Origin of the sequence: Pseudomonas sp. IT-P218, assembly GCF_949767605.1 — a bacterium.
GTDB classification, from domain to species: domain Bacteria; phylum Pseudomonadota; class Gammaproteobacteria; order Pseudomonadales; family Pseudomonadaceae; genus Aquipseudomonas; species Aquipseudomonas putida_AE.
The window spans coordinates 1-41,415 of sequence record NZ_CATKQQ010000019.1 but is presented as its reverse complement, the minus strand read 5'-3'; the positions used below and the strand labels follow the sequence as shown (position 1 = coordinate 41,415).

Genomic DNA, 41,415 nt, shown 5'->3' with positions numbered 1-41,415 from the left:
TGCGGGTCTCCGGAGTACAGCCGGTGGATTTTTTGGTGGCTGGTCTGGCCCTTTCGCTGGCAAGCCAGCTCCTACAGGGGTACGCGGTCACTGTAGGAGCTGGCTTGCCAGCGAAGGGGCCGTCAGTTACAGCACAATACTCATGCCGTCATACGCCACTTCAACTTCACGCCGATCCAGCTCCGCCCGCTGCGGTGAATCCTCATCGAGAATCGGATTGGTGTTGTTGATGTGGATAAGTACCTTGCGCTGCGTTGGCAGCTGCTCCAGCACTTCGAGCATGCCGCCAGGGCCGTTCTGCGCCAAGTGGCCCATCTCCCGGCCGGTACGGGTGCCGACACCACGGCGCTGCATTTCGTCGTCGTCCCACAGCGTGCCGTCCACCAGCAGGCAATCGCTGGCGGCCATGATCTCCAGCAGCGGCGCGTCGACTTTGCCCAGGCCCGGTGCATAGAACAGTTTGCCTCCGGTATTGAGGTCTTCGACGATCAGGCCGATGTTGTCGCCCGGATGCGGGTCGAAGCGATGCGGCGAGTAGGGCGGCGCAGCGCTGCGCAGGGGCAGCGGGGTGAAACGCAGGTTCGGGCAGGCCGGAACGCTGAAGCTCTGGTCGAGCTCGATGCGGTTCCAGCTCAGGCCACCGTTCCAGTGGGTCAACATGTTGAACAGCGGGAAACCGGTGCTCAGGTCTTCGTGGACCATGTCGGTGCACCAGACCTGATGCGGGCAACCTTCACGCAACATGAGCAGGCCGGTGGTGTGGTCGATCTGGCTGTCCATCAGGATGATCGCGCTGATCCCGGTATCACGCAGTGCACGTCCCGGTTGCATGGGCGCGAAGCTTTGCAGTTGGGCACGGATGTCCGGGGAAGTGTTGCACAGCACCCAGTTCACGCCGTCATCGGAAATCGCGATGGACGATTGGGTGCGCGCCTGGGCCCGCAGGCTGCCGTTGCGAAAACCTGCGCAGTTCTCGCAATTGCAGTTCCACTGGGGAAAACCACCGCCAGCGGCGGAACCTAGGATCTGGACAAACATGGGCGCTCCATCATTTCAACGCTGAAAATAAAACGCCTCGGATAACCGAGGCGTTGTGCTGCATTCTGCCAGGGCAGAGATCAACGGCTTGCGAAGTACATGGTGACTTCGAAGCCGATACGCAGGTCGGTGTAAGCCGGTTTGGTCCAGGCCATCAGTTGAACTCCTTCATGTAAGGTTGGACAGCGCTATCTATATGTATAGTCCACCTCCAGTCAGAGATGTTCCAAATAGTTAGGCTGCTATGTTACTCAAAATTTCACAGGGATTGCCCGTGAAACTTTGAAAAAGCTCCTTACCGTCTGGGTAATGATCATTTTGTCGCTTGCCAAGGCGCTCCGGGTGCAGGGTTGTTCGCCAGGCAGCGCCAGCCGCCTTCGGCCCGGTTCAGGCGCTGGATCGCGGCCAGCAGTGCGCCGCGGTCGGTCAGGAGTATGGCCAGGGGTAACTGCGTCAGATAATCCGACGGGCGGCCGGCCAATTTACCCTGCCAGAGCAATTCGGCGGCTTGGCTTGTTGGCAGGGCGGCGCTGGAAAACTGATCGGCCAGGGTCTGGCGCTGGCTGATGAAGGCGCTTTCGTCGAGGGCCTGGATCAGCGCCGGCAACCCGTTCAGGAATTGTTCGATATGTTGCAAGAGCTCCGCAGCGGCCACATTCGGCGATTGCACACCCAGCAGCAGCCCGGTCTGCCCGTGGATCTGTCGCAGGGCACTGAACACCGCGTAGCCCAATTGCAATTCCACCCGCAGGCGCTGATAGAACGGCGTCTGACAGAGATGGGCGAGCAACCGCCAGGCGGCTTCGTCGGCCAGATCCTGGGTGGCTGTCGGACAGAACAGTAACAGCGCGTGTTCGCTGGAGTGGGTCGTCACGCTGCTCCACAGGTGCTGCGAATGGATTGACGGTGCCGGTGCCTGTTGCGTATCCGCTGCGCCCGGCACGCGACTCAATGCCAGGCCCATGGCCGCCTGAGTCTGCGCAGAAAAACCGCTCGCCAGGCCAGTCCAGCGAGCGCTCGACCACAGTTGTGCCAAGTTGTCGGATTCAACCGATGGCTCAAGGCAGTGATCGGGCAGCACCTTGAGTAGCTGTCGAATCGGCATCAAGGCGGGGCGGGCCGGTGATGGCGGTGACAGCCCTGCATCAGGCTGGGTCAGCAGGTTCAGCGCGTGTTCGAGTATGGACGGCATTCGCGCTTGCAGGCCGGTCATTTTCAACAGCCATTGATTGCCCGACGCAGCGAAGGAAAAATCCACGCCGGCTTCACTTGCGTCTTCACGCAGCGCTTGCAGGGTGTTTTCCAGGCGCGATTGAAGGCTGGTGCCGGGGGCCGCGTCCAGGCGCCAGCGCAGGTACAGCGCAGCTTCAGCGCCGTTTTCCGGTAGCGCCTGGCTGAACTGCATCGGCGAACGTTCGCGGCGGCTGCGTGAGCGGTCTTGGGCAAAGGTGCGCAGGCCCCGGTGGGCGCTGGTTTGTCCGCGAATCAAGCCGGCCCCTGGAGGCGCAGCTTCGGTGCGCAGGAACGGATTGGGCGCGGGGAGTTGCCACGGGCCGTTGAAGTTATCCACAGCGCCGATTTTTTCCAGAATGACCTTGAGGGCGGCAACACCGACTTCGGATAAGTCTATTTCGCGCTCTTCGATGTCCTGACGAGCCAGTTGCAAGGCACTACTTGTCTGGCGCTGGCGCAGCGCCGCGTATTCCTCGCGTAACCCGCGCCAGTCCTGTTGGGCGAAAAAGCTCAGCCAGTCCCGCAATTGCTCGCCAATCTCGCTCGCCAAAGCATTGGCGGGCAGGGTGAACTCAATGTGCAGTAAGGCTTGTTCGGCGAATTGGTACAGGGCGCGCGCCTTGAGGTTTTCAACTCGGCCCTGTTTGCGCAGTTCAGCCAGCAGCCCACCGGATTTCGCGGTGTTCAGCCAATGGCACAGAAAGCCCAGCGCTTCGGCGGATGAGTCGGGCAGTGCTTCAAGGGCAAACAGCAGGTCCAGCCGATGCTCGCCGACCTGTTGATAACTATTGCTCGCGCCTGCCATCAGCGGCGTCGGGGCTTGTTGCGGGACCTTCTCGCCGTTGGCAATGACGTTGCCGAACGCTTCGGCCAACAGCCTCAATTCATCAAGGCTCTGGGGGCCGGCAAGGCTCAAGGTCATTTGTCCGATCTGGTAATAGCGCTGGAAAAAATCCTGCAAGGCCTGCTGGAACTCGGGTTGCGGCACCGGCAGGCTGTCGCGGTTGCCCGCATGAAAACCGCGCAACGGATGAGCGTCGCTAAGCCCGTCCATCAGTGCCAGTTGCTGCTGCGCCGCGGCATCCTGGGACCAGGCGATGAACTCCGCGTGCAGCACTTCCCGTTCCCGGTGCTGGTCATCCAGCTTCATGCGCGGATGGGCGAGCATGTCCGCCAGCCGCTCCAGGCCCTGGGCAAACGCCTGGGGTGGCAACTCGAAAAAGTAATCGGTGTGGCGTTCGCAGGTTTGCGCATTCACCTGGCCGCCGTGGCGCTGGACGAAGGCCATCAACCCTTGGTCAGCGGCAAAACGCTCGGTGCCGAGAAACAGCAGGTGTTCGAGAAAGTGCGCCAGGCCCGGCCAGGCCAACGGCACATCATGGCTGCCGGCGGCAACCCGCAACGCCGCCGCGCAGCGCTTCAAATCCGGGGCATGACGCAGCGTCACCCGCAAGCCGTTGGCCAGGGTTTCAGTGTGGGGGCGAGGGGGATTCAGCGCAGGCATGAGCACTTCCAGGACAGAGAAGTGCCAATGCTAGCGGATAACGGTGGCTCAGCGCTTGTTCAGCGCGCCGTAAAGCTCGGGACGGCGATCGATCAGGTAGCGATTGGCTGCGCGGGAGTCGAGCATCAACTGGCGGTCCAGCTCACCGACAATCAGCGCCTCATCGAGTCCCGCCTGGGCGATGCGGCTGCCATCCGGTGCCGCGATGCTGCTTTGGCCACAGTAGTGGATATCGCCTTCGCTCCCGCAATAGTTGGCATAAGCCACGTAGCACTGATTCTCGTAGGCCCGGGCGCGGACGGTAACGTCAGCGATGAAGTCGAACGGGATCATGTTGGCCGTCGGTACCAGGATCAGTTCGGCGCCGGCCAGGGCCAGGCGGCGGGTATTTTCCGGGAATTCGAGGTCGTAGCAGATCAGGAAGCCGAGCTTCCAGCCATTGAGTTCAACGATGGGGAAGTCGTCCGAGCCGGCGCTGAACATCGAACGGTCGAGGTCACCGAACAGGTGCGTCTTGCGGTAATTGCACAGGCGCTCGCCATTGGCGTCGATCAGTTGCACGGCATTGTAGATCTGTCCGTCTTCGCAGCGTTCGGGATAGCCATACAGGATGGCTATCCCGGCGGTCTTGGCAATGCGCGCGATCTGTTGCGCCGATTCACCGTTGTGTACCTCCGCCAGCACGCTGACGGCATCGACGCCGATGTTGTAGCCGGTCAGGAACATCTCCGGCAGTACCAGCAAGTCGGCGCCCTTTGCCTCCAGCGCCAGCTGATGCAGGCGTTGAAGGTTGCCGGCGACATCCAGGGGCAACGGTGGACATTGGTAAAGGGCTACGCGCATTTCGGATTCCTCTTACTCGGGCAGGGCGATCGGGCCGATTTCGTTGAACACATCTCCTGGACCCGGATTCTCGGCGTGAGTTGCACCGCCGAAGTGTTTCATGATGCCCCACACCGCATTGAGCGAGGTCTGTACCGCGCCTTCGACCCAGGCCGGGGTCCACGAAACGTCGTCGCCGGCGATGAAAATCCCGCGCTGTTCGGCCGGCATGTCGTCCTGCATGAAATGCGCGTACATGCGTTGGTTGTAGCGATAGTGGCCGGGCAGGGCACCCTTGAAGGCGCCGAGGAAATGCGGGTCGGCTTCCCAGGACACGGTGATCGGATCACCGATGATGCGCGCGGCGATGTCGACTTTCGGGTAGATCTTTTTCAGCGCATCCAACGCCAGCTTCACGCGTTTTTCCACCGGATGCGGGAGCATTTTCAACGCGTCGCTCATCCACGAATACGACAGGCAAATCACCCCGGGCTTGTCGTCGCCGTTGTCGAACAGGTAGGTGCCGCGGGTCAGGCGATCGGTCAGGGTCATGCTCATCAGGTCGCGGCCGGTTTCCGGATCCTTGTCCTTCCAGAACGGGCGGTCGACCATCACGAAGGTTTTCGACGACTGCATGTAACGGGTGCGGTCCAGGGCCATCCACATCTTCTGCGAGAACAGGGTTTCGTCGCATTCGATCTGGGTGGTCAGCAGCCAGCTCTGGCAGGTAGTCAGCACCGCGGCGTATTCGCGGGTGTCGCCGTTGTTGTCGGTGACCGCAAAACGGCCGTCCGGCGCGTGGGCGATCTTCTTCACGCCGGAACGTGGCGCGCCGCTGTGCAACGACTTGAGGCTGGTACCCTGCGGCCAGTGCACACAGCGCTCAGGGACATGGCGCCAGATGCCCTGTGGTACCTGTTCGACGCCTCCGACCACCAGATGCTGGTGATCGTCGCAGTTGGTCATCACCACGCGGAAGATTTCCAGCATCGAGTTGGGGAAGTCCGAGTCCCAACCACCGGTACCGAAACCGACCTGGCCGAACACTTCACGGTGATGGAACGACAGCTTTGCGAAGGCTTCGGAGGTGGCCACGAAATCGTAGAAGGTGCGGTCGTCCCACAACGGCACGAGGGTGTTCCACAGCTCCTTGAGGCGCGGTACATTGCGGTCGCGAATGGCCTGCTGGATATCGGCGAACTGCGAGCCCGCTTCCAGGGCATCGGCCCAGGCGTCGGCGACTTCCTGGAACAGTGCAGGAAGATCCGCCAGTTTCTGTGCGTAATGGGTCTTGCCTTCCAGGTCGATGACGGTGCTGCCGGAGGCCGGTGTCAGCGGGTTGGGGAAGGGTTTGGTTTCAAGGTTCAGCTTGTCGACATAGTGATAGAACGCGGTGGACGATACCGGGAAGCGCATGCCGCCCAACTCGGCGACGATGCCGTCGGTGCCATTGAACGCCTGGGAGCGCAGGCGCCCGCCCAGCTTCGAGGCCTCATAGACCACGGGCTTGAGACCCAGCTTCATCAACTCGTACGCGGCCACCAGCCCGGCGATACCGGCGCCGACAATCGCCACTTCGGCACCGTGATGGTGCACTGGAATGCTGCCCAGGCCGGCCGGGTGTTCGATCCAGTCGTCGAAGGCGAAAGGAAAGTCCGGACCGAAAATGGTGATCGGTTTTTTACCGTCTGCAGGATGGCGATTGTTCTTGTTCATGGCTGACCTTGCTGGCGACCCGACGCGGAATGCGCATCTGAGTATAGGAAAAGATGCCATCCATTCTAGAGAGCACCGAACACGTTAATAAGACGCAAAGTGTCGTCGTTTTGCCAGATTTCTGATCAGTATGACGAGATAACTGTGCACACTGACCACTGTAGGAGCTGGCTTGCCAGCGATGAGGCCTTTGAATCTTGTGTTGATGGTCCGGACGCCTTCGCTGGCAAGCCAGCTCCTACAGGTTCTTTGCAGGCCAGCCAGACAGCCATAACCACCGGAAAAATCTTAAACCGGCTGCCCTCGATCAATCTTGCTGCTCAAGATGATCGACGTTGTCGTCTTCTCCACCCCATCCACACTGCCAATCTGATCCAGCAACTCATCCAGCTGCTCCGGCGAATCGCTGCGCAACCAGGCCACATAATCAAATTCTCCACTCACCGCACACAACTGCTGCACCTGGGCCATCGCACTCAGGCGCCGCAACACCTCCTTGCCGGAACGCGGCTGCACGGTAATCCCCACATACGCCTGCAGCCCGCCATCCACCACGCGCTGGCCGAGCCGCACGCCGTAGCCGGTGATGACCTTGGCCTTTTCCAGCCGCGCCAGGCGAGACGTGACGGTGGTGCGCGCGATGCCCAGTTGCCGGGCGAGCATGGCCACGCTTTCGCGGGCGTTGATCTGCAGGGCCGCAATCAGCTGACGGTCGATTTCGTCGAGAACGGGCGGGCGAATGTCGGGCAAGGCGGTCTCCAGCGGCTTGGATCAATGTGCAGGCATGTTACAGGCACATCCCCCGCAGCGCTCGCGACGCCAACATCCTGCTGACCGTGGGCGATATCGATCAGAAAAGCCAACGCCATTTCAGGACGTGTCTGACATACGTGGCAGGACCCCCTTGCCGATCATTGATTCTTTCCGTGACGTCGGGTCGCGGAGAGGTCTTAAGGTGCCAGGGGCGAATGGAAAAGGTCTCGTTCGATGTTGATCAGGTGTACTGCATATCCTTGAGTGAGCGCCATGACCGGCGGCAACTGTTCCGAAGCACCGTCGCAACGCTCATTTCAAACCCGATCGAGTTCTTCATTGCCCAGCGCAACAGCGAACCGATCCGAGGCTGTTACGAATCACATCAGGCACTGGCCAGAAAAGTCCTGGCCGAAGGTTGGCAACGGGTGTTGATATTCGAGGACGATGCCAAGCCCTATGGGCTTCATCCGATACAGGTGAGTTGGGTGAACCGGTTCATTCGCCGTAACAGGTTTGAGGCGTTGCACCTGGGGTACAGCATGGGTCGTACGTGGCTGACATGGTTCCCGTTCATTGCCCGCGGCAACGTGGTGGCACTGCACGCCTACATCCTCTCCCGCGAAGGCTGCAGGGTGCTGGCCCAAACTCCTTACGTCGGAGTACCAGTCGATGTCCTGTTTAAACGGCAGATCAAACAACATTGTGTATTTCCCATGCTGTTTCGCCAGCACGCAGCGGCGGTGACAGGCAGCGACATCGAGGCGCGCGCGGTGAATGAAGATGAATGGTGGGAACGCAACTGGAAGAAACACAAACGCTCGGTGTGGAAAAACCTCTGGCGCACCCTGGTTCGATTCAGGTTTTGATGATTGACCCGGAGTCCGCATTTGGTCTGTGATGTATGACAGCTCAATTGTGGTCGTGACACGAGGGACAGGTCATGTCGAAGAAAATGCCTCCTGCTGTACGGGCTCGTGCCTGGGAGATTGCCCATCACGAAATGGGCCACTACGTCGTCGCCCGTGCCTTGGGTTTTGCCACGGGCGGCGTGAGCCTGACAGTGACCATGGACTTACGGCATCACGGCGGGGCGTCCGTTAGCCTGGTGCGGGCGATTTCTTCGATCGAGGCCATGAAGCAACATCTGGAGGCCCGGATGATCGTCCTTCTGGCTGGCGCAATGGCGCAGACACTGCCTGCAAAATCTTCAGCCGGGCAACGCGTCGACAAGTCGAAAGCCACAGCCATCCTCAAGGGAGAGCAGGGGGCGGAGCAGGATTACGCAAAGATCAGGGAGCTGCAGCATCTACTGCGCAATTTGCTTTATCCCGAGACCGATCCGGCGGCGTCCGAGCGTATAACCGCTGAACTTAAAATTCTGACGGATCGCGCGTGGCAGCGGACTCAAGACATCGTGGAAGAACTGTCCGGGACCATTACCGAACTGGCAGCGGCCTTGGTGGGCGGCATGGTTATCGTCGAGCAGTGGGGGCGGGCGGCGGATACGTATGAGGTCGTGTTGACGGGGCAGATGCTTGAGCGGCTGCGGGCGGTGCAGGCGATACCCGTGTTACATGTTTGAATAGGCCTGCGTTAGGGTCCAACACGCTGGCAGGCCGTACCGTGTGCTGTACGCGTTCGGGACGGCGCTGCGCGATTCTGCTGATCGGGGGTGATAAAACCGGCCAGGAGCGTTGGTATACGGACCATGTGCCGCTAGCCGAGCGTATCTTCGACGAGCACTTGGAAACATTGAAGAAAGAGGGCTATGAAAATGGCTAAAAAATTTGCTGATTTGGTGGCGCGTCGAGCTCCAGAGTCTCAATCGCGTGTCGAGGCTTTGCATCAGAAGCTGCGAGCTCAAATGCCATTGCACGAGTTGCGCCAGGCGCAAGCGTTGAGTCAGGACTCGCTGGCCAAAACACTTCATGTCAACCAGGCGGCGATCTCCAAGATGGAGCGGCGTACAGACATGTACATCAGTACTTTGCGCAACTACATCCGCGCAATGGGTGGCGAGTTGGAAATCATTGCCACCTTCCCGGAAGGTCAGGTAAAGATCGAGAACTTTGCCAACTGAGCGATTAGACAATGGCGACTGATTCGAACCCTTCAGACACGCAAAAGCCGCGCATTGCGCGGCTTTCTTGTTTGGTGGGCCCACACGGACTTGAACCGTGGACCAAAGGATTATGAGTCCTCTGCTCTGACCAACTGAGCTATAGGCCCCATTGGTCGCGGATTATAGCGATGGTTTCGCGGCTGTGCTATCCGAAAAATCTGAAACTACTGTACGAAGGAACGTTGCGGCAAATTCGTCGGGGGGCAGGGGCAGGCTGACGATGTAGCCCTGGATCTGCTCACAGCCTTCGGCGGCCAGGAATTGCTGCTGCGCCTGGGTTTCGACGCCCTCGGCGATGACCGTGAATTGCATACTGCGGCCGAGGGCGATGATGGCGCGCACGATCGCGGCGTCGTGGGGGTCATCCGGCAGGCCGCGGACGAAGGATTGGTCGATCTTGAGAATGTCCAGCGGCAGGCGCTTGAGGTAGCTCAGCGAGGAGTAGCCGGTGCCGAAGTCGTCGATCGCCAGTTGCACGCCCAGGTGCTTGAGTTGGTGCAGCACCGCCAGCGCTTCTTCGGCCTGGCTCATGATGAAGTTTTCGGTGATTTCCAGTTGCAGGTAGCCGGGGTTGAGGCGGTTGTCCTTGAGCAACTGCTCGATGCGCCCCAGCAGGTTTGGTTGGCGCAGCTGGGCACCGGCGAGGTTGACCGACAGCGGGCCGAGGCCTTCGTACATCTGGTTCCATTCAAACATCTGCCGGCATGCGGTCTCGAGAACCCAATCGCCGATCTGCAGGATCATGCCGTTTTCTTCGGCAAGCGAAATGAAATGTTCGGGCGGTACGTCGCCAAAGGTCGGATGACGCCAGCGAATCAGTGCTTCGGCACCCACCAGGCGATAGTCCTCGAGGCTGATCTTGGGTTGGTAGCACAGGTGCAGTTCATTGCGCTCGATGGCGCGGCGCAGTTCGTGCTCCAGCGCCACGCGCTCGCTGGCCTGGGCGGTGAGGTCGAAGGTATAGCTTTCGACACGGTTGCGGCCCTTGGCCTTGGAGCGGTACATCGCCGCATCGGCATTCTTGATCAGCGTGGCCACGTCGCAGCCGTCCTTGGGGTACAGGCTGGTGCCGATGCTGGAACTGATGAAAAACTCATGTTCGCCGGCCTGGAACGGCGCGGTAAAGCAGTTGAGCAGCTTGGTGGCGATGTTGTCGGCGTCGCTGGCTTGCTGCAGGCCGGGGAGCAGAATGATGAATTCGTCGCCGCCCAGGCGCGCGACGGTGTCGATGTCGCGCAACTGGTCCTTGAGGCGCACGGCAATGCCCTTGAGCAACAGATCGCCGACCGGGTGGCCGAGGCTGTCGTTGATGTGCTTGAAGCGGTCCAGATCGAGGAACAGCACCGCCCCCTGGCCGCCGTTTTCCTTCTGGTGATTGAGGGCGTTGAGTAAACGGCTCTCGAACAGCGTGCGGTTGGGCAGGCCGGTCAGCGGGTCGTGGTGAGCCTGGTAGTCGAGTTTGGCCTGGGCGTGTTTGAGGCTGGAAATGTCGGCGAACACGGCCACGAAGTGGGTGATGAAATTTTCGCGATTGCGCACGGCGCTGATGGTTAGCCAGCTCGGATAGAGTTCGCCATTCTTGCGTCGGTTGGAAATCTCGCCTTGCCAATGACCTTCGGCGGTCAGTTGATGCCACATGGCGGCGTAGAACGCGCTGTCATGCAGGCCCGAGGCAAGCAGGCGCGGGGTATGGCCCAGTGCTTCGCTTTCGCTGTAGCCGGTGATTTCGCTAAAGGCACGGTTGACTGCGCTGATGTGCTGCTGGGTATCGGTGATCAGCACGCCTTCTGCGGTGCTCTCGAATACCGTGGCGGCCTGTTGCAGTTTTTCCTGCATCAGGTGGCGCTCGGTGATGTCCCGGGCAATGGTCAGCATGCAGTCATCGTCACCGATTGGCAGCGGACGACTGGAGACCTCGCAGAGGCGGATCTGCCCGTCGCTGCGGCGGATATGGCAGCTGAAGTCTCGGACGAAACCGTCCCGGTGCAACAGGTCGAGCATTTGTTTACGTTCGTTGAGGTTGACCCAGATCCCCAGGTCCAGAGCCGAGCGATCCACGGACATTGCGCTGTTGAAACCGGTAATGCGGCTGAAGCCCTCGTTGACCTCGATCAGCAGGCCATCGCTTTGCCGGGACAGCAACAGGCCGTCCGGCGAGGCGTGGAACGCCTTGGCGAATTTCTCTTCGGAGGTTTGCAGTTGTTGCTGGGTTTCCTTGAGTTGGGTGATGTCGCGCACCACGACCACCAGCGCCGGGGTCGTGTCGAGGTCGAACGGTTCGGCAGAGATCAGGCCGGTGAACACCTGGCCATTGCTGCGGCGAAAGGGCATCTCCAGGTTGCGGATGCTGCCGGCCTGCAAGCGCTGCAGCAGCCCGGGCCCGACGCCCGGGATACCCCAGATGTTGAGGTTGGTGGCGGTCTGGCCGATAACGTCCTCGGCCCTGAGGCCGATCTGATCTTCGAACGCCTCGTTGACCTCCAGCAGGCAGCCGTCGCTGAGGCGTGCGATCACGAGGATGTCCGGGCATTGCTGGAATACCGAAGCGAACTTCTGTTCAGACTGGCGCAGTGCTTCTTCGGTGCGCTTGGTTTCGCTGATGTCGATCATCAGGCCGCGCATCACCGGCTCATGACCGTGTTCGATCAGGCTGACGATGTCGCGGACCCACAAGCAACGCCCGTCAGCGGTGATGACCCGGTAATCGAGGCTGTGGTCTCGCCCGGCCAGCACTTCGTGGTCGCAGAAGCTCTGCGCGCGGGTGAGGTCGGCGGGGTGGATGATGTTGCGCCAGAAGCCGGGGATCAACCAGTGGGACAGGGGGTAACCGAGCAGGTCTTCGGCGTGGGGCGACACATAGCTGTAGGTGAAGTCGCTCATCCGCGCTTCCCAGGCGATGGCCGACAGACTCTCCACCAGCCCGCGGTAATGGTATTCGCTGCTGCGCAGTTCCTGCTCCAGATCGACCCTGCGGGCGATTTCCGAACTCAAGCGACGGTTGACGCGGATCACTCCAGCCAGCACGAGGATCAGCAGCAGTAGCCCAGGCAGGCCGTAGATCAGCAGATCGGACCAGAATGTTCGGTGATCGAGAACGTTGCCCACCCATTGCTCCTGGATCGAGCTGATTTCAGCAGGCGACATGTCGGCCAGGACTTTATCCAGGATGCCGACCAGCATCTTGTTGTCCCGTGGTACGCCCATGGCCAACTGATAGCGGTAGGGGGTTTCGCCGCTGACATACAGCCCGTCGAGCTTGAGCTGGCGCAAACTCCAGATGCTGGAGGCGAGATCGCCTACCACGGCGTCCACTTCATCGGTGGCCAGCGCCTGCAAGGCCGAACTGACGTTGGGCATCGCCACCAGGTTCAGATCGGGATTGTGGGTACGCAACAGTTCGTGGGGCGCGTAGTTTTCCACCACGGCGATTTTCAGCCCGTACAGGTCTTTGAGTTTACGCGGCTGGGCGCCTCCGACATGCGCCAGGATGACGATCGGGAAATCCAGGTAGGGGCGGGTGAATGACAGGTAGGCCTGGCGTTCCGGGGTCGACATGATGCCCGGCAAAAGGTCCAGCTTGCCTTGTTTGGCCTGGTCCAGCACGACCGTCCAGCTCACGGGCTCGATGGGTGTGAGCTTTATGGCCAGTCGCTCGCGAATCAGGTCGATATAGTCTGCCGCAAGGCCCTGGTAACGCCCCTGGTCGTCGCGAAACTCAAAGGGGGGCCAGGACGCATCGACACCCAGGCGCAGGTCCGGGTGGGCCGCAAGCCAGCTACGTTCTTCGTCGGTTAGAGTCAGCGCGCCAGCCGTTGCGGTCCAGGAAATCAGCGACAGCAAAAAAAACACGGTCGGCAGTCTGGGCATAACGGTCTCGTTATGGCTCGGGGAATGTTTCGAGTGTAGACGGGCAAAGCGGCGGGTGGGGTGGTGCGGGGGATTTAATCTGCACAAAACAAAACCCCCGGCCTGGGCCGGGGGTTCTGGTGTCACTCGTCGAGGAAGGAGCGCAAGTGCTCGCTTCTCGTCGGATGGCGCAGCTTGCGCAGCGCCTTGGCTTCGATCTGACGAATCCGTTCACGGGTCACGTCGAACTGCTTACCAACCTCCTCGAGGGTGTGGTCGGTATTCATGTCGATTCCGAAGCGCATGCGCAGTACCTTGGCTTCACGGGCAGTGAGGCCGGACAGCACTTCGCGAGTCGCTTCCTTGAGGCTCTCAACGGTCGCGACATCGATTGGCGACTGCATCGTCGAGTCTTCGATGAAGTCACCCAGATGGGAGTCTTCGTCATCACCGATCGGGGTTTCCATGGAGATCGGCTCTTTAGCGATCTTCAATACCTTGCGGATCTTGTCCTCAGGCATTTCCATGCGTTCGCCCAGCTCTTCCGGGGTCGGTTCGCGACCCATTTCCTGCAGCATCTGGCGGGAAATGCGGTTGAGCTTGTTGATCGTCTCGATCATGTGCACCGGAATACGGATGGTGCGGGCCTGGTCGGCGATCGAGCGAGTGATCGCCTGACGGATCCACCAGGTGGCATAAGTCGAGAACTTGTAGCCGCGACGGTATTCGAACTTGTCTACCGCTTTCATCAGGCCGATGTTGCCTTCCTGGATCAGATCGAGGAATTGCAGGCCACGGTTGGTGTACTTCTTGGCGATGGAGATCACCAGACGCAAGTTCGCTTCGACCATCTCTTTCTTCGCGCGGCGGGCCTTGGCCTCACCGATCGACATGCGACGGTTGATGTCCTTGATCTCGGCGATCGTCAAACCGGTCTCGGTTTCCAGCGCGGTCAGCTTCTGCTGGCAACGAATGATGTCCGGCTGCAGGCGACCAATGGCTTCGGCGTATTTGCTCTTGCCTTTGGCCAGTGCGTCAGACCAGCTTTCGTCGACTTCGTTGCCCGGGAACTGGCGCAGGAAGTCGGCACGCGGCATGCGCGCATCACGAACGCAGAGCTGCATGATTGCACGCTCTTGCTGACGCAGACGATCCAGGGCACTGCGCACACGCTCGACCAGGCCTTCGAATTGCTTCGGAACCAGTTTGATCGGCATGAACAGTTCGGCCAGTGCCAACAGCTCGGCAATTGCCAGCTTGTTGTGGCGACCGTGCTTTTTCAGCGCCTTGCGGGTGATTTCCATCTGATCGGCGACAGCGCCAAAACGCTGGGCGGCGATGATCGGATCCGGACCGCTTTCGGCTTCTTCTTCGTCATCGGAAGCTTCGGCGTCATCGTCTTCGGCATCGTCATCCGCTTTCGCGGCCTTTGCGTCGATCGGCGGCGGTACTTCCGCCGCAGGCGGCGCAATACCATCGTCCGGGTCGATATAACCGCTCAGGACGTCGGACAAGCGGCCACCTTCGGTGGTGACGCGAGTGTATTCGGAGAGAATATGATCAACCGTGCCAGGGAAGTGCGCGATTGCGCTCATCACTTCACGGATGCCCTCTTCAATACGTTTGGCGATTTCGATTTCGCCTTCACGAGTGAGGAGCTCGACCGTACCCATTTCGCGCATATACATGCGCACCGGGTCGGTAGTGCGACCAATGTCGGTCTCGACCGCTGCCAACGCAGCAGCTGCCTCTTCGGCCGCGGCTTCGTCGGTATCGGCGTCGGCCAGCATAAGGGAATCCTTATCTGGCGCAACCTCGAATACGTTGATCCCCATGTCGTTGATCATGCGGATGATGTCTTCCACCTGTTCCGGATCTGAAATATCCTCCGGCAGGTGGTCGTTGACCTCCGCGTAAGTCAGGTAGCCCTGCTCACGACCAAGTGTGATCAACTCTTTGATACGAGACTGCTGTTGCGCTTTTCCGGACATAACACCCTATCCACTGAAGGTCTTGGCGGGCAAAAAACAAGCCGAGGATTATACCTGAGCTATGACCTCACGCGCCAGTTGAGGTCGGGCTTGATGCGGAAACATTGCGACTTAATAGGTCGCGCAGTTGGTTTTTCTCTTCTGTGCTCAGCTCGCTTTGTCGGGCTTTCCTGAGCAGTTGTTCCAGATTTCGCTCGCGTTGGCGGGCTGACAAGCTAGTAATGGTGTCGAAAAACTGTTGTTCAAGGTTATCTCCGTCAATCAGCCATTCCTTTTCCGCCAGCGCCTTGAGCAAACGTCCTTGCTCCGTGCCGTGCCAGCGCGCAATCAACTGAAATGAGTTTAGCTTGGGATTCTTCTGTACGGCTTCGAGCAGCGCCACCAGCAGTTGCGTGTTGGTGTGGTCCTCGGCGGCAAAATGCCCGGCATCCTCGACTTTTTCGGCCAGTTGCGGGTGGTGGAGCAGTGTGCGCAACGCGGCGAGCGTCGGAGGCTCTACGGCCGCCGGCACCCTGGGCGCGCGGGGTTGATCGCGATCACCACCCCGCTTGCCGTTCTTGTCCCACGGCTTCTTGTCCCATTTCTTGCCGCCTGCGCCGGGTTTCTTCGGCGTCCATTCCTGCTGCGGAACGTACATTTCCTGCGATTGCGGCTGATGATAGTCGCTGTAGTCGGGCATCGCGTCGTAATCGATGCCCGGATCGTAGGCCGGTGGCGCTTCTTGCGGAGCGCTTTGCACCAGCTGACTGACGGCTTCCCCGCTCAGGCCGGTGATTTCGCTGAGGCGCTGGCGCATCAGGATGCGCAGGTTGGCCCCTGGCACTTTGTCGATCAGCGGTGCTGCCAGGGTGGCCATGTGGGCCTTGCCTTCGAGTGAGCGCGGGTCGGCTTCTTCCGTCAGTTGCTGGAAAAAATAATCGGCCAATGGCTGCGCGTGCTGGTTGATGCGTGCGCGGAAGGCGTCGGTGCCTTCGGAGCGGACCAGGGTGTCCGGGTCTTCGCCTTCGGGCAGGAACAGGAATCGCGCGCGACGGCCATCCTGCAGGCTCGACAGCGTGGCTTCGAGGGCTCGCCAGGCGGCGTTGCGGCCGGCCTGGTCGCCGTCGAAGCAGAACAGCACGCTGGGCACGACGCGAAACAGCCGTTTCATGTGCTCTTCGCTGGTGGCGGTGCCCAGGGTCGCGACGGCATTGCGCAAGCCTTGCTGGGCGAGGGCGATGACGTCCATGTAGCCCTCGACGACGATGATTTCGTCGAGGTTGCGGTTGTTCTTGCGCGCTTCGTACAGGCCGTAGAGTTCCTGGCCTTTATGGAAGACCGGGGTTTCCGGCGAGTTGAGGTACTTGGGCTTGTCGTCGCCCAGCACCCGGCCGCCAAACGCGATGATGCGCCCGCGACTGTCGCGGATCGGGAACATCACGCGATCACGAAAGCGGTCGTAGCGTTTGCCGGTTTCGGCGTTTTCGATCAGCAGGCCGGCATCGATCATGGCTTTTTGTTGCAGGGTGTCGCTGCTCAAGTGCTTGAACAGGTTGTCCCAGCCAGGTGGCGCAAAACCGAGGCCGAAGTCCCGGGCGATTTCACCGGTCAGCCCGCGACCTTTCAGGTAGTCCACTGCGGCTTTGCGCGCCGGATGGCTTTTCAGGGCCTGGCGATAGAAGTCGGCGGCGGCCGTAAGCAACGGGTACAGCGGCGAATCGGTGGGCTGGCGCGGCTTGTGCGGGCGCCCGCTTTCTTCCCGGGGGATTTCCATCCCGGCGGCCTTGGCCAGTTCTTCGACAGCCTGGGGGAAGTCCAGGTTGTCGTGGTCCATGATGAAACCCAGGGCGTTACCGCCAGCGCCGCAGCCGAAACAGTAATAGAACTGCTTGTCGGGGCTCACGCTGAAAGAGGGTGTTTTCTCTTTGTGGAACGGGCAACAGGCCGTATGGTTCTTGCCGGCCTTTTTCAGTTGCAGGCGCGAGCTGACCACGTCGACGATGTCGGTGCGGTTCAGAAGGTCGTCAATGAAGCTCTGGGGAATCAGCCCGGCCATGGCGTTCTCGTCGTCTGCGCTGAAAAGGAACCGAAGCGAAGGGTAGCTGAGCGCGGGTCATTGCTTGAGGCACGCAAAATGTGCTGCTCGACCGGTATCGCCTGCATAATCGCTGTCGGGAAGTGTATCTGCCGAAAATCCACTGACGTTACTACTCATCAGTATTCGACTGTTTGAAAGTGTTGCGCTGAATCCGGCTGCGCCCGTCAAGGGTCTCGGATAGCTCTTTTTCGGCACGCAAACAGGTGCCTTGGGCTGATCGTCGTGAGAGGAATCAGTGGGTGTGCTCGTCAGTAGCCTTGAAAGGCTCGTCAGAAAAGACGTGCACCGCTGGCAAAAGAGCCAGGTCTGACGCAGTGAAGCAGATTTGTCTCGGTCGCGTCTGCGGCTTCGACGGTGAAGCATCAAGCGTTTTACGCAAATGCCATTAGCCCGGCGTGAAGCCGGGCTTGGCAGAAGCTTGCTACGATCGTCTGTGTATTAGTACAGGCGAACGGCGCGGCGCTGTTCGCGCTGAACTTTCTTGGCGTGACGCTTAACAGCGGCTGCTGCTTTGCGCTTACGCTCAGAAGTTGGCTTCTCGTAAAATTCGCGGCTACGAACTTCAGCCAGTACACCGGCTTTTTCGCAGGAGCGCTTGAAACGACGCAGAGCTACGTCGAAGGGTTCGTTCTCTTTTACTTTGACGGCTGGCATCCAGAGCTACCTTCATTCATTACCGGGGTCAACATCCTCGCGGCAAAAGAGCACTTGAAGACGTCGGTTTTTAAGGGTTGCGGATGTTAACCCCTCATCGCACGGAATGCAAAGCCTCTGATCGAAAACCGCTGGTCGGGGCATCACGCGGCGACTATTATGCGCGCCTTCGAATTCAGCCTAAACAAGGCGCAAACCCATGCTAGTACTGGGATTAGAAACCTCTTGCGACGAAACCGGTGTCGCGCTTTACGACAGTGAACGCGGTCTGTTGGCCGACGCGCTGTTCAGCCAGATCGACCTGCACCGCGCCTATGGTGGCGTAGTGCCGGAGCTGGCCTCGCGTGACCACGTCAAGCGCATGCTGCCCTTGATTCGTCAGGTGTTGGCCGAAGCCGACTGCGTGCCGACCGAGATCGACGCCATCGCTTATACCGCGGGCCCCGGCCTGGTCGGTGCATTGCTGGTGGGTGCTTCCTGTGCCCAGGCGCTGGCCTTTGCCTGGGGCATTCCAGCGCTGGGCGTGCACCACATGGAAGGCCATTTGCTGGCGCCGATGCTGGAGTCTCAGCCGCCGGAATTTCCGTTCGTCGCTTTGTTGGTGTCGGGTGGTCATACACAGTTGGTTCAGGTCGACGGAATCGGTCAGTACACGCTGCTGGGCGAAACCTTGGATGACGCCGCAGGCGAGGCCTTCGACAAGACCGCGAAGATGATGGGGCTCAATTATCCGGGTGGCCCGGAAATCGCTCGGCTGGCCGAGCAGGGCGTTGCAGGACGTTTCGTTTTCCCGCGTCCGATGTGCGACCGCCCTGGGCTGGACTTCAGCTTCAGCGGCTTGAAAACCTTCGCCCTGAACACCTGGCAGCAGTGTGTGAGTGCCGGAGACGACGGTGAGCAAGCCCGTTGCGACATCTCGCTGGCGTTCCAGCAGGCCGTGGTGGAGACTTTGACCATCAAGTGCAAGCGCGCCCTGAAAGCGGCTGGCATGAAGCGCCTGGTGATCGCTGGAGGCGTCAGTGCCAACAAGGCGCTTCGCTCCTCCCTGGAAAAAATGCTCGGCGACCTGAAGGGCGATGTTTTTTACGCCCGTCCGCAGTTCTGCACCGATAACGGCGCCATGATTGCGTTTGCCGGTTGCCAGCGCCTGCAGGCTGGCCAGCAGGAAAGCCTGGCGATCAGTGTGCAGGCGCGGTGGCCGATGGAGCAGTTGTCGCCCCTGTGATGAGCGGCGCTCATGGCTGGCTGCTAAAAATGCCGTTCGCGCCCGGCAAACAGGTCGCGTAGATTGCCCCGGTGGCGCCAGACGATCATTGCGGTCAGGGCGCACATGGGCAGCAGCGCTGCCGGTTCTTGCCAGGCCAGCAGTGGCAGGGTCAGGGGCGTGGCGATCAAGGCGGCCAGCGAGCTGGTACGGGTCAGGTAGAACGTCAGCAGCCAGGCGCAGACCGCCATCAAGGCTGCTGGCGGGTACAGCCCCAGCAGCATGCCGGCAGCGGTGGCGACACCCTTGCCACCGCGAAAGCGGAAGTACAGCGGGAACAGGTGACCGATAACGGCGCAAACGCCGATCCAGGCCTGATCCTGCAGTGACAGGCCTGCGAGGCTGGCGATCAGTACGGGCAACAGGCCTTTGCAGAGGTCGCCGAGCAGGGTCAGAATGGCGAGTTTCTTGCCGGCCAGGCGCAACATGTTGGTGGCGCCGGCATTGCCCGAGCCACTCATTCGCGGATCGGGGGTACCGGTCAGGCGGCTGAGCAAAATGGCGAAGGACAGAGAGCCGAGCAGGTAGGCGAGGGTCGCCAGTAACCAAAACATGCTAACTATTCCGGGCGAGGACGCCCTGATTCTAACGGCGCATTGCGCCCTTGTCGTGTAGCGGAGAAAAGTGCTTGGACAGAGTGTTTATCGAGGGCCTGGAAGTCGACACCGTGATCGGTGCCTATGACTGGGAGCGAGGCATCCGACAGTGCTTGCGGCTTGACCTGAGTTTCGCCTGGGATAATCGTCCGGCCGCCGCTGGCGATGACCTGACCCTGGCGCTGGATTACGCGAGCGTTTCGTCGCGCATCCAGGCCTTTGCCGAGCAGGCGCAGTTCCAGCTGGTCGAGACCTTTGCCGAGCGGCTGGTTGAAGTGCTGATGAGCGAATTCAAGATCACCTGGATGCGCCTCAAACTGACCAAGCCAGGCGCGGTTCCTGCCGCTACCGGTGGCGTGGGCGTGGAGATCGAGCGCGGATGTCGCTGACTCAGGTATATCTCGGGCTCGGCAGCAATATCGAGCGCGAAACCCATTTGCAGGCCGGCCTGGAAGCACTGGCGGGTTTTTTGGTGGATATGCGTTGCTCGGCGGTCTTCGAAAGCCAGCCAGTGGGGATCAAGAGCGGGCCGTTCTTCAATTTCGTGGTGTCGGCCTGTACCGACTTGCCGCTGATGGAGCTGGATCGCCGATTAAAGTTCATTGAGGCCGATAATGGGCGTTACGCGCCTGATCGCCGAGGTTTGCCTCTGGATATCGACGTGTTGCTGTTCGGTGACCTGGTGGGCAACTTCGATGGCCTGGTACTGCCGAGGGCGGAAATTCTTAAAAATGCCTTTGTATTGTGGCCGTTGTCGCTGATTGCGCCGGATCGCGTGCACCCGGGTGTAGGTAAAAGTTTCGCCGCGTTGTGGGCCGAAGCGCAGATTGATCAAGTGCTTGCGCCGGTGGCATTTGAGTGGCGTGGGCAGCCATTAACCCCGTCCGATTTGCTTTAAAGCAAAAGATCGCAGCCTGCGGCAGCTCCTACATGGAAACGCATATTCCTGTGTAGGAGCTGCCGCAGGCTGCGATCTTGTGATCTTGCTTAGGCTTGTTCCTTATAAGCTTTCAACGCCTTGAGCCGTTCACGCTTGATTGCCTCGCCCAGCTCAGGCCCTTTGAATCCCTGCTCCAGCAACGGCTGAACCGCCACGCTACGCGCCACCGTCGCCGCCCCGCGCAGGTAATCGGCCTGTGGATAACTTCTCTGCTCCAGCCCCTTCCGCCCTCGCGCATCCATCTCACAAGCGGCGATGAATTCCTCGAACCGCTGCGGCCGACGGTAAACGTCGAAGCTCTGCAGTAGCTCCAGCAAGGTCGATGGTTTCAGTTCCAGTGCGCGATGACCGTGGGTGTGGTACTCGCCCACCAGCAACGCCAGCTCCTGGCAATCCCTCGGTGCCTTGAAGCGTTCGTTGACCGCTTTGATCAACTTCAGTCCTTTGGACTCATGGGCAATGTGACGCGGCCACTGCTCCTCTGGCGTCAGCCCCTTACCCAGGTCATGCAGCAGGCAGGCCCAGCGCACGGTCAGCGGTTGTTTGTGCTGTGCCGCTTGCTGCAGCACGCTCAGGGTGTGGGCGCCGGTGTCGATTTCCGGGTGGTGGGCTGCCGGTTGCGGGACGCCGAACAGTGCGTCGACTTCCGGCATCAGCACTTCGAGCGCGCCACACGCGCGCAATACCTCGATAAACACCTGTGGCTGATTTTCCATCAGGGCGCGGGAGATTTCTTTCCAGCTGCGCTCAGCCGTCAGTGCCTGGAGTTCGCCTGACTCACTGAGCTGGCGCATCAGATCGAGGGTTTCGGGAGCGACAGTGAAGCCGAGTTCGGCGTAGCGTGCGGCGAAGCGAGCAACGCGCAAGACCCTGAGCGGATCTTCGGCAAACGCGGGGGAAACGTGGCGCAGTACACGGGCCTCGAGATCGCGCTGGCCGTGGTAGGGGTCGGTCAGGTTCTGCTGATCGTCTTCGGCCATCGCGTTGATCGTCAGGTCGCGGCGTATCAGGTCTTCTTCGAGGGTCACGTCTGGGCTGGCGTGGAACGTGAACCCGCCATAACCGCGTCCGCTTTTGCGTTCGGTGCGGGCGAGGGCATATTCCTCGCCGGTTTTCGGATGAAGAAACACCGGAAAGTCAGCGCCTACAGGCCGATAACCCTGGGCGAGCATCTCTTCAGTGGTCGCGCCAACCACCACCCGGTCGATATCGGTGACAGCTATGCCGAGCAGGCGATCGCGTACCGCGCCGCCAACTTTATAAATCTGCATGAAAAACCTCCGTTAGCTCGACAGGATAACCCTTGCTTCGAGCGTTCGGAGGCATAAACGGCATCACAAATGGATGACAGCCAGGTCCAGCCGGCCGTAATCGCCTTCGGCGTGTTCGCCCCTCGGTGGCACATGGTGGGTTTTCATGATCTGGTCACCCTGCAGGGTTTCCAGGTGAATATCAAAGCCCCAGAGGCGATGCAGGTGCTTGAGCACTTCCTCGGTGGACTCTCCCAGCGGTTTACGGTCGTGTTGCTGGTGGCGCAGGGTCAGAGAGCGGTCGCCGCGTCTGTCGATGCTGTAGATCTGCACGTTGGGTTCGCGATTGCCCAGGTTGTATTGGGCGGCCAGGGTTTCACGGATGATGCGATAACCACCTTCGTCATGAATGGCCGGTACCAGTAGATCGTCTTTCTGGTCGTCATCGAGAATGCTGAACAGCTTGAGGTCGCGGATCACTTTGGGTGAAAGGTACTGCAGGATGAAACTCTCATCCTTGAAGCTGCTCATGGCGAACTTGATGGCTGCCAGCCAGTCGGTGCCGGCAATGTCCGGGAACCAGCGGTAATCCTCTTCAGTAGGTTCTTCGCACATGCGCCGTATGTCGCGGTACATGGCAAAGCCCAGGGCGTAGGGGTTGATACCACTGTAATAGGGGCTGTCGAAGCCAGGCTGGAAGACCACGCTGGTATGGGAAGTCAGGAACTCCATCATGAAACCGTCGGTCACCAGGCCTTCGTCGTACAGGTCGTTCATCAGGGTGTAGTGCCAGAATGTGGCCCAGCCTTCGTTCATGACCTGGGTCTGGCGTTGAGGATAAAAATACTGGGCGATCTTGCGCACAATCCGCACGATTTCCCGCTGCCAGGGCTCCAGCAACGGTGCATGTTTTTCGATGAAGTACAGGATGTTCTCCTGCGGTTCGGCGGGGAAGCGCGCGTTGTCCTTGTCGCTGTACTTGTCTGCGCCTTTGGGAATGGTGCGCCACAGATCGTTGATCTGCTTCTGCAGGTGTTCTTCCCGGTCCTTTTGCCGGCGTCGTTCTTCCTCGGCAGAAATAGGGTAGGGACGTTTGTAGCGATCAACACCGTAGTTCATCAATGCGTGGCAGGAGTCGAGCAAGTCTTCGACCGCATCGATGCCATGGCGCTCTTCGCACTGCATGATGTACTGCTTGGCGAACACCAGGTAATCGATGATCGAGCTGGCATCGGTCCAGGTGCGGAACAGGTAATTGCCCTTGAAGAAGCTGTTGTGCCCGTAGCACGCATGCGCCACCACCAGCGCCTGCATGCAGATGGTGTTTTCCTCCATGAGGTAGGCGATGCACGGGTCGGAGTTGATCACGATTTCGTAGGCCAGCCCCATCTGACCGCGTGTGTAGGACTTTTCGGTGCTGAGAAAATGTTTGCCGTAGGACCAGTGGTGATACCCCAGCGGCATACCGACGGAGGCGTAGGCGTCCATCATCTGTTCAGCGGTGATCACTTCGATCTGGTTAGGGTACGTATCGAGCGCGTAGCGAGCTGCAATACGACTGATTTCACGGTCGTAGGCCTGGATCAGCTCGAACGTCCATTCCGATCCGGTGGATATGGGTTGGCGCTTCTGCTCTTTGGCGGTCATGTCACTAACCTGCGCTGGAAGAGTTCACGGAAGACCGGATAGATATCCCCGGCCGAGACCAGTTGTTGCTGGGCAAAAGTGTCGGAAAAGGCTTCAGCGATGCGCTCGTACTCGAACCACAGGGCCTGATGTTCCCGTGGGGTAATCTCAACGTAAGTGTAGTACTGCACGAATGGCATGATCTGGTTGATCAGGATGTCGCGACAAATAGGCGAATCGTCGTTCCAGTTGTCGCCGTCGGAGGCCTGGGCAGCGTAGATGTTCCACTCGTTGGCCGGATAGCGCTCGGCCATGATTTCCTGCATCAACTTCAAGGCGCTGGACACGATGGTGCCGCCGGTTTCTCGGGAGTAGAAGAACTCCTCCTCGTCCACTTCGCGGGCACTGGTGTGGTGGCGGATGAACACCACGTCGATCTTGTCGTAGTTACGCTTGAGAAACAGGTACAGCAGGATGAAGAAGCGCTTGGCGATGTCCTTGGTCGCCTGGGTCATCGAACCGGAAACGTCCATGAGGCAGAACATCACCGCCTTCGAGCTGGGGTTGGGTTGTTTGATCAGCAGGTTGTACTTGAGGTCGAAGGTGTCGAGAAAGGGTACGCGGTGAATACGCGCGCTGAGTTTTTCGATTTCTGCCTCAAGTTCCTGGATATCGCCGAAGTTGTCCGGTTCTTCCTGCTTGAGTCGCAGCAGTTCCTCCTTGGCTTCGCGCAGTTTCGCCCGGCTGCTGCCGGACAGGGCGATTCGCCGTGCGTGGGCTGAGCGCAGGGTTCGGATGATGTTGATCCGCGAGGGGTTGCCCTCGTTGCTGATCCCCGCGCGCACGGTCTTGAAGGTGTCGGTGCCGGTCAGGTTGCGCTTGACCAGGTTTGGCAGTTCAAGGTCTTCGAACATGAACTCGAGGAATTCTTCCTGGGTGATCTGGAAGACGAACTCGTCCATCCCTTCGCCCGAGTTGCCGGCCTTGCCAGGTCCTCTGCCGCCGCCACCCCCAGGTGGCCGGGCAATGTGTTCGCCGCTGGTGAATTCCTTGTTGCCCGGGTGCACGACGGTCTGTTTGCCGCCGCGTCCGTGGTGAAGCACCGGTTCGTCGATGTCGCGCCCCGGGATGCTGATTTGCTCGCCGTGTTCCATATCGGTAATGGAACGCCGGCTGACCGCCTCTTCGACAGCCTTTTTGATGTGATCACGGTAACGCCGCAGAAACCGCTGGCGGTTCACCGTGCTCTTGTTCTTGCCATTGAGACGTCGGTCGATCACATAGCTCATAGGCCCTCCGGGGAGCTTCGAGTCATAAGCTTCAAGCTGCAAGACAGAAGCTTCAGAAACAAGCGGCGCGCGACATATGGCCACATTTACGCCAACAACGCGTTTTCGGTGGGGCGGTGTCGCGTGCCGCTTGCAGCTCCCTTACTGGGACTTTCTGACCCTCAGGTACCACTCGGACAGCAGCCGTACCTGTTTGTCTGTGTAACCGCGCTCGACCATTCGAGTGACGAAGTCGTTGTGTTTCTGCTGGTCCTCTTTGCTGGCCTTGGCGTTGAAGCTGATGACTGGCAGGAGGTCCTCGGTGTTGGAGAACATTTTCTTCTCGATGACCACCCGCAGTTTTTCGTAGCTGAGCCAGGTCGGATTCTTGCCGTTGTTGTTGGCACGGGCGCGCAGCACAAAGTTGACGATTTCGTTGCGGAAATCCTTCGGATTGCTGATGCCGGCCGGTTTTTCGATTTTCTCCAGTTCTTCGTTCAGCGCAACACGGTTGAGGATTTCGCCGGTTTCCGGGTCGCGATACTCCTGATCCTGGATCCAGAAGTCTGCGTACAGCACGTAGCGATCGAAGATGTTCTGTCCGTACTCGCTGTAGGACTCGAGGTAGGCGGTCTGGATCTCCTTGCCGATGAATTCGATGTAACGCGGTGCCAGGTACTCCTTGAGGAAGCGCAGGTAGCGTTCACGGGTTTCGGCCTGGAACTGTTCCTGCTCGATCTGTTGCTCGAGCACGTACAGCAGGTGCACCGGGTTGGCGGCGATTTCGTGAGGATCGAAGTTGAAGACCTTGGACAGGATCTTGAACGCGAAGCGGGTCGACAGGCCGTTCATGCCTTCGTCGACACCGGCGTTGTCGCGATACTCCTGGATCGACTTGGCCTTCGGATCGGTGTCCTTGAGGTTTTCGCCGTCGTACACCCGCATCTTGGAGTAGATGTTGGAGTTTTCCGGTTCCTTCAGACGTGAAAGCACAGTGAACTGGGCAAGCATTTTCAAAGTGTCGGGCGCGCAATGGGCTTTGGCCAGCGAGCTGTTGAACAGCAACTTGTCGTAGATCTTCACCTCGTCACTGACCCGCAGGCAGTACGGCACTTTGACGATGTAGATCCGGTCGATGAACGCCTCGTTGTTCTTGTTGTTGCGGAAGGTGTGCCATTCCGATTCGTTGGAGTGGGCCAGCAGGATCCCGGTGAACGGAATCGCACCGAGACCTTCTGTACTGTTGTAGTTGCCTTCCTGGGTCGCGGTCAGCAATGGGTGCAGGACCTTGATCGGCGCCTTGAACATTTCGACGAATTCCATCAGGCCCTGGTTGGCCCGGCACAGTGCGCCCGAATAGCTGTAGGCATCGGCGTCGTTCTGTGGGAATTCTTCCAGTTTGCGGATATCGACCTTGCCCACCAGTGCCGAGATGTCCTGGTTGTTTTCATCGCCCGGCTCGGTTTTGGCCACGGCGATCTGGTTGAGGATCGACGGGTAGAGTTTGACCACGCGGAACTGGCTGATGTCGCCGCCGAATTCGGCCAGGCGTTTGGTGGCCCATGGCGACATGATGGTGTTGAGGTAGCGCCGCGGGATGCCGAAATCTTCCTCGAGGATCGCGCCATCTTCAGTGGCGTTGAACAGACCCAGGGGCGATTCGAATACCGGCGAGCCCTTGATCGCGTAGAAGGGCACTCTTTCCATCAGTTGCTTGAGTTTTTCGGCCAGGGACGATTTACCACCGCCAACGGGGCCGAGCAGATAAAGGATCTGTTTCTTCTCTTCCAGGCCTTGGGCGGCATGGCGGAAATACGACACGATCTGGTCGATGCATTCTTCCATCCCGTGGAAGTCTTCAAAGGCCGGATAGCGGCGGATCACCTTGTTGGAGAAGATTCGCGACAGCCTCGAGTTGGTCGAGGTGTCGAGGAGTTCCGGTTCGCCGATGGCCAGCAACAGACGCTCGGCGGCGGAAACGTAGGCGCTACGGTCCTTTTTGCACAACTCCAGATACTCTTGCAGCGAGAGTTCTTCCTGGCGTGTGGACTCGAAACGTTGTTGGAAGTGGCTAAAGATACTCATGACGTCACCTCGCTCGATACGTGGAGCCGACGCCGGATCACTCAGTCGATGCTGGCAGCAACCGAACAGGCAGTCGCTGTTTACCCCCCAGAACTCTTTCGGAGCTGACTACCCCGAAAGCTACTCCCGATGACCCGTGCGCCGGTGTACCGGCTCTCCCCTGTTTTGGATGGCCTGCGCTTAAGGATAGTTGGGAATTCGGGAGGTAAAGGCGAGATACGTAATTAGTTGTGGCTGACCGTTCGTCTGCCACCGCGCAAGCCCGCGGTGGCTGGGGCTTGCACATGACAAAAAAATTATTCGCTGGTGCCTTGCGCCGTTTCCGTAGGGTAAGTCGTACGCCACAGCTCAAAACCGCCATCCATGCTGTAGACGTCGGAGAAACCCTGGCTGATCAGGTAGGCGGCGGCGCCCTGGCTGGAGTTGCCGTGATAGCAGACCACCACGGTTGGCGCGTCCAGGTCGGCGCCCTGGATGAAGGCGTGCAGGGAGTGGTTGTCCAGATGCCTGGAGCCGCTGATGTGCAGGGCGGCAAAGGTCGCGGGATCGCGGACGTCGACCACCACTGCGCCTTGTTCGCGCAGGGCCTGGGCCTGTTCCGGGGGGATACGTTTGAATTCGCTCATGGCGGGCTCCTTTGGCTCGGCTGAAAGCGCAGTCTAGCGCGGGGCGCTGGCTGACGATGGTTCGGAAATCTGTGGGGGGACTGGCGGCGCGGCGGCATGGCCATGTTCGTCGCATTTGCAGGACAGGCGTTCGCCCGTGTCGACATTCATCAGGGTCAGGGCACCGCCCCAGACGCAGCCGGTGTCGAGGGCCGAGATGTTCGGCTCCTGGACCTTGCCTTCCAGCGCTGCCCAGTGGCCGAAGATGATCTTCAGGTCCCTGGTCTTGCGCTCCTTGTGCTGGAACCACGGTTTGTAGCCTGCCGGTGCCGTGTCGAGGCCTTCCTTGCTCTTGAGGTCAAGCTTGCCCTCGGCCGTACAAAAGCGCATGCGCGTGAAATAGTTGGTAATCACCCGTAGGCGCGTCACGCCCTTGAGGTCGCTGTCCCATTTCGCCGGATCGTTCCCGTACATGCCATCGAGGTAGGGTGGCAGCAGGTTGTCGTCGCGCAGGGCGGTCTCGACTTCGGCAGCGTATTTCAGCGCTTTGCGCAGCGACCATTGCGGTGGAATGCCGGCATGCACCATCGCAACGTTGCGCTGTTCGTCGTAGTGCATGAGTTTTTGCTGGCGCAGCCATTCCATCAACTCGGCGCTGTCCGGGGCTTCGATAATCTCGCGAAGGGTGTCGGCTTTCTTCAGGCGCTCGATGTTCTTCCCGGCCGCCAGCAAGTGCAGGTCATGGTTGCCGAGCACGCACACCAGCGATTCGCGGATGCTATAGAGGAAGCGCAAGGTTTCCAGCGACTGCGGGCCGCGGTTGACCAGGTCGCCCACCAGCCACAGGCGATCGCTTGCCGGGTCGAAGGCGACCTTCTTGAGCAGGCATTGCAATGCGTCGAGGCAGCCTTGCAGGTCGCCAACGGCATAGGTTGCCATTAGTGCAAGGCTCCGGGCACCGCCAGGCGGAACGGGGCGATGATGGCATCGAAATGTTTGCCGTCATCGGCGCGCATCTCGTAGGTACCCTGCATGGTACCGACCTTGGATGTCATGACGGTGCCGCTGCTGTAGGTATGGCTTTCGCCCGGCTCGATCAGCGGTTGCTGGCCAACCACGCCCGCACCGCGAACTTCCTCGACATGCCCGTCGCCATCGGTGATGACCCAATGCCGAGACAACAGTTTGGCCGCTAGCGAGCCGTTATTTTGCACGGTGATGGTATACGCGAAGGCAAAACGCTCTTGCTCGGGTTGCGACTGTTCTGCCAGATAGCGGGTGACGACGCTGACGTCGACCTGATAACGAGGATCGGACATGCAAAGGGCCTTAAAAACGAAGCGGAACGCGGGGCATGACTGATGATCAGTCTAGGCCAGGTATCGGATAGTAAACCAGACATAAACGCTGGTGTCCTACCCGATAACGCTTCAGTTCTGTCAGACGTCCGCGGCTTTCTGTAGGACTTGTTCGCTTAGCTTATCGGCAAGGCGTACGAAGGCCGCCAGATCGAGCTGTTCGGGCCGCAAGCTGCCATCGACGCCAGCGGCTTCGATTTCGGCGTTGCTCAGCAACAGCTTGAGTGTGTTGCGCAGGGTTTTGCGGCGCTGGTTGAATGCCTCGCGCACGACACGCTCCAGCAAACGGTGGTCCTTGGCCGGGTGCGGCAGCACCGCGTGGGGCACCAGGCGCACGATGGCCGAGTCGACTTTGGGTGGCGGATTGAACGCACCAGGCCCTACGTTGAACAGGTGTTCGACCCGGCAGTGGTACTGGACCATGATCGACAGCCGGCCCCAGTCACCGCCACCAGGCCCTGCCGCCAGGCGCTCGACCACTTCCTTTTGCAGCATGAAGTGCATGTCGCGAATCAGGTGCGCGTTGTGCAGCAGGTGGAAAATCAGCGGCGTGGAGATGTTGTAGGGCAGGTTACCGACCACGCGCAGGCTGCCAGGTGCGGCATTCAGGCTGGTGAAATCGAACTTCAACGCATCACCCTGATGCAGGTTGAAGTTGCTCTTGCCGGCGAATTGCTGGTTGAGGATCGGGATCAGGTCCTTGTCCAGTTCCACCACGTCGAGCTGGGCGCCGCTGCTGAGCAGGCCTTGGGTCAATGCGCCCTGGCCAGGGCCGATTTCCAGGAGACGGTCTTCGGCCTTGGCATGAATGGAGCGCAGGATGCGGTCGATAACGCCAGCATCGTGCAGGAAGTTCTGGCCAAAGCGCTTGCGCGCCTTGTGTTGGTATTGCTCGGTCATAGACGGGTCTCGGCCATCTGGTAGGCGGTTTCCAGGGCGACTTGCAGGCTGCCGGTGTCGATCTTGCCGCTGCCGGCCAGGTCCAGGGCGGTGCCGTGGTCGACCGATGTGCGGATGATCGGCAAGCCGAGGGTCACATTGACTGCTGCGCCGAAGCCTTTGTATTTCAGCACAGGCAGGCCCTGGTCGTGGTACATCGCCAGCACTGCATCGCAGTGCTCCAGATATTTGGGGGTAAACAGAGTGTCGGCGGGCAAGGGGCCGCGCAGGTCCATGCCTTCGCCGCGCAAGCGCTCTAACGTGGGTTCGATGATATCGATTTCTTCATGGCCCAGATGTCCGCCTTCACCGGCATGGGGGTTGAGCCCGCACACCAGGATGCGTGGCTGGGCAATGCCGAATTTTTGTTGCAGGTCGGTGTGCAGGATTCGCGTGACCCGCTCCAGCCGCTCAGGTGTGATCGCATCGGCAATCTCGCGCAGAGGCAGGTGAGTAGTGACCAGCGCCACGCGCAGCCCGCGAGTGGCGAGCATCATCACCACTTGCGCGGTATGGGTCAGGTCAGCGAGGAATTCCGTGTGCCCGGAAAAGGCGATACCGGATTCATTGATCACGCCTTTGTGCACCGGGGCGGTGATCATGCCGGCAAAATGCCCATCCAGGCAGCCTTGGCCCGCTCGGGTCAGGGTTTCCAGGACGAAAGCGGCATTGGCCTTGTCCAGTTGCCCGGCGACGACCTTGGCGTTGAGCGGTGTATCCCAGACATACAGGCTGTTGGCGGGAGCGGGAGCATCCGGCCAGTTGTCCGGCGTGACGGGCAGCACATCGACAGCCACACCCAGCTGCGCGGCCCGCTCAAGGAGCAGGTCGCGGCTGGTGATGGCAATCAGGGGGTGTGGCTGGGCGTGCGAGGCGAGCAGCAGGCACAGGTCGGGACCTATGCCGGCTGGTTCGCCGGGTGTCAGCGCGAAACGTTGGGGTTTCACTGCGCTGCCTGGTCGGCGCCAGGGAGTTTGATTTCCACGTACGCTTCGTCACGGATCTGACGCAGCCAGGTTTGCAGCTCTTCATCGTATTTGCGGTTACGCAGTACGGTCATCGCTTGTTGCTCGCGAGCCTGGTTGGTGCTGTCTGTGGCGCGACGGCCAAGGACTTCCAGGACGTGCCAGCCGTATTGAGTCTGGAACGGCTTGGACAGCTGACCTTGCGGGGTCTTGGCCATCACTTCGCGGAACTCTGGAACCAGTACGCTCGGGTCGATCCAGTTCAAGTCGCCGCCATTGAGCGCGGAACCCGGATCTTCCGAGTAGCTTTTCGCCAGTTCGCCGAAGTCTTCACCCGATTCGATGCGGCTGTAGAGCGACTCGGCCAAGGCCTTGGTTTTAGCTTCGTCACGAATCGGGCTTGGTTTGACCAGGATGTGGCGGACATGCACTTCGTCGCGTACCTGGGCTTCACCACCACGTTTGCCGGTGATCTTCAGGATGATGAAGCCACCTGGCGTGCGCATTGGCTGAGTGATGTCGCCAACCGCCATGGTGCTCAGCAGCTGATCGAACGGAGGTGGCAACTGTGCGGCTTTACGCCAGCCCATGTCGCCGCCTTCCAGTGCGGTTTCGCTGGCGGATTTGGCGAGGGCCAATTGAGCGAAGTCAGCGCCTTGCTTGAGCTGCTGGTACACCGCGTCAGCCTGTTTGGCTGCAGCCTGAATGGCCTCGGAATTGGCGCTTTCCGGCGTGGCAATCATGATGTTGGACAGGCGGAACTCTTGGGACAGCTGCATTTTGCCCAGGTCTGAAGCGAGGAAGTTCTTCACTTCCTGCTCGGACACCTGGATTCGCTCGGCCACCCGGCGCTGGCGCACACGGCTGATGACCATTTCACGTCGGATCTGGTCACGCGCGTCATCGTAGGACAGGCCGTCATGAGTCAGGGCAGCGCGGAATTGCTCGATCGACATGTTATTGCGCTGGGCAATGGTGCCGACAGCCTGGTTCAGTTCTTCATCGGTAATACGGATGCCGGAACGTTCGCCGATCTGCAGTTGCAGGTTCTCGACGATCAGGCGCTCAAGCACCTGTTGCTCCAGTACGCTGGCCGGTGGCACGGCCGAGCCGCGCTTGGCGATGGTTTGCTGGACTTCATGGACCCGTTGGTCCAGTTGGCTCTGCATGACCACGTCGTTGTCGACAATGGCCACCACTTTATCGATGGACTGTACCGCGGCGTTGGCCGCGGTACCCAGGAACAGCGCGCCCAGCAAAAGCGGGCGCAGACAATCAGAAAGCTTGGTCTTCACGTTCACGATAACCTTGGATGCCTTTGTCGAGGAAACTCTCTACTTTGGAGCCAGTGAGGCCGCCGAGTCCCTTCAGAACAATTTGGAGGAAGACGCCATGGTCGCCTTTTTCGTTTTCCGGAGCGTCTTGACTGGTTTCGTCATAATCGACCCAGTAACGGTTGATCAGGCGCAGTTTCCAGCAGCAGTTGTCGTACTCGAAGCCACCAAAGGCTTCCAGGGTACGGTTGCGGTTGTAGTCGTACTGCCAGCGGCTGATGACGTTCCATTGCGGCACGACCGGCCAGATCACCGAGAAGTCGTGCTGTTCGATCTTGTAGTAGTCCTTCACGTAGCCAGGAGTGCCCGGGGTGCCATAGTCACCACCGCCGACCTGCCATGTACCGGAGTTCTGGTCATAACGAACCTGGTCATTGCGATAGCGATAGCCGGCGTTGATGACCTTGTTCGGGTTGTCTTCAGGCTGGTAGTGGAACATCGCGCTGCCCGAACGAGGGCTGCGGCTGTCCGGGTCCCAGTTGTAATCGGCAGTGGTGCGCCAGTCGCGGTTCCAGCGGTATTCGTACTCCAGCGCATAAGGAGAAACGTCAGAGTGCGCGTCTTCGCGGGTTTTTGCATCGATACCCGGCAATTGGACTTCGCGATCCTTGAAGTATAAAGCCTGGCCGACGCTGATGCGTTGGCGCTCGAAGCCGTTTTCTTCGATCCAGCGACTGGTCACGCCCAGGGACAGTTTGTTCTCGTCGCCGACACGGTCAGAGCCAGAGAAGCGGTTGTCGCGGAACAGCGACCCATAGCTGAAGGTGTATTCGCTGGTGTCGAATACCGGAATGTCTTCCTGGTCCTTCTCGGGTACGTAGAGGTAGAACAGGCGTGGCTCAAGGGTCTGGTTATAGTCTTTGCCGAACCAGTTGGTCTTGCGATCGAAATACAGGCCGCTGTCGATGCTGGCGATTGGCACGCCACGGTTCTGGTTGCTGTCGAACGTGCCGTTGAGGCGGTCCTGTTCTGCAGTCTGCGCGGCAACCTGGCTTTTGCCGATGCTGTCGAGATCCAGTTGGTATTGCGTGTACTGGTACTTGAGTTTTGGCGTGAGGAAGCCATAGCTTGCCTCCATCGGATAGCTGACCGCTGGCGCAAGGTTGAGGCGATCGCCATTGGCGCGGGCCAGACCCTGAACGTTGGTGTCGAGGCGCGGCTCTACGTTGCCATCTTCATCGGTGAAGTTGCCGTTCTTCAAGTCCCGGTCAAACCGTACGAGCTCGGTGTCATAGGTGAAATTCAGGCCGCCTGGACGATCCGGCAGCGCACCGTTGAAGGTGATCTGCGGCAAGCGATCGTACGGCGTGATGTTCGACACGGTCGCCAGTTGATAAGCCTGGGCATTCACGCGAGCGGTGTAGCTGTCGCCACGGTAGCTGACGACACCTTGCTGGTTCACGTAGTCGGCGCTTTTCACACCGATCTGGTCAGTCTGCAGATCCTGGAAGTAATAAGGATCGCTGATCTTGGTGTAGTCGACTTCTGTCAGCACACGCGAATCAAGACCACCCTTGTGCTGCCAGTTGTACATGTAGCGGGTTTTTTCGTAATCGGTCTGCAGCTTGCGATCGTCGTTCTCGTCATTGAGGTATGCGGCGCCGAACTGACCTTCGCTGGACTTGGTCAGGTAGCGGAATTCGCCTTCCATCAACAGGCCGCGATCGCTCATGTAGCGCGGGTACAACGTGGCATCGTAGTTCGGTGCCAGGTTGAAGTAATACGGCGTGACCAGCAGGAAGCCGGTATCGGTGCCTGTGCCGATGGTCGGCGGCAGGAAGCCGGATTGACGACGGTCGTCGATCGGGAAGTAGATATACGGCGTGTACAGGACCGGAATGTCCTTGACCCGCAGTGTCACGTTGGTCGCGGTACCGAAGCCGGTGGCCGGGTTCAGGGTGATGTTGTTGCCCTTGAGCTGCCAGGCGTTGCTGTTCGGCTCGCACGTGGTGTACGTACCATCCTTGAGGCGGATGATCGCGTTCTCGGCACGCTTGGCGTACAGCGCGTTACCGCGGATACGGGATTTGTGCATCACGTATTCGGCGTTGTCGACCTTGGCTTCACCGGTATCGAGTTGCACATCCGCGTGGTCGCCCACGATCAGTGCGCCGTTGTCGCGAATGCGCACGTTGCCGCTTAGCTCACCACGGCTCTCGGCCTGGTAAAGGTTGGCTTCGTCGGCCTCGACCTGCATGCTGCCCTGGCGCATGACCACGTCACCGGCCAGGGTGGCGACTTGCTCATCCTGCTTGTAGCGGGAGGCTTTGGCGCCGATAAAGGTTGGGGCGTCACTTTTATTCGTCTTGTCATTCATGCCAGGACGAGTCGGTTCGATATAGGAACCAGAGCAATAAGGACCGGTTTCGGCCAATTGTGCTGCAGTGAGCTGCTCGCGCGGAACCCAGTCGAGGTGGCTGTAGTCTGCGCTACGCGACTTCAGGCCACGGCCTTTGGATTCGGTGACCAGTGCGGGTTTGGCCCCCGTGTCTTCGCTGGTACCCGTTTCGGCGGGTGTCTCGCCGGTGGCGCTGACTGCGCTGCCGTCGTGGACCGGACGAGGTGGCAATGCAGCCGCCGGCGATTTTGGCGCACAACTCCAGGCTCCCGAAGCGGAGGCCGAGCAGTCATACTGTTCCGCGGCGACCACGAAAGGGGTGGCCAAGGGTTGCAGAGCCAGCAAACTGCCGGTCATCAACAACGGAAATTTTTTACGAAACGCGGGGGATTTCAATGCCATCTTAATAGTCCGGGCTTCCTGCGTGCCATCTGCCCGCGGTGTGGGCCGCACGCCTCTCGATGGTCTGAAAAAGATGCTGGATAATAAAGCATGACCCGCTTGACGGCTAGCGCCGTCGGAGACCCTTGCAATGCCTGACCAAGATCTACGTTTGCAACACCTGAAAGTTTGGCTCGATGAACAGCTGGCAATCCTTTTTGCGCAACAGGGATGGGGTGCCGTCCCCCCGGCCACGTTGACTGCGGCCAGCAGCGACGCGAGTTTTCGGCGCTATTTCCGTTGGGAAGGCGCAGGCAGAAGCCTGATCGTGATGGATGCGCCACCGCCCCAGGAAAACTGCAAGCCTTTCGTGGATATCGCTTTTCTGCTGGCGAAATCCGGAATAAATGTGCCGAAAATCTACGCCGAAGACCTTGAACGCGGATTTCTTTTGCTCAATGACCTGGGCACGAAGACGTACCTGGATGTGATCGACAGCGAAAACGCCGACGATTTGTTCAAGGATGCCCTGCAAGCGCTCCTGGCGTTCCAGCAGTTGCCGATGGTTGCGCCATTGCCGAGTTACGATGTGGCGTTGTTGCGCCGCGAGCTGGAGTTGTTCCCCGAGTGGTACGTCAAGCATGAGTTGGGCATCGAGTTCGATGCGGCGCAGCAAGTGCTCTGGCAGCAGGTCAGCGATCTGTTGATCGACAGTGCATTGGCCCAGCCGAAAGTCCTGGTGCACCGCGACTACATGCCGCGCAACCTGATGCTCAGCGAACCCAATCCCGGTGTGCTGGACTTTCAGGACGCCGTCTACGGTCCTGTCACCTACGACGTGACCTGCCTGTTCAAGGATGCCTTCCTCAGTTGGCCCGAGGAGCGCGTGCGCGGCTGGCAGGAAAATTACTGGCAGCAAGCGGCTGCGCTGGATATTCCGGTGCAGCCTGACTTTGAAGACTTTTTGCGCGCCAGCGACCTGATGGGGGTGCAGCGTCACCTGAAAGTGATCGGTATCTTCGCGCGCATTTGCCACCGGGATGGCAAGCCGCGTTACCTGGCTGATGTGCCACGCTTCTTTGCTTATATGGATGCAGTGATCGCGCGGCGTCCTGAGCTGGCTGAACTGGATGTTCTGCTGGCCAGCCTGCGTGCTGGAGTGCCGGCATGAAGGCAATGATTCTGGCGGCGGGCAAGGGCGAGCGCATGCGTCCCTTGACCCTGACCACGCCCAAGCCGCTGGTCCGCGCAGGTGGCGTGCCGCTGATCGAGTACCACCTGCGAGCGTTGGCCGCTGCCGGGTTTACCGAGATTGTGATCAATCATGCCTGGCTCGGCCAGCAGATCGAAGACTATCTCGGCGATGGATCGCGCTACGGTGTCAGCATTCGCTACTCCGCCGAAGGCGAACCCTTGGAAACCGGTGGCGGAATCTTCCGCGCGTTGCCGTTGTTGGGTGGCGAGGCTTTCCTTGTCGTCAACGGGGATATCTGGACCGACTATGACTTCAGCGTGCTGCATCAACCCATCGCCGGGCTGGCGCACCTGGTGCTGGCCGACAACCCACCCCATCACCTCGCCGGCGACTTCAGCCTGACCGGTGACCAGGTCCGGGACGGTCAGCCGGACGCCGCCACCCTGACCTACAGCGGTATCGCCGTGCTGCATCCACAGCTGTTCGATGGCTGCTCGGCAGGGGCGTTCAAGCTTGCGCCATTGTTGCGCAAGGCCATGGCTGAAGGGCAAGTGACCGGCGAACGTCTGAAAGGTCTTTGGGTCGATGTCGGCACCCACGAGCGCCTGGCGGAAGCTGAATCCCTGATCGAAGCGAGCCGCTGACATGCTGTGGCCAGGGACTCTGATCGGAGCCGGAGCGGGCTTTGCCATCGCCAGTATTCCCGGGGCCATGCTTGGGGCCTTGATGGGGCAGGTGCTGGACAGGCACCTGGCCCTGCAAAGTTGGGCGCATCTACGCGAAAAGCTCGGGGGGCGACCGGTCCTGCGCAACGACGAGTTGCTGTTTGTATTACTGGGGCGCCTGGCCAAGTGTGATGGAAGGGTAGTGGAGGGGCATATCCAGCAGGCCCGTGCGGAGATGCGTGCCCTGGAAATGTCCGAATCGGCACAGCGACGGGCGATTGCCGCGTTCAATCGGGGCAAGGCGGGCAGTGACCGGTTGCGGGGTCATCTGCTCCGGCTGAGGTCTCAGCCTTTTGCCGCAGAAGGGGTCTTGCGCGCTTGCTGGCGGATGGTTTGGGCCGATGGTCATGCCGGTACCCGCGAGCGTGAACTGCTGTTCCAGTGGGGCAGTTGGCTGGGGTGGAGCGCGCCACAGGTCAAGGGGCTGGCAACCGATTACGAGCCGCAGCATCGACCGCCGGTCAGCAGTGTCATTACAAGCTATCAGGACGCCTTGCGGTTGCTGGGGGTGTCCGCCACCAGTGAGCCCGCCCAGATCAAGCGTGCCTATCGACGCCTGCTCAGTCGCCATCACCCGGACAAGATTGCCGGCAGTGGTGCAACGGCATCGCAGGTTCGCGAGGCCACCGACAAGACGCGCGAGCTGCACAATGCCTATACGTTGATTCGTCAGCGGCGGGATTTTCGCTAGCAGCGATCCGGTCAATCAGTCCGCCGCACTTTGCGGATTCAACCAGCCCCGCACCCGGCGCACCAATTGCTCCTGTTGTGCCTTGTTATTGCCCGGCAAAGCCTTGAGCGAGACCTGGCTGAAGGCCGAAGTCTTCACGCGCTTGGTGGCCTGCAAGCGAGCCAGCGCCGCGTTGCGATCCAGCGGCTTGTCCATATAGAAGAGGTCGACGGTGGGCAGCTTTAGGGTTGGCGCGAGTTCGTCCAGTTCAGGTGTCACTTTGACCGGCGTCTGCGCGGCGACCATGGCGAAGCGCTCGACTTGCGCCGTCTGCTTCTCGCTCAGATACCGCGCGGCCCAATAGGCGCCCGTGCCATGCCCCAGCACGACGATGCTGCGGGCGCTTTGCTGTTCGGCAAAAGCGATGGCCGCGTCGATTCGGGCGAAGATTCGCTCGGCGTCAGCCTTGCTTTGCTCGTCGGCGGTTTCGGCGACGGCCTTGTCCAACACCTCGGCTTCGCCGCCCGCCGCCTGTTCAATGGGGGCCGCGGTGGTCGAGTCTTTGCTGCCGACGTCCGGGGCCTTGGGGGCTGGAGCGGCTTCCATCACGCGTGGCGCAATGGCATCACTTTGCAAATCTGGCAGGGTGATACTCAGGCTGCTCCATTGCGCATCCGGCAATTGGCGACGCAGCGGACCGATTGCTTGCGGCCAGTCAACGGTTTCGCCTGCGCCGGGGATGATAATCACCGCGCCTTTGGGGTCAGCGGAGTTGGCCGGCTTCCACAGGGCCAGGAATGTATCGCTGCCCGCTTGCAGTTGTTGCTGTTCTTGAAGCGGGATTTTTCGCTCGAGTGCAGCGGCTTCTTCCTGACTACGCTCAGGCAATGGTTGGCGTTCGAGTGGTTTTTCTTCGGCGGGTTTTGCCTCTGCGGCAGCTGCCGCGGAAAAAGCCCATGGCAGGATCAGCGACAGGCACAATGCTGGCAGTGCCAGGCGGTAGACAGGGAGCATCGGATATTCCAGGCCAGAAGTTATCCCGGCAGCCTAATGGGTTGGTCAGTATTTGTCAGTGTGTGAGAGATCGATGATGCTTTTTCGCTGCCTGTGGGTTATCGGCTGTTTGTGGTTGCCCTTGATGGGCTGGGCGGCCGCCGCGCCACCGGCGCATGTCGCGCCGTTGTCGGCAGGCCAGCAGCAATGGCTGGCGCAGCAGGGCGATCTGCGGGTGGGGTTGGTGTTGCAAGCGCCCTACGCCCAGTACGACCGCCGCTTGCAGCGCTTGTCCGGGGTCAATGTCGAGCTGATGAAGTGGCTCGCCAAGTCGCTCAAGGTGGAACTGAGCTGGCGCAACTTTCCTGACCTGGAGCAACTGGAAGCGGCCGCCCGCGCAGGCGAAATCGACATCGCCCCGGGGTTGACCCAGACCCCGGGCGGTCTGCGCCTCTGGCAGTTTTCCGATCCGTACATGCGGGTGCCGCAACTGGTGGTCAGCGACCAGAAAAGCACCGGTGCGGTGGAACTGGAGAAACTCGACAGCCAAACCCGCGTCGCCGTACGCATGCCCAGTGCCACCGCCGATTACCTGCGCGGCAACTACCCGCATTTGAACCTGCAGGGGGTGCCGGTCGAACGCCAGGCGTTGCAGCTGTTGCTGAGCCAGCAAGCGGCCTACGCGGTGGTCGACGAGGCGCAATTGGGGCGCCTGTCCGTCGAGCCGGAGTTCGCCGGGTTGGTGGTGGTCGGGGATATCGGCTTGCCACAGCTGCTGCGGGTGGCCACGCGGCGCGACCTGCCAGAGTTGGCCGGTATTGTCGAAAGCGCGCTGCGGGCGATCCCGGCCAAGGATCTGGAGGCGCTGCACAACCAATGGCTGCAACCCAAGTATCCTCGGCTCAGCGAATCCCCGGGGTTCTGGCAAAACCTCTGCCTGCTGATGCTGGTAGTGGCGCTCAGCGCCATGGCCATCGTGTTCTGGCAACGGCGCCAGCAGCACAGCCTGGAGCAACGCCTGGCGGCGGCGCAGGCTGACATTGCCCTGCGCGCCGCCAGCGAAGAAGCCCTGCGACTCACGCAGTTTTCCATCGACCAGAGTACCGTCGGCATTCTGTGGGTGAACTGGGACAGTCACGTGCGCTACGCCAACCGCGCCGCCGAAACCATGCTGGGCTATCCGCCTGGTGGGATCATCGAGCGGCCATTGATCGAGTTCGAGCCCGGCCTGCACATGGATCGCTGGTTGAACCTGTGGAAGCGCGCCAGGGCCAGCGACGACGCGCCGCAAAGTTTCGAAACCCATTGCCTGAGGGCCGATGGCAGCGTGCTGCCGGCCGATGTCTCGTTGAGCTTCCTGCGCTTTCGCGATGGCGAGTACCTGGTGGTCTACCTGACCGATGTCACCGAAAGGCGTCGCGCCTTGGCGGCGCTGCAGGAAAGTGAAGCGCGCTTGCAAGGGATCGCGGCGAATGTGCCTGGCCTGGTCTTTCGCCTGGAGCGGGCGCCGGTGACGGGCCAGATCGACTTTGCCTACATCAGTGAAGGCAGCGAGAGCCTGGTGGGTTACTCGCCGGCCACCCTGGCCCATCGTGACAAAGGCCTGCGCAGCCTGGTGCATCCGGACGACAAGGCGAGCTATCACCAGACCCAGGATCATGCGCTGGACACCGACAGCGACTGGTCCTGGCAAGGGCGAATCCTGACGCGACAGGGCGAGCAGCGTTGGGCTGAAATCAAGGCGATCACCCGGCAACTCGAGGATGGCGCCTACGTCTGGGATGGGATTGTCTGGGACATCAGCGAGAGCAAGCGCATCGAGCTGGAACTGGCCAGCTCCCGTGGGCAATTGCGGGAATTGTCCGCGCACCTGGAGAGCGTGCGCGAAGAGGAAAAGGCCCGTATTGCCCGGGAAGTCCACGATGAACTGGGCCAGATGTTGACGGTGCTCAAGCTGGAAACGTCCATGTGCGAGCTGGCTTATGCACAACTCGATCCCGGGTTGAACGAGCGGTTGAACAGCATGAAGCGTTTGATCGCCCAACTGTTCCAGCTGGTACGCGATGTAGCGACGGCTTTGCGACCGCCGATTCTGGACGCCGGGATTGCTTCGGCCATCGAGTGGCAGGCACGTCGCTTCGAGGCGCGTACGCAGATTCCGTGTCTGGTACAGGTGCCGGAAAACTTGCCGGTGCTCAGTGATGCCAAGGCCATCGGCCTGTTTCGTATCCTTCAGGAGGCCTTGACCAATGTCATGCGTCACGCCCAGGCGCATACTGTCGAACTGACTTTGGCGATTGAGGGTGACGACCTGTGCCTGACCGTCAGCGATGATGGCGTAGGATTTGTCGCCTCGAGAGGCAGGCCGACATCCTTTGGGGTGGTGGGCATGCGCGAGCGGGTGTTGATCATGGGCGGGCAGCTGTCCCTTGAGAGTGAGCCGGGTGAGGGCACGACCCTGATCGTGCGAGTACCCCTGGATGAGGAGAGGTAAGTGATCCGTGTACTGGTAGCCGAAGACCACACCATCGTGCGTGAGGGCATCAAGCAATTGATCGGCCTGGCCAAGGACTTGCTTGTGGTGGGGGAGGCGAGCAATGGCGAACAGTTGCTCGAGACCTTGCGGCACGTGCCCTGCGAAGTGGTGCTGCTGGATATCTCCATGCCGGGGATCAACGGCCTCGAGGCAATTCCGCGGATTCGTGCCTTGAACAATCCGCCGGTGATCCTGGTGTTGTCGATGCACGACGAGGCGCAGATGGCCGCGCGGGCCTTGAAGGTTGGTGCGGCGGGCTATGCCACCAAGGACAGTGATCCGGCCCTGTTGCTGACAGCCATCCGCCGGGTAGCCGCGGGAGGGCGCTACATCGACCCGGACCTGGCTGACCGGATGGTCTTCGAAGTCGGCCTGACCGACTCGCGGCCGTTGCACTCATTGCTCTCGGAACGTGAGTTTTCCGTGTTCGAACGCCTGGCCCAGGGCGCCAACGTCAACGACATCGCCCAGCAACTGGCATTGAGCAGCAAAACCATCAGCACCCACAAGGCGCGGTTGATGCAGAAACTCAACATCACCTCACTGGCAGAGCTGGTGAAATACGCGATGGAACACAAACTTCTCTGA

General features: G+C 60.2%; 34 protein-coding genes, 1 tRNA gene and 1 pseudogene. 12 read left to right on the top strand and 24 right to left on the bottom strand.

Annotated features, from left to right (window positions below; all coding sequences use genetic code 11):
• Window positions 1-126: 126 nt before the first annotated feature.
• The 6 genes from pqqB to ACM6I6_RS13775 form a co-directional block, all read right to left on the bottom strand.
• A complete protein-coding gene (gene pqqB, locus ACM6I6_RS13800) occupies window positions 127-1,038 on the bottom strand; it encodes a pyrroloquinoline quinone biosynthesis protein PqqB (RefSeq protein WP_274077741.1) in 912 nt (303 codons plus the stop codon).
• An 80-nt stretch (window positions 1,039-1,118) separates the two neighbouring features.
• On the bottom strand, window positions 1,119-1,193 hold the full coding sequence (pqqA, locus tag ACM6I6_RS13795; protein ID WP_003444522.1) for a pyrroloquinoline quinone precursor peptide PqqA: 75 nt from the start codon (window positions 1,191-1,193) through the stop codon (window positions 1,119-1,121).
• A gap of 158 nt (window positions 1,194-1,351) precedes the next feature.
• Window positions 1,352-3,775, bottom strand: a complete 2,424-nt coding sequence (gene pqqF, locus ACM6I6_RS13790; RefSeq protein WP_323608546.1) for a pyrroloquinoline quinone biosynthesis protein PqqF — start codon at window positions 3,773-3,775, stop codon at window positions 1,352-1,354.
• Window positions 3,776-3,823: 48 nt separating this feature from the next.
• Entirely contained in the window at window positions 3,824-4,618 is a 795-nt protein-coding gene (locus tag ACM6I6_RS13785; protein WP_323608545.1) for a carbon-nitrogen hydrolase family protein, read from the bottom strand.
• A gap of 12 nt (window positions 4,619-4,630) precedes the next feature.
• Window positions 4,631-6,313, bottom strand: coding sequence for a flavin monoamine oxidase family protein (locus tag ACM6I6_RS13780; protein WP_414920050.1), 1,683 nt, complete (start codon window positions 6,311-6,313; stop codon window positions 4,631-4,633).
• A gap of 288 nt (window positions 6,314-6,601) precedes the next feature.
• On the bottom strand, window positions 6,602-7,063 hold the full coding sequence (locus ACM6I6_RS13775) for an Lrp/AsnC family transcriptional regulator (RefSeq protein ID WP_274077737.1): 462 nt from the start codon (window positions 7,061-7,063) through the stop codon (window positions 6,602-6,604).
• Between the two features lie 218 nt (window positions 7,064-7,281).
• On the opposite strand from ACM6I6_RS13775, the gene ACM6I6_RS13770 reads away from it, so the two are divergent.
• The 4 genes and pseudogenes from ACM6I6_RS13770 to ACM6I6_RS13755 all read left to right on the top strand — a co-directional run bounded on the left by ACM6I6_RS13770 (window position 7,282) and on the right by ACM6I6_RS13755 (window position 9,149).
• Window positions 7,282-7,935, top strand: a complete 654-nt coding sequence (locus tag ACM6I6_RS13770; RefSeq protein ID WP_414920049.1) for a hypothetical protein — start codon at window positions 7,282-7,284, stop codon at window positions 7,933-7,935.
• A gap of 74 nt (window positions 7,936-8,009) precedes the next feature.
• Complete coding sequence (locus tag ACM6I6_RS13765) at window positions 8,010-8,651, top strand: site-2 protease family protein (protein ID WP_414920048.1); 642 nt, start codon at window positions 8,010-8,012, stop codon at window positions 8,649-8,651.
• Between the two features lie 10 nt (window positions 8,652-8,661).
• Window positions 8,662-8,851, top strand: a pseudogene (locus ACM6I6_RS13760) (type II toxin-antitoxin system RelE/ParE family toxin); the annotation flags it as partial.
• Window positions 8,844-9,149 (top strand): XRE family transcriptional regulator, encoded by a 306-nt coding sequence (locus tag ACM6I6_RS13755; protein WP_274077744.1) that lies wholly within the window; start codon window positions 8,844-8,846, stop codon window positions 9,147-9,149. The pseudogene ACM6I6_RS13760 and the gene ACM6I6_RS13755, both read left to right, overlap by 8 nt.
• A gap of 72 nt (window positions 9,150-9,221) precedes the next feature.
• Here the strand turns inward: ACM6I6_RS13755 and ACM6I6_RS13750 are convergent.
• The 5 genes from ACM6I6_RS13750 to rpsU all read right to left on the bottom strand — a co-directional run bounded on the left by ACM6I6_RS13750 (window position 9,222) and on the right by rpsU (window position 17,759).
• Window positions 9,222-9,298 (bottom strand) — tRNA-Ile (locus ACM6I6_RS13750).
• 13 nt (window positions 9,299-9,311) lie between these two features.
• A complete protein-coding gene (locus ACM6I6_RS13745) occupies window positions 9,312-13,058 on the bottom strand; it encodes a bifunctional diguanylate cyclase/phosphodiesterase (RefSeq protein ID WP_323608541.1) in 3,747 nt (1,248 codons plus the stop codon).
• Window positions 13,059-13,180: 122 nt separating this feature from the next.
• Window positions 13,181-15,028: an RNA polymerase sigma factor RpoD gene (gene rpoD, locus ACM6I6_RS13740; protein WP_274077733.1), complete on the bottom strand. Its 1,848-nt coding sequence runs from the start codon at window positions 15,026-15,028 to the stop codon at window positions 13,181-13,183.
• Window positions 15,029-15,095: 67 nt separating this feature from the next.
• Window positions 15,096-17,063: a DNA primase gene (dnaG, locus tag ACM6I6_RS13735; RefSeq protein WP_274077732.1), complete on the bottom strand. Its 1,968-nt coding sequence runs from the start codon at window positions 17,061-17,063 to the stop codon at window positions 15,096-15,098.
• A gap of 480 nt (window positions 17,064-17,543) precedes the next feature.
• Window positions 17,544-17,759 carry a 30S ribosomal protein S21 gene (rpsU, locus tag ACM6I6_RS13730; RefSeq protein WP_002551877.1) on the bottom strand — a complete coding sequence of 72 codons (216 nt, stop codon included), beginning with the start codon at window positions 17,757-17,759 and terminating at the stop codon, window positions 17,544-17,546.
• A 199-nt stretch (window positions 17,760-17,958) separates the two neighbouring features.
• On the opposite strand from rpsU, the gene tsaD reads away from it, so the two are divergent.
• Window positions 17,959-18,984 (top strand): tRNA (adenosine(37)-N6)-threonylcarbamoyltransferase complex transferase subunit TsaD, encoded by a 1,026-nt coding sequence (gene tsaD / locus ACM6I6_RS13725; RefSeq protein WP_274077731.1) that lies wholly within the window; start codon window positions 17,959-17,961, stop codon window positions 18,982-18,984.
• Between the two features lie 23 nt (window positions 18,985-19,007).
• On the opposite strand, the gene plsY is transcribed toward tsaD, so the two are convergent.
• Window positions 19,008-19,577 (bottom strand): glycerol-3-phosphate 1-O-acyltransferase PlsY, encoded by a 570-nt coding sequence (gene plsY, locus ACM6I6_RS13720; RefSeq protein ID WP_323608539.1) that lies wholly within the window; start codon window positions 19,575-19,577, stop codon window positions 19,008-19,010.
• Window positions 19,578-19,651: 74 nt separating this feature from the next.
• Between plsY and folB the strand changes: the two genes are divergently transcribed.
• Complete coding sequence (folB, locus tag ACM6I6_RS13715; protein ID WP_008051601.1) at window positions 19,652-20,008, top strand: dihydroneopterin aldolase; 357 nt, start codon at window positions 19,652-19,654, stop codon at window positions 20,006-20,008.
• Window positions 19,999-20,517 carry a 2-amino-4-hydroxy-6-hydroxymethyldihydropteridine diphosphokinase gene (gene folK, locus ACM6I6_RS13710; RefSeq protein ID WP_274077729.1) on the top strand — a complete coding sequence of 173 codons (519 nt, stop codon included), beginning with the start codon at window positions 19,999-20,001 and terminating at the stop codon, window positions 20,515-20,517. The genes folB and folK overlap by 10 nt, the downstream gene beginning before the upstream one ends.
• Window positions 20,518-20,606: 89 nt before the next feature.
• Here folK and ACM6I6_RS13705 read toward each other — a convergent pair whose 3' ends face one another.
• The 11 genes from ACM6I6_RS13705 to ACM6I6_RS13655 form a co-directional block, all read right to left on the bottom strand.
• Window positions 20,607-21,830 carry a multifunctional CCA addition/repair protein gene (locus ACM6I6_RS13705; RefSeq protein ID WP_274077728.1) on the bottom strand — a complete coding sequence of 408 codons (1,224 nt, stop codon included), beginning with the start codon at window positions 21,828-21,830 and terminating at the stop codon, window positions 20,607-20,609.
• Between the two features lie 63 nt (window positions 21,831-21,893).
• Complete coding sequence (locus tag ACM6I6_RS13700; RefSeq protein WP_274077727.1) at window positions 21,894-23,456, bottom strand: SpoVR family protein; 1,563 nt, start codon at window positions 23,454-23,456, stop codon at window positions 21,894-21,896.
• Window positions 23,453-24,724 (bottom strand): YeaH/YhbH family protein, encoded by a 1,272-nt coding sequence (locus ACM6I6_RS13695; RefSeq protein ID WP_008061553.1) that lies wholly within the window; start codon window positions 24,722-24,724, stop codon window positions 23,453-23,455. The genes ACM6I6_RS13700 and ACM6I6_RS13695 overlap by 4 nt, the downstream gene beginning before the upstream one ends.
• Before the next feature lie 141 nt (window positions 24,725-24,865).
• The gene (locus ACM6I6_RS13690; RefSeq protein ID WP_008061555.1) at window positions 24,866-26,788 is read right to left on the bottom strand and encodes a PrkA family serine protein kinase; all 1,923 of its coding nucleotides are present in this window, start codon (window positions 26,786-26,788) and stop codon (window positions 24,866-24,868) included.
• A gap of 296 nt (window positions 26,789-27,084) precedes the next feature.
• Window positions 27,085-27,414: a thiosulfate sulfurtransferase GlpE gene (gene glpE / locus ACM6I6_RS13685; protein WP_274077726.1), complete on the bottom strand. Its 330-nt coding sequence runs from the start codon at window positions 27,412-27,414 to the stop codon at window positions 27,085-27,087.
• Between the two features lie 33 nt (window positions 27,415-27,447).
• A complete protein-coding gene (locus ACM6I6_RS13680) occupies window positions 27,448-28,332 on the bottom strand; it encodes a symmetrical bis(5'-nucleosyl)-tetraphosphatase (RefSeq protein ID WP_414920047.1) in 885 nt (294 codons plus the stop codon).
• Window positions 28,332-28,712: a Co2+/Mg2+ efflux protein ApaG gene (gene apaG, locus ACM6I6_RS13675; RefSeq protein WP_274077724.1), complete on the bottom strand. Its 381-nt coding sequence runs from the start codon at window positions 28,710-28,712 to the stop codon at window positions 28,332-28,334. Before apaG ends, ACM6I6_RS13680 begins: the two co-directional genes overlap by 1 nt.
• A 120-nt stretch (window positions 28,713-28,832) precedes the next feature.
• Complete coding sequence (rsmA, locus tag ACM6I6_RS13670; protein WP_274077723.1) at window positions 28,833-29,651, bottom strand: 16S rRNA (adenine(1518)-N(6)/adenine(1519)-N(6))-dimethyltransferase RsmA; 819 nt, start codon at window positions 29,649-29,651, stop codon at window positions 28,833-28,835.
• On the bottom strand, window positions 29,648-30,637 hold the full coding sequence (pdxA, locus tag ACM6I6_RS13665) for a 4-hydroxythreonine-4-phosphate dehydrogenase PdxA (protein ID WP_323628432.1): 990 nt from the start codon (window positions 30,635-30,637) through the stop codon (window positions 29,648-29,650). The genes rsmA and pdxA overlap by 4 nt, the downstream gene beginning before the upstream one ends.
• On the bottom strand, window positions 30,634-31,956 hold the full coding sequence (gene surA, locus ACM6I6_RS13660) for a peptidylprolyl isomerase SurA (RefSeq protein ID WP_274077721.1): 1,323 nt from the start codon (window positions 31,954-31,956) through the stop codon (window positions 30,634-30,636). The genes pdxA and surA overlap by 4 nt, the downstream gene beginning before the upstream one ends.
• Complete coding sequence (locus ACM6I6_RS13655; protein ID WP_274077720.1) at window positions 31,931-34,729, bottom strand: LPS-assembly protein LptD; 2,799 nt, start codon at window positions 34,727-34,729, stop codon at window positions 31,931-31,933. Before ACM6I6_RS13655 ends, surA begins: the two co-directional genes overlap by 26 nt.
• A 130-nt stretch (window positions 34,730-34,859) precedes the next feature.
• Between ACM6I6_RS13655 and ACM6I6_RS13650 the strand changes: the two genes are divergently transcribed.
• The 3 genes from ACM6I6_RS13650 to ACM6I6_RS13640 are packed head-to-tail and all read left to right on the top strand — an operon-like array spanning window position 34,860 to window position 37,319.
• Complete coding sequence (locus tag ACM6I6_RS13650; protein WP_414920046.1) at window positions 34,860-35,879, top strand: aminoglycoside phosphotransferase family protein; 1,020 nt, start codon at window positions 34,860-34,862, stop codon at window positions 35,877-35,879.
• Window positions 35,876-36,547 (top strand): N-acetylmuramate alpha-1-phosphate uridylyltransferase MurU, encoded by a 672-nt coding sequence (gene murU, locus ACM6I6_RS13645; RefSeq protein ID WP_323608532.1) that lies wholly within the window; start codon window positions 35,876-35,878, stop codon window positions 36,545-36,547. Before ACM6I6_RS13650 ends, murU begins: the two co-directional genes overlap by 4 nt.
• A gap of 1 nt (window position 36,548) precedes the next feature.
• Window positions 36,549-37,319 (top strand): DnaJ domain-containing protein, encoded by a 771-nt coding sequence (locus ACM6I6_RS13640; RefSeq protein WP_274077717.1) that lies wholly within the window; start codon window positions 36,549-36,551, stop codon window positions 37,317-37,319.
• Window positions 37,320-37,334: 15 nt separating this feature from the next.
• On the opposite strand, the gene ACM6I6_RS13635 is transcribed toward ACM6I6_RS13640, so the two are convergent.
• Window positions 37,335-38,312: an alpha/beta hydrolase family protein gene (locus ACM6I6_RS13635; RefSeq protein ID WP_414920045.1), complete on the bottom strand. Its 978-nt coding sequence runs from the start codon at window positions 38,310-38,312 to the stop codon at window positions 37,335-37,337.
• Window positions 38,313-38,385: 73 nt separating this feature from the next.
• Between ACM6I6_RS13635 and ACM6I6_RS13630 the strand changes: the two genes are divergently transcribed.
• Both ACM6I6_RS13630 and ACM6I6_RS13625 read left to right on the top strand, forming a co-directional pair.
• Window positions 38,386-40,785, top strand: coding sequence for a PAS domain S-box protein (locus tag ACM6I6_RS13630; RefSeq protein WP_414920044.1), 2,400 nt, complete (start codon window positions 38,386-38,388; stop codon window positions 40,783-40,785).
• A complete protein-coding gene (locus ACM6I6_RS13625) occupies window positions 40,786-41,415 on the top strand; it encodes a response regulator transcription factor (RefSeq protein ID WP_274077714.1) in 630 nt (209 codons plus the stop codon). It begins immediately after the preceding gene.

Bases quoted from the DNA above. Each gene is read 5' to 3' on its own strand.
- pqqB (WP_274077741.1), bottom strand. From the start codon at position 1,038: ATGTTTGTCCAGATCCTAGGTTCCGCCGCTGGCGGTGGTTTTCCCCAG.
- pqqF (WP_323608546.1), bottom strand. From the start codon at position 3,775: ATGCCTGCGCTGAATCCCCCTCGCCCCCACACTGAAACCCTGGCCAAC.
- ACM6I6_RS13785 (WP_323608545.1), bottom strand. From the start codon at position 4,618: ATGCGCGTAGCCCTTTACCAATGTCCACCGTTGCCCCTGGATGTCGCC.
- ACM6I6_RS13780 (WP_414920050.1), bottom strand. From the start codon at position 6,313: ATGAACAAGAACAATCGCCATCCTGCAGACGGTAAAAAACCGATCACC.
- ACM6I6_RS13770 (WP_414920049.1), top strand. From the start codon at position 7,282: ATGGAAAAGGTCTCGTTCGATGTTGATCAGGTGTACTGCATATCCTTG.
- ACM6I6_RS13765 (WP_414920048.1), top strand. From the start codon at position 8,010: ATGTCGAAGAAAATGCCTCCTGCTGTACGGGCTCGTGCCTGGGAGATT.
- ACM6I6_RS13755 (WP_274077744.1), top strand. From the start codon at position 8,844: ATGGCTAAAAAATTTGCTGATTTGGTGGCGCGTCGAGCTCCAGAGTCT.
- ACM6I6_RS13745 (WP_323608541.1), bottom strand. From the start codon at position 13,058: ATGCCCAGACTGCCGACCGTGTTTTTTTTGCTGTCGCTGATTTCCTGG.
- rpoD (WP_274077733.1), bottom strand. From the start codon at position 15,028: ATGTCCGGAAAAGCGCAACAGCAGTCTCGTATCAAAGAGTTGATCACA.
- dnaG (WP_274077732.1), bottom strand. From the start codon at position 17,063: ATGGCCGGGCTGATTCCCCAGAGCTTCATTGACGACCTTCTGAACCGC.
- rpsU (WP_002551877.1), bottom strand. From the start codon at position 17,759: ATGCCAGCCGTCAAAGTAAAAGAGAACGAACCCTTCGACGTAGCTCTG.
- tsaD (WP_274077731.1), top strand. From the start codon at position 17,959: ATGCTAGTACTGGGATTAGAAACCTCTTGCGACGAAACCGGTGTCGCG.
- plsY (WP_323608539.1), bottom strand. From the start codon at position 19,577: ATGTTTTGGTTACTGGCGACCCTCGCCTACCTGCTCGGCTCTCTGTCC.
- folK (WP_274077729.1), top strand. From the start codon at position 19,999: ATGTCGCTGACTCAGGTATATCTCGGGCTCGGCAGCAATATCGAGCGC.
- ACM6I6_RS13705 (WP_274077728.1), bottom strand. From the start codon at position 21,830: ATGCAGATTTATAAAGTTGGCGGCGCGGTACGCGATCGCCTGCTCGGC.
- ACM6I6_RS13700 (WP_274077727.1), bottom strand. From the start codon at position 23,456: ATGACCGCCAAAGAGCAGAAGCGCCAACCCATATCCACCGGATCGGAA.
- ACM6I6_RS13695 (WP_008061553.1), bottom strand. From the start codon at position 24,724: ATGAGCTATGTGATCGACCGACGTCTCAATGGCAAGAACAAGAGCACG.
- ACM6I6_RS13690 (WP_008061555.1), bottom strand. From the start codon at position 26,788: ATGAGTATCTTTAGCCACTTCCAACAACGTTTCGAGTCCACACGCCAG.
- glpE (WP_274077726.1), bottom strand. From the start codon at position 27,414: ATGAGCGAATTCAAACGTATCCCCCCGGAACAGGCCCAGGCCCTGCGC.
- ACM6I6_RS13680 (WP_414920047.1), bottom strand. From the start codon at position 28,332: ATGGCAACCTATGCCGTTGGCGACCTGCAAGGCTGCCTCGACGCATTG.
- apaG (WP_274077724.1), bottom strand. From the start codon at position 28,712: ATGTCCGATCCTCGTTATCAGGTCGACGTCAGCGTCGTCACCCGCTAT.
- rsmA (WP_274077723.1), bottom strand. From the start codon at position 29,651: ATGACCGAGCAATACCAACACAAGGCGCGCAAGCGCTTTGGCCAGAAC.
- ACM6I6_RS13655 (WP_274077720.1), bottom strand. From the start codon at position 34,729: ATGGCATTGAAATCCCCCGCGTTTCGTAAAAAATTTCCGTTGTTGATG.
- ACM6I6_RS13650 (WP_414920046.1), top strand. From the start codon at position 34,860: ATGCCTGACCAAGATCTACGTTTGCAACACCTGAAAGTTTGGCTCGAT.
- murU (WP_323608532.1), top strand. From the start codon at position 35,876: ATGAAGGCAATGATTCTGGCGGCGGGCAAGGGCGAGCGCATGCGTCCC.
- ACM6I6_RS13640 (WP_274077717.1), top strand. From the start codon at position 36,549: ATGCTGTGGCCAGGGACTCTGATCGGAGCCGGAGCGGGCTTTGCCATC.
- ACM6I6_RS13635 (WP_414920045.1), bottom strand. From the start codon at position 38,312: ATGCTCCCTGTCTACCGCCTGGCACTGCCAGCATTGTGCCTGTCGCTG.
- ACM6I6_RS13630 (WP_414920044.1), top strand. From the start codon at position 38,386: ATGATGCTTTTTCGCTGCCTGTGGGTTATCGGCTGTTTGTGGTTGCCC.